Here is a 57,671-nt window from a genome sequence, read left to right as displayed (position 1 = left end):
TCCCTGATAAATGTAAGGAGTCCCCTGCATCAGGTGAAGAAGGGTAGCGAGCATTTTCGCCGACTTCACGCGATGTTCCCCATCGTCACCGAGTCTTGACACAATTCTCGGCTGATCATGGTTGTTCCAATAAAGACTGTTCCAGCCCTTACCATGAAGTTCCGTTTGCCACTTCGTCAAGATTGTTTTCAATTTAACCAGGTCAAATGGAATCACATCCCATTTCCCACCGGGGCCTGAGTCCACGTCCATATGTTCGAATTGGAATACCATATTCACTTCATCCCGGTCCTCGCCCGTATAAAGGACAGCTTCATCCGGTGTAACACCAGGCATTTCCCCGACTGTCATAATGTCATAGTGAGAAAGGACTTCCTGGTTCATCTCTTTAAGAAATTCGTGGATGCGTGGACCGTTCATAAAGAATTCATGACCAGAAGCAAACCTTCTCCCCTCCGGATTTGGTGCATCAGGAAGGCCGGGAACTTTTGAAATAAAGTTGATAACGTCCATCCGGAAACCATCGATTCCTTTATCCAGCCAGAATTTCATCATGTCATAGATTTCCTCACGGAGTGTTGGATTCTCCCAGTTCAGATCGGGCTGTTTTTTGGAAAAGATATGAAGGAAATATTCTCCTGTTGTATCATCATACTCCCAGGCAGAACCGCTGAAAACAGACTCCCAGTTATTCGGCTCTTTTCCGTCTTTCCCTTCCCGCCAAATATAATAATCACGGTATGGATTATCCTTTGATGACCTTGATTCCATAAACCAGCCATGCTCATCCGAAGAATGATTCACCACTAAATCCATGACAAGCTTCATATCACGGTCGTGCATTTCCTGTAGCATCTCTTCCCAATCGGCCATTGTCCCGAATTCATCCAGGACCTTTTTATAATTGCTTATATCATAACCATTATCGTCATTAGGGGATTCATAAACAGGAGATAACCAGACCACATCAATCCCCAGTTTCTTTAAATAATCCAATTTAGAAATAATTCCTTGAATATCACCAATACCATCACCGTTGGAATCCATAAAGCTGCGAGGGTAAATTTGATAGACGACCGATTCTTTCCACCATTGTTTTGTCATATGTGCTTTCCTCCTGTAAGATCCGTTGGAATCAAGCAAGCGGTTTCTGCAACCGCTTGCACAAATCGTTAAAAAAATATCATATTTCTTCATAAAGTTTTCTTATTTTACTTTTATAATAATAACATACTATAATTTGATAGAATATACGAAGAAAGGAATTCTCTATGAATAAAAAAGCAGATTCTCTGTTATTCCTTGCATGGGCTTCCTCCCTTATCGCAACTCTCGGGAGCTTATATTTCTCTGAAATTTTGAAATACGAGCCTTGCGAATTATGCTGGTATCAGCGTATTTTAATGTATCCGATGGTCATTCTATTAGGAGTTGCTTATGTACGAAAAGATTTTCAGGCGGCATTATATTCTACCATCCTATCCGGTATCGGGCTTATCGTTTCAATGTATCATTATTCCATCCAGAAGGTTTCGTTCTTATCAGAAAGCGCACCTGCCTGCGGACGAGTCCCGTGTACAGGCGAATATATCAACCTGTTTGGTTTTGTTACGATCCCGTTTTTAGCCCTGACCGGTTTCATTATCATTTTCATCTCAAGCGTAATGGTTTTAAAAGCAATAAAGGAGGACAAATAGATTGAAGAAAATCATCATATTCCTGGTGGCGATTGTCGGATTATTTGCAGCCATCGCCATTGTCACAAGTATCCAGAACAATCAGAAAGCGGAAGGAAATAAGTTCAAGAAAGCGAAATTGAATCCGGCAACCGTTGAACTTCTGGACGATCCAAACTACCAGAATGTCATTCTTCCGGAGGAGTTGGAAGAGAAGATAAAGAACAAAGAAGACGCTACCGTATATTTCTACAGTTCTACTTGCATTCATTGTAAAAGGACGACACCTACACTGGCACCTCTTGCCGAAGACATGGGAGTCGATATGGAACAGTACAATCTGCTTGAATTCGAACAAGGCTGGGATCAATACGGCATTGAAGCTACTCCCACCCTCGTTCATTATGAAGATGGGAAAGAAATGGCAAGGATCGTAGGAGAGCATCCTGAAGAGGACTTCAAGAGATTTTTTGAAGAGAATGTGAAATCAGAATAAAAAAAAGAGGGGCTGACCTTTCCACAGGTCAGCCCCTTTCAAGTGAGGAGGAATTTCAAGATGAAGATACATTGTATCTTCGAGATTAACTTATTAAAAAGTATTTTCCCCACAAAAGAATCTTCTAAACATATTTATCAGAATTTCACAAAATATCTAACTTCTTCGCTCGTGTCGCGTTACACAAGCAGTTGATTATCTGCTCTGGAATAAATGCTTAAATTATGCTTGCAGTCAGATTCCTCACTGAATTGTTCATACGATAAAGGAAAGAACATGCCGAAACTTTGGAGGATCCCAGCATTGTGATAAAACATATCTTCATATACTTCTTCACTTGAGCCGCTTTCAACGATTGAAATTAATGTTTGTAAACTTGAAATCACTTGGAAGGCTTCCTTCAGGGTTCCAAAATATTCAAAGTTTCTCGTCGTCGTATGTAATACTTGCATATCATCGAATTGTTCGATTTCTTCATCTGTAAAATAATCAGGGAAAATAGTACAATACATATACTGTATGAGCTCCTGAATTTTATCTTCCTGTTCATGTGTTGATGCTAGTAACACTTTCACCATCATAACCCACCTTTGTAATGGTTGTAATCTCTCTGTAATAGATATATTAAGGATAACATAGAAGTAGAACCAACTGCGTGGTAATTATACCCATGAATTGGTTCGAAAAGGGGTTGCGGTAGGAATTAATACCCATATAAGTATAAGATATTTGTCATTTAAAGGAGTTTTTTGATGAAAACATGGAGAAAAGGCGAAGAATTCGACCTAGTCATTCCAGATAAATGGAAAAATGTAACGATTGAAACAATTCTTAGAAAACATTGGGAAGCACCGAAGAAACTGGTTCATTCCATGAGGATGTCCGGTGATATTAAAGTAAACGGACAGATGATTACCTGGACTGAACCCCTTTCTCCGGGTGATGTGATGCAGATTCATTTGTTTAAGAAAACAGCCTATGATGTCCCTCCGGCCTATGGTGAAATCGATGTATTGTATGAAGATGATCACTTGATTGTCGTGAATAAACCTGCAGGGATCGATACTCATCCGAATTCCCCCGATGATGAGGATACCTTGGCCAACTACGTCGCTTTCCATTATCAGGCAAAGGGTGAAAGCTGCAGGGTCATGCATATCCATCGCTTGGACCGTGATACATCAGGGGCGATCATCTTTGCTAAGCATCCTCTGAGTAAAGCGATACTTGACCGGCTACTTACCGAACGAAAAATTAAGCGCACCTATTTCGCCCTTGCCCACGGACATTTGAAAAAGAAAAAAGGTACCATTTCTGAACCGATTGGGAGGGACCGGCACCATAATTCAAGAAGAAGGGTGTCGCTGAACGGTCAAAGTGCCGTCACCCATTATAGAGTAGTGGAATATCGGGGAACGACTACATTTGTGGAAGTTGAATTAGATACGGGGCGAACTCATCAAATTCGTGTACATATGAGCCATATCGGCCACCCTCTTGTGGGAGACCGCCTTTATGGTGGAAAACCGCTACTTAAGCGCCAGGCATTGCATGCAGCCCGTATTGCATTCCCGCATCCGCTGACGGAAGAACCAGTCGAATGCGAGGCGAAGTGCACCGATGATATTGGTCTTTGAAAAAAAAATGAGTCACGCTTGGATGAGCGTGACTCATTTTTTTATACAGATGGATTACTTCAATCCGTTTTTCACTGCTTCAGCGATCTGAATGGTACGGCGTGTCTGGTGTTTTACTGCTGGCTCCACCGATTCCACCATATTGCCTTCCTGGTCCACTGTCACACTCGTTCCGTAAGGATTCCCGCCGGTAGTAAAGCTTGACTGATCTGTATATCCCGGAGCGGCGATAATGGCACCCCAGTGCATCATGGTTGTGTAAAGGGCCAGTACCGTCTGCTCCTGTCCACCATGTGAGTTACTTGCAGATGAGGTGGCGCTCACAACTTTGTTTGCAAGTTTCCCGTTGAACCAAAGTCCACCGGTCGTATCCAGAAAGGCTTTAACTTGAGAAGGCACGTTTCCGAAACGGGTCGGGACATTGAAGAGATAAGCATCTGCCCATTCAAGGTCATCAAGGGTTGCTACGGGTACGATATCTTTTGTTTCATTATAATGCTTTTCCCATGCCGGATTTGAAGCGATCGCTCCTTCTGGTGCTGTCTCTTCAAAACGAAGCAGCTTCACTTCTGCACCTGCTTCCTTCGCAGCTTCTTCTGCCCATTTTGCCATTTGATAGTTGGTTCCTGTTGAACTGTAGTACATGATTGCCAATTTTACGTTCGTCATAAATAAAATCTCTCCTTTTTTCATTCATTTCTATATTAAATGGGTGAAACACAATTTCAGGTGGCGGCCAGGTCAATCAAGTGAATAACAAGGCATCCAGTGAATAAGATCCTGCTCCGATGAGGGCTACCCCTAAAGCAACAACGATAAGCATCACATTATATTCTGTACCGTTTTGGGTCACCCAATAACCGTTTGCTCCATGTACCTTTACGATTGCCACAATCATTGTGCCGATAATGAGCAAAGCAGCCAGTGGTGTAAGAAAACCTGCAGCGAACAGTACTCCTCCCGCCACTTCAGAAATCCCAGCGAGAAGCGCCATCGTCCTTCCAGGCTTGATTCCTATAGACTCGAAGAAACCTCCTGTTCCCTCTAGTCCGTGACCCCCGAACCACCCAAATAATTTCTGAGTTCCATGGGCAGCGAACGTCAATCCCACTACTAAACGAATAACCAATAAACCTAACGCAGCTAATGCGGTCATTTCTATTCCTCCTTATGTTTTCCCATCGAGATTTAGGTCTAAACAATTCAACTTCAATTATTTTTACATCAATTATCTTGAATTTGAGATATATGATTAAAAAAAGAGACAAGTTATCTCGAATGTGATTATTTTGATTTCGAGATAATTGTATAATACTCTTCTCATCTCTGTCAATGACTTTTTTCATTTTTTTACATACAGGTTAAAAAAAAGAGATCCGTTCGTAAACGGAACTCTTCAATATAAAGTATATATTAAAAATCGAAGTTGTCTGGGTCTGGACCAAAGCGTTCATCAAGGTTCAATTGGTTGATTTGATTCATCTCTTCCATGGAAAGTTCGAAGTTGAAGAGATCAGCATTTTCTTGGATGCGGCTTTCATGAACAGACTTCGGAATAATGATGACATCGTTCTGAAGATGCCAACGCAGAATCACTTGTGCTGCAGACTTCTCATGCTTCTCAGCAATGTGATTTAAAGTAGGTTCATCCAATACTCTTCCTTGAGCGATTGGAGACCATGCTTCTACTGCGATATTTTGTGATGCACAGAATTCACGTATCTTTTCCTGATTCAGGCGAGGGTGTAATTCGATTTGGTTTAAAACGGGCTTTTCATTGCCATTTTTCATCAGGTCTTCAAGATGGTGCTGATGGAAATTACTAACACCGATCGACTTGATCAATCCTTCGCCATAGAGCCTCTCCATCGCTTTCCATGTATCATTGTACTTGCCTTCCACCGGCCAGTGAATGAGATACATGTCCAGGTAATCCATTTCAAGCTTTTTAAGGCTGGTTTCAAATGCCTTCAATGTCGTATCGTAGCCTTGATCACTATTCCATACTTTTGATGTGATGAACAGTTCTTCTCTCGCTACTCCACCGTCCTTCACGCCCTGTCCTACGCTTTCCTCATTATCGTAGATCGCCGCGGTATCGATGGAACGGTACCCTGACTCAATCGCAGTGCGCACTGCCTGTACCGTTTCAGACGGATCTTTCATTTGGTAAACTCCTAAACCGACATAAGGAATTTCATTCCCGTTATGTAACGTCTTCGTGCTTTGTAAGTTTTTCAACATATTGCATCCCTCCTGATTTATTATTTTACAAATTTCAATAACAGAAAGCGAATCTTATGATTGAAAAAGAATGTTTCACAAAGGAAAGGTCCGTCCCTCGGATTGAGGGACGGACCTTTCCTTATAAAATTCTACTGGCCAATAAATTGATCTCTGTTTTTCCCTATAAACGCAAGCTTATGAAGGGGACGGGTCATAGCCACATATTGCAGCTTGATGTCGAGTTCATTATTTGGATTGAATGCTTCATCCAGTGCAGCAATCAGGACGACATCAAATTCAAGTCCTTTTGACAGATAGGATGGAACGACGACGATCTGATCTTTTGGGATCGATTCCTGTTCTTCTAGTAACTTCACTTTCCCGGGCTGCCGTTCTTGAAGGAGTGAACTGATCTTCACACAGTCTTTCATGCTTTTCCCGATCACAGCGAAGGTTTGGAATCCTTCTTCTCGTCCTGCATCCACTTTCTCCTCAATCAAGGAAGCGAGTTCATCCAATGCCACATACTCATCAAAGCTTGGAGAATCCCCGTGCCTCACCACCGGATTCACTTTCGGAAAATCATAGGGTAAGAGACTCAGCAATTTATTCGCTTCCTCCATGATTTCAATCGTGGTACGATAGCTTTTTTGAAGTTCGGTATATGTCGCCCTAGGAAAGATATCCCGATAGACCGGCTCCCAGGACTGAAGCCCACGGTAAGAGTGGATCCCTTGAGCCAGATCCCCGACCAGCGTGAACATGTCGGTTTCCAGTGCCCTCTTCAATGAATAGAGCTGCAAATAGCTATAATCCTGCGCTTCATCTATCACGATGTTTTTCGCTTTGTGAAATTTATCAATTCCAAACAAATGGGACTGCAAGTAGAGAAGGATTGCCAAATCTTCCACTTCATACTGCTTCTTCTTTGCGTACTTCAACGTGTAGTGACAAAGCTGTTCCGCCTGTCCCCTGCTCAGCTCCCCCTTCGAGTAGGAAGCAAGGCGCTCGGGATCCGAGAATAATTCGATAAAGTATTGATTCAGATTCTTCTTTTCAAACTGCTTCATATATCCGGTGACGCTTGTACGGATCGCTTTTTTAATCTCGTTTACACGATCAATTTTCTTGTCCAACGCTTTTGATACATATTCCTTCCTATTCCCCGCCTTTGAACGCTCAAAGAGAGCCGTTTCGATCCGCTCATCAAAGAATTTCTCTACCCTATCCACCATTTGCTTTTTGTTTGAACGGACGTAGCTTTGCAGGAGCGACTTTAGCTTTTCCATCCTGCGATAGATTGGCATATACGTATACTCTTCTTTAAAAAGGTGGGTGAACTTCTTAGCCGTATATAGCTTATATTTGTCCACATAAAAATCTTTCGATGTATAAAAGCGCTGTTCGATTTCTTCCAGGTAATCATCTAGGATCCTCCTGAATGCTTTGGACCCTTTGAAACCTGAAATCCAAGATGCGTTTTCAATCTCTTCATCATGGGTTTCAATCAGTTTTATGAGCTTGTGATCTTCAACCATGGAAAGTTCCTTCTCCAGGCAAGTCATGACATAATCTGTAAATGTGGTCTGCCTTACCCGTTCAACGCCAAGTTCCGGCAGTGCTTCTGATATATAGTCGATAAATAAATTACTGGGAGCAAGGATCATCAGCTGATTTGGATCAAAGTGTTGTTTGTAGTTATAAATAAAATACGAAATCCGGTGAAGAGCTATTGTGGTCTTCCCACTTCCAGCCGCTCCCTGGACAATGATGGGCTTGTTTAAATCGGCCCGGATAATCCGGTTCTGTTCTTCCTGGATCGTGGAAATGATCTCAGTCAAACGGTTACTGGAGCTTTTGGCTAAAGAATCCTGCAGCAGTTCATCCGTGGTGGTTAAGTCAATATCTCGTATTTCCTCCAGAAGTCCATCCTCAATCATATATTGACGCTTTAGTGACAAGTCTCCATCATACGTTTCACCTTCTGCATCGTATGAGACATCACCGATCCTTCCTTCGTAGTACAAGTTTGCGATGGGGGATCTCCAGTCGACGATGATTTGCTCCTGATTTTCACGCTGATACAGGGAAGTCTTCCCAATATAATGCTTCTCCACCTTGCCGGATCCCTCATGCTGGAAATCGATCCGGGCAAAATACGGTTTTGTTTTTGCTTTCGTAAGGGACTCCAATTCTTCTTTGGACATTTCAAAAAAGCTTGAGTTCGTCAAAATATCGATATAGGCGGCACTCGACTCGCCCCAATCGATATCTCCAAAAGCTTTTTCCATGTTTTCCTTATACTTTTCCTTACTCGTCTGGGATGTACTGATGACAACATCAATGTAGCGCTTCGTAAACTCTAAGCGTTCTGATTCACTTGAAAAATCGGGATGGATATTCGATTCCTTCGTCATACATTTCTCCTTCCAAATGTTTTAGCCGCAATGGAGAAAAAAACGTCCTGTCATTTCCACTAAGGTAACGAGGCTCAGGTGGATGAACAAGATAAAATAGACATATCGAAATCTGTAAAAATTATGTAGGCGTTTGGGAGCAGAAATTTATATTATCAGATAATTCAAGAGGATTCAATACATAATTCGAAATATGATCATTGAGCCTCTTGTAAGTGTGATAAAATTGTAAATAATGGATGTTGATATATTCATAACGAATGGTTGATGACCAGAGTAAAGAAGAATTTAATATTTGTAGGGTGGTAAGTCGATGATAGGTATCAGTGTAGCAACGAAGTGGGAATATGAAGCGACATTAGCATATTTCGGAATAAAAGATAATGAACGTGTCGGTTATCCTTATGGCGAGTATTTCATCACAACCATTGATGATACCGAACTTGTATTTTATAGTACCGGTGTAAGAAAAGTAAATGGTGTTGGCGGTAATCAGTATATGATTTCGAAATTTCATTTAACGAAAGTAATCGTTGCCGGAACATGTGCAGGAATAGATGAAAGGTTCAGTAATCTTGATATTTTTGTACCCATTAAAGCCGTTCAATATGATTGCACAGTAAAAGAAGTAGAGCCCCTTATTAAACAATCATTCATAGTCGATATAAATCTATCAAAATATGGAAATGATTTTCACACCGGTACGATCGGCACCGCCGATAGAGCAGTAGTGATGTGGCAGGACTATTTAGAACTGAAAGAAAACGACATAACCATAGCCGATACCGAAGCGGGTGCCATTGCTTACATCTGTAAGAAGAATGATGTTGAATGCATTATTATCAAAGGAATATCCGATTTTCCAACAGATGAAAGAAACGCTGATAAATTTGAATCAAACATGGAACAAATAAATGTTTATTTAGAGAACACACCCAAGGTGATGAATAAAATATTTGACGAATATTTAAAAAGGTTTATTTAAATACAAAACCCAGAGTTAGTAGCTCTGGGTTTGTACTGTTAAATATCGTGTTATTCACACGGCTATTTCTGCTGTTGAATTTGGTGGGATTGAAGCTGTTCCCTCCCTGAACGGAACCCCCTTACTAAATAAATGAAGGATTCTTCCTTTGATCCATCGGAAATATTATTTGAAAGCTTGTCCCCTTACCAACTCGACTCTCAACCGTAATAACGCCCCTCATCGCTTCAATGATCCGGTAAGACACCATCAGTCCAAGGCCCGTTCCTTTTTCTTTCGTTGAGAAATAAGGTTCGCCGAGTCTCGCTTGTTGCAATGGCGTCATGCCGGTTCCTGTGTCGGTGATCGTAATGGTCACGCCCCCTTTTTGAACCATTGAATGGATCGTAAGGGTGCCTCCTTTAGGCATGGATTCAATCGCGTTTTTGATGATATTGAGAAATGCCTGTTGAAAGTTGCGGGTATTGCCGACAATCATGGCCTCCTGAATATCTTTGTGCACAAGCACAGATTGTTGATTACTCAATGGCTCGACCATATCAGCAAGCTTATGCAACTGTTCGGCAATGGAGATGTCCTCCACTTGTTCCGGGTCGGGCCTGGCAAATGTAAGATAATCATTGATGATGTCTTCTGCCCTGTTCAGTTCGGATGATGCAATGGTTAAATACTGTTCTTTTTTTCCTATTGGTAGATTTTCCTGATGGAGAAGTCTCAGGAATCCTTTGATCACGGTCAAGGGATTTTTCACCTCATGAGAGATACTGGCAGCGAGCTTAGCCAGTACTTCCATCTTTTCTATTTTGACTAGTGCTTGTTTGATTTGGATCTGTTTTAGCAGCGTCTCACATATGTATGTCAGGATCAGCATTCCCAACGAAGGAAGCAGAATGAAATTGATTAAGTAACTTTCATCGATTACAAATACCGTCATCGCCTTTGCAATCAGGGCAGCAACGATGGAATGGATGGTAAAGAGAAACACTGAGAATATGATTTTTTTGCGACTGGATAACCGGTCGAATTTGAACCATTTCATCCCGAAGACCGTCATCAAGAAGATGACCACATAAATCACAAATGCAACGATACTCCAACTATACATCATGGTCCTCGATACAAGTAAAACCGCCAGCAGCGCAAGACCAGTATAAGGGCCCCCATACAATATGCCAAGAACAAACGGGATCATCCTCAGATCATGGACACAGTATTGATTATGGTATATGGGAGAAAGCATGCACAGGATAATGGCAATACTAAAAGAAACAAGGGTTGCTAACCTTGTATACCAACCATGTATCATTTTTTTTTCAATAAGGAAAAAAACTAAAAATATACTTAAAATGATATAAAAGAAATTATTAATAACATCCTGATTAAAAATAATCATCCTTACCCTTTGACCTTTCACAGAAATAGTATTCTTTATAAAATTCTACCATACTGCAAACATATTCGTTACGCTTTTCTATTTATCCTGCATTTCATAAGAGAACTCCCCTGAAAAGAACAGGAGAGTCATCTGACTTACACAGTCTTCAATTGTTCACCAAGGTACTTCGCCAACTCCAACATACCGTATTGCCCGTACTTCGCTTCGGCATCTTTATTGTAATTCGTATTGGTGTTCACATCATACGTATAGATCGTTCCTTCTTTGTCTTGTATGAATTCGATCCCTGCTATATCGATCCTGTTCTCTAATAAAAATGTTTCGTAAGATGAAAGGATGTCATGGGTAAAGTTTTCCCGGATTTCGAATTTAGGCTTTTCTTCCTGCTCTCCTGCAGGACAGAATAAATCATCTACCTGGCAGACATCAGCAGGACATAGTTCAAATCCCTTTGATGTGTCCACCTTTACAGCATACATGAACTTCCCTCCGATAAATTCACAGCGTGTAATGGAAGCATCTGGAGCTTCAATATACTCCTGGATGAGCGTCGTCCCATCCAACGGTTCTTCAAACGAATCACTGTATACGTAGTTTTTCAAAGCGTCGACCGAATGAAACAGTTGGACACCCAGTCCTTTTCCAGCACGATTATGCTTGGTGATGAAAGAGGGTTTATTGAGATTTTCTGCCGCTTCTATTATTTGCTCTTTTCCGACAGCGGCAAAGGTCTCAGGCGTCTTAATTCCTGCGGCATTCAGAGCCATATACTGATTCACTTTACTTACTTCCAATCGGAGGGCTCGGTTTCCGTTCAGTACCTTTTTCCCATATCTCTCTAACCAGGCAAGAACGCTCTCGGTCAACTCTGGTGCAAAACGATGATTCCGTGTATGGGACGATGCACTGATCCTGTTATAAAATACACCTTCAGGCGGCTCTTTCGATAGATCCACAAGTCCCTGGTCCAAAAACCATTCTTCATAATCCAGCTGAAGCTCCTCAAGACGTTTCGTTAAATGATTGGTCCATTCGCTATTTTCATGTATGATATGAATTTTTTTCACGATCATTACCCCATTTGTTCGTAGGATTTTTTAAAAAGTCTTACAACACAAAGTAATCCTACTATAAAAGTAGGATTTAGGTCAATGATCAGGAATTCACTTCGACTTCCGGTCCGTTCTCCTCATTTGGATCTTCATCCCGCTTTTTGTTAACAGTTCTCGGGCCATTGACGGCTTCTCTATCTTGGCACTCCGTTGATCGTCCTTTAGGATGTCTCTGATTTCCTGAAGGACTTCGAGATTGGTCGTTTGTTTCACCTTATAAGGCTGATCTCCGCCTTTTAGCCGGTTGACCACTTTGATCATTAAAAACACACACATGGATATAAGAAGAAAATCCACCAATGAGCCCAGGAATTTCCCCAATTCAATCACCTCTGCCCCTATTCGAAGATGCAACCCTTCAAAATTAATTCCGCCAAAGAAGATCCCTATTGCAGGCATCATCATGTCATGGACAAGAGACTCCACAATTTGACCGAATGCGGATCCAATGATGACTGCTACTGCTAAATCAAACACATTCCCCCTTGAAATGAACTGCTTGAACTCTGCCCACATAATTAAGTTCACCTACCGCTTCATTACTCTTAACATATGGGAAGGAAAAGCGAGATATGAAGACAGGAATATAATTCTTTATAGAAGATATTTTCCTACTATGACGGCCAACATAATGAATGCGACGACTCCCATTAGAATGACGAGTTTTTTTTCTTCCTTTTCCGCTGACATTTATATTTGCCTCCTCTCATGATGGGTGACAGTTATACGGTTCCCCTTTCAAATAACTTTGTGTCAAGTATTACCGGATCAGGATGTTCTTCCTGCAGGAAAAGTTTAAATGCCTCTTCCCCCAATTTCCTTATCGGTACTTCAAAGGAGGTGATACCGAGGGCATCTGCAAGAGGGTGGTTATCAAAGCTGAGGATGGCCAGATCCTTCGGTATCCTGATGGACTTTTTCCCCGCCTCAGCCACCATGCCTGCGGATACTTGATCGCTCGTTACAATCAGGGCAGTAGGTCTATCCCCCAGACGTTCCCAGGCATCCAATACATCCCTACCATCTTGAAGATCATAGCAGTCGTTGAAGATCCAGTCCTCACAGACCGGATGGATAGCGGCGGCTTCCGAGCTGTCGTAGAAACCTCTGATCCGCTCCTCACTATTCGTTCCAAACGTACGGTGTAGGCACAGCCCGATCCGTGAATGCCCCTTTGAGTGGAGGTATTCTACGCCGCTTCTGATTCCCTGATAGTGATTGATGAACACTTTTTTATACTTTGCCTCTGATACATTTTCACAGAGAACGACGTTGGGGCCGATGAACGGCGCCAAAACTTCGAGTGAATTGGAGCGTGAAGTGAGGATCAATCCATCCACTTCCTTCATCTGCAAGCGATGAAAGGCATCTAGTTCTGCTCCTCTGTCATAGTTCGTCTGGAAGAGTTGAAGATGATACCCGTGTTTTAACGCTTCCCCCGCGATGCCCTGGAGAATCTCTCCGAAGTAAGGAAGATTCAAATAAGGTAAAATCACTCCTATACTATAGGTTTTCCCTTTTGATAAATGAACGGCATTGGCGTTTTTTATATAATTCAACCTCTCGACAGCATCAAGCACCTTCCGTCGTTTCTCTTCTTTCACATACGGATGATCATTTAAGACCCTGGATACCGTCGAAACAGAAACCCCTGCAAGCTTCGCGATACTCCTGATATTTGTCATATACATTCCCCTAACTGGCAATATGTGAAAATAAATATGTAAAGACGCTTGCTCTGAAACGCGTTTCACACTTTAGAGTTAAACATGTAAAGGGATCGATTACTACATTAAGACCCTAAAACATGACAAGGAGGCTATTCTCATGCTCGGTTTTCTGTATCTACCCCTGCTTTGTATCATTATCATAGGAGGAAGTTACGCTGCATTAAAGCCCATCCATTTCTATACTCCCCAAGATCAGGAGGATCCACTAGAAAATATATACAATAAGACCCTGAACTAACTCTGGTTGCCTGCTTTCATGTGAAGCAGGCTTTTATTTTATCCATTTCACTGCCCAAACCTGGACCGCATCCATGACAGGTTCCAACTCTTTTCCTTTATTGGTCAAACTGTATAGGACTTTCACAGGCTTTTCATCAATCACCTCACGGCAAATGATTCCACGATCTTCCAATTCCTTCAATCTGTCCGTCAATACCTTTTGACTGATATTTGGTATTCTTTCATTTATATCTTTAAAACGGCAGGTTCCGTCAAATAATACCTTTATGATCATCCCGATCCACCGCTTACCCAGTAACTCAAAGGCATTGGCATATTTCGGACATAATTTCGTTTCCATTTCGTTCACACATCCTACATCTTTTTCCCTTGACGCAACAAGCATCGTCGGTTATATTGTTCATATTGCCCACCCACTTACAAAAAGTAAGTAACATACAAATATATACCATATTATAACACTTTTTTAAACATCAAGGAGGCATTACCATGGATAATTTCTTTCAAATCGTCGACGAACGCCGCTCAACGAAAGTGTACGACCCTCAGGTGGAGATCCCACGCGAGGAATTAGTCAGCCTGCTCGAAACCGCAGGGAAAGCTCCATCTGCCTGGAATCTTCAACAGTGGAAGTTCCTTGTATTTGATCAAAAAGAAGTGCAGGAACGCTTGCTTCCTATAGCTTATTACCAGCAACAGGTACAGGATGCTTCTGCAGTTGTGGCGATCCTGGGTGACCTGGAAGCCAACAAAAACATCGACCCAGTCTTTGATCCAGCCATTGAAAAAGGAGAAATGACGGCCGAGATCAAAGACGTTTTGAAAAAACAAATCGATGGGGCATACAGCCGCGAAGAATATCCCCGGGATGCTGCATTCAGTAATGCTTCCCTTGCAGCCATGCAATTCATGCTTGCAGCGAAAGCGAAAGGTTGGGACACTTGCCCGATCGGCGGCTTCAATCCGGCAGCACTCGTTTCAGAATTCAGCGTGTCTGACCGCTATATCCCAATCATGTTGATTACAATCGGAAAACCTCTTCAAAAAGCGCGTAAATCCGATCGTTTAGATATACGTAATTTAATCGATTGGGCAGAATAAACTCATGAACATGAAAAAGCCACATCCGTACAGGGTGTGGCTTTTTCAATATGCTAAAACAGTACGCTTTGCTCAATCTGCTTCATCTCATAGAAGTATCCTTTTTTCCTAATAAGCTCCTCATAGCTTCCATACTCCACAATGCTTCCATGATCCATGACGATGATCTGGTCCATCTCTTCAAGGCCGGTCAACTTATGACTAATGAGGATCAGTGTGTCATCTTTCGCCACTGCATGTAGATGATGAAAGAGTTCTTTATCCATTAACGGGTCAACGGAAGATGTCGGCTCATCGAGCATCCAAATCGGTGACCCTTTCAGCAGGGCCCTGGCAATCGCGAGACGCTGTCTTTCTCCACCGGATAGATTCTCCCCTTTTTCTAATACTTCATCTTCTAATGAGAAATGATCCAGTTTCACGATAGCTAATACCGATTCCAATTCGCCGTCTGTCAGATCGTCACTCACCAGCATAAGATTATCCTTCACTGTCCCGTAGAAGAAATGGTTTTCTTGAAGAACCACATTGGTATGTTCCCACAAGGACTCTTGATCTATATCTTTTAAGGAAACATCATTTACGAATACCGCTCCTTGATCTGGTGAGTAAAAGTTTAATAATAATTGAAGCAATGTCGACTTCCCTGATCCCGAAGGTCCTACAATCGCTGTTTTCGAGCCTGCCGGCAGGTCGAGAGTCACTCCATCCAATGCCTTTTTTCCCTCTCCATGAAAGGTAAAGCTTACATCCTTCAAGCTGAAAGAAGGAGGAACCCCCTCAAGTCGCCGACCGGTTGAAGGTCCGTCCCTCTTGATTTTTCCTCCATTATGAATGGCAGATAGCCGGCCTTGAGCTCGGCGTGAATCTTCATAATGGGTTGGGAGGATTGCCATTGGCGTCGCATTTTCAAATACAGTCAAGGAAATCATGACGAGCATTGCGAGGAAGATCCCATCCAGTTGATCCGTGGCGACGGAATACGCCCCTATTGCCAGAACCGTCCATGATATGAACAGGGAAATCAGGATGTTGGTTGAATGACTAAAAAGAGAAAAAATGCTCTCCCGTTCTTGCTCGTTCACATATGTGGATGCGGCCCGGGCAAGATTTCTCTCCTTCCCCTCCAATCTCTGATATATCTTCAAGTCCCTGAAACCGTGGAGGAATTCCGTCACTTCGGTGGATAATTCCCCCCGGCTTTCACGCACGTTTGTTTTGATACTTCTTTGTTTCCATGCAAATAAGGATGGTACAATCAGCCCTGTCAATAATAGACCCATGAGGAGGATCATTGCAACGAACAAAGAATAATACATCGTAAAAAATATAGTACTTAAGAACACCATCACCAGTATAATTGGTGGGTAAAAAACGCGAAGAAAGAAATTCTGCAGGCTCTCTACGTCCCCTACGATACGTGAAAGTAAGTCCCCGCTTCGATATCGAGAGAATATCCCCGGTGTTAGCGGCTCTATTTTTTCATAAATGGATACCCGCAAGTTCGCCAGGATTGTAAACGTAGCCCTATGGGAGAAATAGCGCTCCCCATACCGGCTCAATGCCTTTGTAAAACCGAACAGTTTCAAAAGGGCAATCATCACGGTCAACGCATAAAGAGGGACCTCCAAAGCCGCTTTTGAGATTAAATAGCCGCTGGAAGCAAACAGGCCAACCGAGGTAAGTCCAGCCAGAAAACCCAATAGGACGGAATACACAATATCCTTCTTTTCCTTCAACATCAACTTTACGACAAACCCCAATTCCTTCATCTACACTCTCACCCCTCTCTGCACAGTCACCATATCACGATAGTGAGGGACGGACCTCATGAGTTCTTCATGATTCCCGAGTCCCGCTGCTTTTCCTTTATCCAACAACAGAATGTGATCCGCTTTCCGTATCGTATGAAGACGGTGCGCTACCGTAATGACTGTAGCACCCTTAGACAACTCCTCCAGCGAGGACTGTAGAATCTGCTCAGTCCGCAAATCCAGTCCGGTAGTCGGTTCATCAAACAAGATGAGGGACGGACCTTTGAGAAATGCCCTTGCAATGGCAATGCGCTGTTTTTCTCCACCGGAAAGACCTCTGCCGGCTTCCCCGATCCGTGTTTCATATCCCTTCTCAAGACCTGCTATCATTTCAGAAATCCCTGCTTTCTCAGCCGCATATTCAATTTCTTCACGGGTCACCGAGCCGTTTCCACCTATGGCTATATTCTCAGCTATCGTCCCTGAGAAGAGATATGGATTCTGAGAAATGTAACTCAATTGATCAAACCAGTCTTTTTCTCTGTATTCGCTTCTTGGGCGTCCATTCAGAAGAAGATCTCCGCCAGATGGCTCAAGAAGTCCCGCAATCAGATGCAGGAGCGTTGTCTTACCCGCACCACTTTGACCGACAATTGCCACTTGGCTTCCAGGTGGAATGACGGCTGTGATCCCCTCAACGGCATATCCTTTTTCACCATAGGAAAATCCAAGGTTACTCAATTCGATTGTGGGCGTATTGCCATTTGATACGATTTCTTTCTCTCCCCATCTGACCGGCTGATCCTTTTCTTGCAGCTCCTCCAAGACCTTCTTGGCGGCGCCCATACTTCCACGGCCGGTATGAAAAGCGTTTCCAAGCTCTTTTAACGACAGATAGAATTCAGGTGCCAGGACAAGTACGAAGAATGCCGTGTAGAATGAAATACTCTCGAAGACGACCAACCTTAACCCTACCTCCAGGGCAATCAGACCGATGCTTAACATGGAGATGAATTCAAGCATCAAGGATGATAAGAAAGCAGTCTTCAGGACGGCCATGGTCGCTTCCCGAAAGTCCAAACTACTAGATCGGATCACCTCTTTCTGCCGGGTCCCCCTCCCCAATAGCTTCAAAGTAACCAACCCTTGAAGGGTATCGAGGAACTTCCCTGAAAATGCCGTCAACTTGTCCATCTGCTTCTCAGATTTCTTCTTGGTCATGACGCCGATGATCGCCATAAACAAAGGAATGAATGGAGCCGTAACCACCATGATCAACCCTGTATAAACATGCTCCGTAAAAATCGTGATCAGAAGGATCAATGGTACAAGTGTCGTTTGGATTCTCTGAGGTAAATACTGACTGTAGTATCCATCTAACCCATCGACCGCATCCATCATCGTACTGACCTTTTGACCCGATTGGCCATGGATCGATGCTTGAAGAGGATTGTTTGACCATTTCATTAAGAGCCTGTTCCTTAAATCCCTCTTCACATTTGATGCCATTCTGATACCTGTGCGTCCATTGATATAGGATAGGATAGCTCTCCCTGTTAGAATAAGAAGCAAAGCCCCAAGCATCGGGAGGATTTCCCGGAACTCAAGATTCTCGATAAACATGCTATTGACTACGCTAACGAGCAAGTACGCCTGTCCAACTACGACTCCCCCCATCAATATGGACGTTCCATAAAGCGTCATAATGGATAATCTCTGCTTTTTAGCGAATTGATTAAGCTCTTTCATCTCTGCTCTCAACTCCAAAAGTTAAAAGTTAGTGAAATACTTCACAAATTAATATCTCCATTATAGTAAACTTGCTCCCATCATGCATCATGTAGGATTGACCTTTTTGTAACAATTCCAGGTAAGCTGGTGAACATTTGTAACACACACAGTGAAATTAGAAATTCCAGTTTAATATTTATCGGGCCAGATCTCACCGGTATCCAAGTGATTCCAGCCGAAATCACCAATAATCCGGCCGTTTTTCTACATGATCAGGCGAAAATTATTAATAATTCAGCCAATCCAGGTAAAAATCCAGCCGTTTTCGTTATTTATCCAGCCGAATTACAATAATTGCAAATTCCAAACTTCGCTGTAAGCTGTAAATAAAAAAAGGGAGACAAATCGCAAAGCGAATTACCTCCCTCTCTTATTCTATCCCATCATATTTTCAATAAATCCCTCGTCACGCGTTGAATGATCTCCGGAAGTACTGAGAACGTATATGGTTTATACACTCTCTCTGTCCATTGGTGACCATCTTTGCCGTATACTCCTATGTTGATGGAGGGGATATTCAGCTTTCTGATCATGTCGATGGGCACTGGATACAGCTGGTCGATCAAGGGCAGGTTCTTCTTGAACACTTCAATATCTTCATCTTCTTCATGAAGAGAAAGGAAGCTGCCATCTGCCAGATATGGAAAGAACCGTTTAATGACGAATTCTTCACCTGTTTCATCTGAAATATCCTTCAAGCATACTCCCAGTACTTCTCTCACCTTTTTACCGTATTCATTTTCTTCATTGACGAAGTTGTGAGGTAAAAAAGGCGGGGCAAAGAAAAGGATGACTCTTGGGGTCCGGTCAGGATCTAGGTGCTGAAGGGCTTCCACCATGGCATAAGCGATAGTCCGCCGGTCTTCCCCATTCATATCATGAAAGATCTTTTTCAGGACGGGATCAGGATCGATCCCTCTTTCTTTCAGCCAGAACATATACTCCCTCATGGTCAGTACTTCCACTTCCCACGAGAATTCCCTTTCAGGGAAACCGTGATACTTTCGATATTGTTCAAATTGCTTTTTGCTTCGATCTTCCATTTCACTAACTACTTTCAACGCTACTTTTTTCATGTCGTACAACACTTCTCTCGCCGTTCTTTCGTATACAAAATAGTTGAAGTAAAGGGAAGCGCTGAGAGGCGTCTGAACATTATACGTATGCTTATCATCCTTGAAATAAAGGCATGAGGGCGGTAGGGTGAACTCTCCCGGAATGTCCTCAAGATAATCGAGATTTTGATTGATTTCGAGATTGATCTTCGAAGCAATCACGGTCGGGTCTATCGATGTCAGTACATCGCCAACATGCGCTTCCCTACCATATATATAGAAACTGGGCAGAAGCTTACCGGCAGCTCCTGTGTAAATATATCGCTTGCAATCACCGTCATAAATAGGCGAGATGAAATCCGTATTGATGGCAGCCAGGTAATCGAATCCATCTTCTTTTAATCTGTAGAGATCGCTTAGTGCGGCAATCATACCGGCATGTTCACTCTCTTCGTCTCCATTGAAAAGGAAGAGCAGATTCCCATCCGGCACTTTTTCACCAGTGTGAAACAATAGATTGGCTAAATGGACGGCAATACCGCTTTGCATATCCAAAGCCCCTCTTCCAAACAGCCAATTTCCGGAAAGGGCATCTTCCTTCACTTTTTCCTCTCCTTCATAATCCATGAAGAACTTTTGAAGAAAGTCGGGATCATGGGCCATATCCTGAAGTGCACCATAATCATCTGTCCCCACCGTATCGTAGTGAGCATGGAATAATACCGTTTTAGAAGAATTTCCTTTCACAAGGGCAAATACATTCTTCCTTCCGATTGGATCATTCGGGACCTCCTGGAGCCAGACTTGATCAGGATGTTCCTGGAAATAAGGAAATGAAGAAATAAACTCGTATATAAATCGGGCTTTTTCACTTTCCCCTGTTGATCCGTTATAACTTTTGAGAGCGACCAGGGATCGTGTAATGAGTTCAATCTGTTCAGAAATAGGCTTGTTTTTCAGTTGGGTATACACGTTAGCACCGCCCCTTTCTTTGAGAAATATCATCTTTTGGGTAGTAAAGCAATCAGTGCAAGGGCATTATAGAAACTGATTCCTCTATAATTGATAACATCTTATCGAAAATGAATGTGGTTTGGAAGGGGTTTCAAGATATTTTCTTAAAATTTTTTCGGCCTTTTCTATTGAAATCCATTCTATTACCGAATATTATAGAAGTTGCGTGTTTTTAATGTTCGTTTTTATTGGAGGTTTTACGATGTTTAAATTAAAGGAACACGGCACGAACCCAAAAACGGAAATTCTGGCAGGGATCACTACATTCCTGACGATGGTGTATATCGTGATTGTCAATCCCATTATTTTATCCGATGCTGGCGTCCCGTTTGATCAAGTATTCTTAGCTACCATCATATCGGCTGTCGCCGGAACACTATGGATGGCACTATTCGCAAATTATCCGATTGCCATCGCACCGGGTATGGGGTTGAATGCTTATTTCACTTACTCAGTAGTTGGAGCACATGATGATATATCGTATATCGTTGCTTTCTCTGCGGTATTTGTTGCAGGTATCGTCTTTATTCTTCTTTCTTTAACACCTTTACGGAAAAAATTGATCGAAGCCATCCCTCAAAATCTAAAACACGGGATTACGGCAGGAATCGGTTTGTTCATTGCCTTCATCGGTCTGCGTCTGACAGGATTGATTCAGGCACATCCTACGAATTTAGTGCAGCTGGGTGATCTTCACTCTCATTCAGCACTCCTTGCCCTTACCGGACTGGCTGTGACCCTGATCCTAATGGTCCTGAATGTCCATGGTGCCCTATTTATCGGAATGATCGTCACTGGAGTGATTGCCTACTTCACAGGAGACCTGTCATTTAAAGAAGGCTTCGTTGCCATCCCCCATTTACCTGAAGGACTGATGGTAGCAAATCCAGTTACGGCATTTGCTGATGTCTTCCATTATGGATTATATGCTGTTGTCTTCTCTTTCTTGCTTGTCACCATCTTTGATACGACAGGAACGATGGTCGGAGTGGCTCAGCAAGCGGGACTGATGAAGGGGAATACACTCCCAAGAGCCCGCCAGGCTCTTTTGGCCGACTCCGTTGCAACAACAATCGGTGCGATGTTCGGTACCAGTCCGACATCTGCCTACATCGAATCCTCAGCAGGGGTTTCTGCAGGGGGAAGAACGGGATTAACGACCTTGACGGTTTCGATTCTATTTATTGCTTCGGCCTTCTTCGGGCCACTCGTCAGTGCCGTATCGGGCATTTCTGCCATTACGGCTCCAGCACTCATCATTGTCGGCAGTTTGATGATGGGAAGCATTGCGCAAATCAAATGGGACGAGTTGGATGAAGCATTTCCGGCATTCCTGATCATCCTGAGTATGCCTTTAACTTCAAGCATCGCGACAGGAATCGCACTAGGTTTCATTTCTTATCCATTGCTTAAAGTAGTGAAAGGACAATGGAAGCAAGTACATCCCCTTGTTTATATCTTTGCTGTCCTATTCTTCTATCAGCTGGCATTCCTGCCTCATTAAGATAATTGAAAGACCGTTCACCGTGAACGGTCTTTTTTATCTGCTTCGATACATAAATAAGAGTTTATTACACCACCCTATGGGTACACGGGGGTGGGAGAATGATTGAATCAAACGGGAATAAACCAGTTCAACATCATTTAAAGGAAAATACGCAATACATCGAAAAAATGTTCACTTATCCTATTAATCAGGATCTGAACAAAAGAGAGTTATATATACCCAACATACATAAAAAAGGTGTCCTGTATTTTTTAAATGGGATGTACGACAACGAAACCCTTGAAAAAACCCTGATTCCTTCTTTAATGAAACTGGAAAAAATGGAGAACGATGCTAGTCTACTGGATGTACTGAAAAACAACCTCCCTCCTTCCTCCATTCAATGTGAGAAGGACTTGGCAAATGTTGCGAATGGAATTCTGATGGGAAATACCATACTCGTGATGGACGAAGAGGACGCAGCCTTCGTGATCAGTACGGTTTCATTTGAAAAAAGGAGTGTAGATAAGCCCCAGGATGAAAATGTGTTAAAGGGGCCGAAAGAAGCGTTTGTGGAGTCTATCAGCACCAATATTTCACTTATTCGCAAACAACTCCGTTCAAAGAATTTATTGACCGAATATGTTCAAGTCGGCGAGAGAGGTATCAGTAATATTGGGATCCTTTATATGAATGAGATTGTCAATCCCTCATTGATAGAGAAAATAAAAAAGCGCCTTAATCAGATTAAAACCGATGAAATATTAAATTTAGGCATTTTGGAACAACACTTGGAAGAACGGCCTTATTCCATCGTTCCCACCATCCTATATACGGAAAGACCCGATCGCGCCGTTTCCTTTCTAAATGAAGGGCACGTCATCCTGCTCATGGACAGCTCACCAAGCTGCCTGGTCCTTCCCGTCACATTCTGGTCCTTCTTTCATACACCGGAAGAACATTACTCCAGATGGCTTTACGGAAACTTTTCACGGTTGTTGCGAATTATCTCGATCTTCATTACAGCATTGACTCCTGCCATCTATATTGCTGCAACCAACTATCATATCGAAATGCTGCCGACCGACCTGGCATTGGCCATTTCTGCCACACGGGAAGAAGTCCCTTTCCCAGCCATTCTGGAATTGTTACTCCTTCTTGGTGCATTTGAATTGATCCGGGAAGGAGGCATACGGGTACCAACGCCGATTGGCCCCACCATTGGGATTGTAGGGGCCCTGATATTGGGCCAGGCTGCCGTTGAAGCGAGTATTATCAGTCCGATCCTGGTCATCGTCATCGCCATTACGGGACTGGCTTCATTTGCCATCCCCAACCTTTCTCTAAATTATATGGTTCGCTTATCCACCTATATCTTTCTCTTGTTTGCGAGCATATGGGGGTTTTTCGGTATTGCCGTCTGTTTGACTGTCAGTATCGGATATTTGACTTCCGTCACTTCATTCGATGTGCCTTTCTTATCTCCAATGGCCCCCCATTATGAATCGTCCAGTGATATGCTGTTCAGAAGAGTCGTCTGGAAAGAATGGATTCGTCCAAAGAACCTTTGGCCATCCGATGCGCAGCGCATGAAAAAGCCTGAAAGGAGGAAATGATCCATGCTTATGAAAGAGGATCGGAGGATAAGGACAAGGGAATTCATTGCGATTATCTTACTGATTCTGGGAATCAAGTTTACAGATATGACAGCAACCATCCTATTTAAAGAGACGACTACTGCCACATGGATGATTCCAGTTATATCCGCGGTCAGCTTTGTCGTTCCCCTATCAGCCATTCTTTCCCTGGTCAAAAAATTCGGGGAGATCAATCTTATTGAGATTGCCTTTCAGGTGACAGGAAAGTATATTGGATTTCTGATAGGAATGTTATTATTTCTGATAGCCTTTTCTTCTACGATTGTCAATACAAGGGGATATGTGGATATTATCACATCCATGTATTTTCAGGAATCAACAAACCTCTCGTTTTACATCCTTCTAGTAGGGTCCTCCTACTATTTAGCGAATCGGGGATTGTTGGCCATTGGACGTACCGCATGGATCTGCATTCCTTATATAAAATTCTCATTGCTTTTTGCCATCATCTTATTGTGGAACAAACTCTATTTCCAACACCTTTTCCCCATACTCGGTCCCGGACTCAAACCGTTAGTGATGGAAGGGGTAAAGTACTCATCCATATCGGGCGATATTTTATACATGGCCATGATCTTCCCCTTCGTCAAAGGCTACCCTGCCTTTAGAAAGGGAATTCTCATCGGATATGGCTTGGCGGTTTTAGAACTATCGTTATTCTTTGCCTTTTTCATTGCTTTCTTCGATTACCCAACCTTTGAATTCATTGCCTATCCGTTTCATGAAATTTTACGGATGATTAAACTTGGGCGGTTTGTTTCTAATATTGAATCATTGTTCTTTGCTTTTTGGAGTGTTGCGAGCATCATTCGCTTTTCATTTTATTTGTACATTTCTGCTTTAGTCTTATCTGCGACTCTTAAAATCAAGGAATTCGAACCGTTATTACTCCCCTTGGCAGCCCTGACCGTGATCATTGGGATCATGCCTGAGAATAACATCAAGAATATGCTTTATCTTCGGGGAGATTTCATTTTGACATCCAGTTCTCTCCTGCTTTTCTTCATTCCTATATTCATTTATCTTGTGGCAAAAGGAAAAGAGGTTTTCAAAAGTGAAAAAAATTAAGCTTCTGTTTGTTGCTTTTGCCATATTTCTAGGTGGGTGTGCCAATAAGATTGAAATTGAAGAAGCAGGTTTTGTTCTGGTCATCGGATTGGACAAACCGGTTGAAGGAGAAGGTCTCGTTGTTACCTTTCAGCTGGCAGACCCTGCTGCCGGAAGTCCGGGCAGTCAACCATCTAACCAGCAAGAAGAGCGAACGATCACCATCCAGGCTCCGGATCTGATCACTGCCAAATACTTGCTAAACGCATCTGAAACCAGGAAGATCAATTTCTTCCATACGAAGGCCATGATCGTGGGAGAAGAATTTGCAAGGTCCAAGGAGTTTCTTCCTTTAATCAGCACATTGGCAAGGGATCCGGAGGTCAGAAGGGATATGTATATGATTGTGTCGAAGGAAAGGGCGGAAGATTATCTCAGAAGCAATAAACCTGCATTTGAAACGAGCCCGCATAAATTTTATGATTTCATGTCAAGGAGATGGGATACAATCGCCATGGTCCCTCCTTCGACTTATCACCAGTTTTTAACGGAAACAGAAGAAGATGCGGGTCTTTCCCTCAGCATTTATTCAACCGGAATCAAAGGCGAAGCAAAGAATACATTGAATGAGGACAATATTCTCTCCGGCCAGCTTGATAAAAAAGGAGGAACGCCTACTCAGATGATCGGAGCAGGAGTCTTCAAAAATGGAAAGATGATAGATACATTCACCGGAGAAGAAATCAGGCTGACTTCGGTCTTGACCGGTGGGAAAAAACCGCAACAAATGCGTTTCTCATTTCCTGACCCATTGGATGAAACTTATAGAGTTGTCGGGAACGCAAGAAATATCAGTACGAAGGTCCGAGTAGATGTTTCAGAGCCCTCCCCAACCATCCAAGTGGATGTTTGGATGTCCATTACGATTCTTTCTATTCCAAGTGCCATCAATTACGTCGAGGACATCCATAAGCAAGAAATACTGGATGAGCATTTGCAAGAAAGATATGAAGAAATCAGTAAAAAATTCATTAAGAAAACCCAGGAATTAGGTGGAGAGCCCTTTAAATGGTATTTAGCAGGAAGAAAGCATTTCTTAACCTTAGATTCCTACAAAGACTATGATTGGATGAAATCCTATCCCGATGCGGATGTGGATGTCAGATTCCATATTAAGCTGGATCAATTCGGGAAACATTTAAGACCGAGAAGCCTCGAGAAAATTAGAGATTGATGGGGGTTTGGCAGTGTACTTTTTTCTGTATGTAGTGATCATTCTGATTTCCCTTTACACCTTCAAGTTTGCGAAACTGGTATGGAAAGATGGAAATTGGGCAGGAGCGGTGTTTGTATCGTTCATCGCCATCTTGCTGCTACTTATACCAGTGGTTAACCGATTCCTATTCAATTATCGGTAGAATTGAAAAAGCTGCGTGAGATTCTCACACAGCTTTTTCTACATTCAATAGTTTGTCTTGCTCGAAGGTAAGCTTATACACATCCGGCATTTCAAGTTCTTTCCAAAAACAGTAGTCATATCGCTTATCAAAATGATTCATGATAAGCGTCATGATATTACCATGTGTACCGATGGCCACCCTTTTCCCTTTATATTTTTCCAGCAATGCCAATATGGCCTTTACCCCTCTTTCCTGGGCAAAGAGATTCGATTCTCCCCCTTTAAACGAAAAGGAGGGGTTTTCCCAAACCTTTGTAATGGCTGCGTCAAAGTCATCAACAGGATGTGAAGATAATAACCTCTCTTTAAATCCCTCAACGAGGAGAATGTCATGGTTATTCGCCAACCCTTCCACGGTTTGTACAGCTCTTTTATACGGGCTGGAACAAACAACTTCGATTTGTTCATTTTTCAGCTTATTTGTCAGTTTATGTGCATCTTGCATGCCCCGTTCTGATAACGGCCTGTTCAGTTCATCAGGGGTATAAACAGAATGTGCGTGCCTGACTAAATATAAATAGGTTTTCATATCGTTCCCTTTCCGATTTTTCATCTTTATTGAGTCCACACTTCTTCTAAGCGGCTGCCATAGTAAGAATTTCCCTTCTGAAAGGCTTTGATGTCAGGATCATGAGAAGTTTGACTTACACTTATCAATACTAAGTCCAAAAGTCCATGGCTTTCTAATACTCCCTCAAATTATACAAAGTCATAGAATAAATGACTTTCCCTGCATGGTTATCAGAGAATGGCCGGATTCCAACTTGAAATACTTTTTGACTCTCGGCATACATTTCCCCACATTCTGTATGTACTTCCTAAACCAAGATAGGCACCTTGCATGTTTTTTGCGTCCACGCCCAAACGAAGGGCTTCTTCATAATAAGTACATCCCTTTTAGAACCCATTTCCCAATTCCAGTTTGATCAGTGCCCTCCATCTTTCTATGGGAGCTTCGTATTTACCTGTCTCTCTTAAAGCAACCGCTTATTCTATTTGCTTTTTCATATTTAAACTCCCAGTTACTCGGGAATGAACTCCATCAACCAGGCATCATGATATTTCCCTTCATGGAGCTCGTGCTCCCGCAATATTCTTGCCTTACTGTATCCACATTTCTCATAACAGCGAATCGCTCTTGTGTTCCATGTCATCGGATCCATCACCAGGCGGTGGACGCCTTCCTTCTGCAGCAAATACTCTACCACTGCCCGGATGAGCTGTGTCCCGACTCCCTTGTTCCAATACTCCGTTTCACCAATGAATTGATCTGTACCGTAAATCACCTCATCGAGATTGGTATATCCGTAACGAATCATCGTTTCATGATCAAGCTGATAATACTGAAGATAACCGACTTCATTCCCTTCATACTCCACAAGACAGCTCATGACACCCCTGTCCGAAAGGAATTTCTCCTCCACCAACTGTATAGTGAAAGGACGGTCCCTGCCTTCATAAAATTCCAACACCTCCGGATTCGATAACCACCTCGAAAGCGTGTACTTATCCTTATCTTCCAACGGACGTACATTCAAAGCCCCACTTATCACATTCATACACACACCTCCATTCACACACCTCTTCCCCTATACATTCATCACAAACAAGAAAAAACCCTTCTTTTAGGAGGGACGGACCTTGATTCCTAGGACCAGGTCCTAGGAATCAAGGTCCGTCCCTCTCTATATGACATATTTGTGAAACATTTCACATAAATGTGTGATAAGATGATTTAAGAATAGAATATTTATGTAAAACATGTTATGATCATATTGTGAAGTATTTCACAATATACATGTTAACGTATTTCTGGAATCATCTGTTTATCCAGCAGGATCCATTCTTTCTGGATAAAACAAAATAATTAGTGGATAGGTGATGACGTATGACAATCAAATGCACAAACAAAGTAGCTTTAATCGGTACAGGTTTGGTTGGCTCAAGCTATGCCTTCGCTCTTCTTAACCAGGGAATTGCCCACGAGCTGGTCATGATCGATTTGAATAAAGAAAAAGCCGACGGGGATGCACGTGATTTAAATCACGGTCTCGCTTTTGCTTCTCCAATGAAGATTTCTGCAGGGGATTACAGTGATTGTAAAGATGCTGATTTGGTCGTCATCACTGCCGGGGCAAACCAGCAGCCCGGTGAAACCCGTCTGGACCTTGTCGAAAAGAATGTAAAGATCTTTAAGAACATTGTAGACTCTGTCATGAAGAGTGGTTTCAACGGGATCTTCCTGGTGGCGACAAACCCTGTCGACATCTTGACCTATGCCACATGGAAGTTTTCCGGGCTGCCGAAAGAAAGAGTAATCGGATCCGGGACTATTCTTGATACCGCGAGACTCCGCTACTTAGTGGGAGAGCACTTTGATATTGACACACGAAACATCCATGCCTATATCATGGGAGAACACGGTGACACAGAATTCCCTGTATGGAGTCATGCAACCATAGGTGCAAGCCAGTTAAACGAACTGATCGATATGAATAAGGAAACTGTCCAACAAGAACTCGAAGACATCTTTGTGAATGTCAGGGACGCTGCCTACCATATCATCGAACGTAAAGGGGCCACCTATTATGGCATCGCCATGGGGCTTGCCAGGATTACCAGAGCGATCTTTAATAATGAAAACAGCATCCTTACCGTATCAGCACTCCTCGAAGGAGAGTATGATCAGGAGGATATTTTCATCGGTGTCCCTGCCATCATCAATCGGGAGGGGATCCGTAAAGTCGTCGAACTCCCCTTGAATAAAAAAGAAAAAGCGCAGTTCATCCATTCAGCAGAAACGTTGAAAAACGTAATGAAAACAGCGATGGAATCATACTGATTCATCACCAGGTCTGATGAATCAGACACGCACGCCCATTCCTCCTCCTCATAAGATAAAGAGAATTCTTTATGAGGAGGTTCTTCTATGTACGATCACAGACAATTATTCCCCGGCTTGCCTGGCGGAGGATCCGGCGGCGGATTTCCCGGCTTTCCTGGTGGAGGACAGGGGTCCGGAGGAGGTTTTCCGGGTATCCCCGGATTTCCAGGAGGCGGTCAAGGCAGTGGTGGAGGAGGTTTCCCTGGCATGCCCGGATTTCCTGGCGGAGGCCAAGGTGCGCCAAGCTCACCACCCCCTTCTGGCGGGCAGGGCGGACAAAATCAACCACCACCCGGCCCACCACCGAACTTCCAACCGCAAAAGACGTCACTTCAAGGGACGCAGGGTGGACCCGGTGTATTTGCAGTCGATCCTGGCGCCATAAGAAGATGCTTATTCCGGTACACCTATATATGGCTGAGAAGAGATTCCTTCTGGTTCTACCCCGTCTTTGTCGGACGCCGCTCCATTGCTGGATGGAGATGGATCGGGTTCACCTGGGTTTACTTCGGCATCGATCTGGATAAAATTGAATCCTTTACGTGTGTGTAGGTTCCGGGATGCACTCCTACCCATACTATAGATCCCAACAATCCAATGGAACCATAACCGTAAGTGGGGAACATACACTATATGTGGAGCCTGATCAAGCCGTCGTATCAATAGGTATTGTGACGAATGATAAAGAGCTTGAAGTTGCTCAAAGTAAGAATCAGCAACTATCAAGCCAGGTCGTTCAGTCCCTTATAAACAACGGCGTGCAGCAACAGGATATCCAGACCTCCAGCTATCAAGTATTTCCACAATACAATTTTGAGGATGGGAAACAAACGTTCACCGGTTATGAAGTCCGACAAGTATTCAAGGTCACTGTTAAATCAATAGAAAATGTAGGAACGATCATTGATGATGCTATCAAGAGTGGAGCAAATCGAATAGAAAACATTCAATTCGTCCAGTCGAATCCCATTGAAACCTACCAACAGGCTCTCGCTTTAGCCTATCAAGAGGCATATCAAAAGGCACTCACATTATCAGGCCAATCAAATCAGCAGCTTAATCCACAACCAAAATCCATTACGGAACAATCCCGTCCCGCGCCAGTTCCTTTCATGAACGCCGCCTATCTAAAAGCAGCCGACGAAAATACAGCCGTCCAGCCCGGCCAGATATCCGTCACAGCCATCATCACAGTAGAATTCAGAACCTATTAAAAAAACTGCCAAAGTAGATTTGCTACTGAGGCAGTTTTTTTATAGAGGGACGGACCTCTAGAATAAGTGAGGAAGACTCATTACGTTTCATTAGCGCGCCAATTCATGGGCTTTTAAGGGAAAACTGCCCTTTATAACACTAATGATTCTTGGAGAATGCTATTTTCAATGATATTCACCGTGTCAGTCCTATCATTCATTTTAAAGGGAGATATGTTCAGAACGATTTGCGTCATTATGGTTGGTGATTGCGTCATTTCTTATGATAATTGCGTCATTTTCCTAGTCAACGCGTCTTTTACCATTAAATCACATACCATACTTGATTTCATATCCCCCCGCCCTATCGACCTCTCTTCAAATCCTCATCCACCACATAACCGGCCACTTTTTCGGCAGAATCATCGACTTCTTCATCATTTAATACCCTGACGCCATGCTCCACATAACTAGGTAAGAATCTCATCCCTGTCAGGTTAGCGGTTGCCTGTAATGGTTTCAGAAGTTCACTCATGGAATAATGATTAAAGCCTCCTGATCGGTAAGCACCGGAAGGACCACCAGTTGATGTGACAACCAGAAATTCCTTCCCATGTAGCTTAGTCCCCGCCGAACCGTATGCCCAACCGAATTCAAGTACTTTATCCTGCCATTCTTTTAAAATCGCGGGTGTGCTGTACCAGAAAAAAGGAAATTGAAAGACGATGCGGTCATGTTCTAACAGCAGATTTTGTTCTCTCTCTACATCGATTTTCATGTCGGGGTATTCTTTATATAAATGACGGACAGTGACGTTCTCTTCTTTTTCAAGTCGATCCGCCCAGGCTTTATTCATTCTGGATTGTTCAATGTTTGGGTGTCCAACCAATACTAATGTTTTCATATTTTCTCACTCCTTATTTGTATGTACAAATAATAACATATACTCATTTGTATGTACAAATATCAAGTTAAAAATTTTTATTTTTTTACCTATATGAATTTAAAAGCACCTCTGTCTGGCCTTATTCTCCCAACGATTTCGATTTTCGCCCACATGCTTCCATGGCCGATAATACAGCTCCTTTAAACTGATGTTTCTCAAGTTCTGCCACTGCTTCAATCGTTGCTCCACCGGGTGAACAAACAGCATCTTTCAGCTCTCCGGGATGAGAACCGGTTTCAAGGACCATCTTTGCAGCACCAAGCACGGCCTGTGATGCCAGCTGATACGCAAGACTCCTCGGAATGCCCTGTAGGACCGCTCCATCGGCAAGTGCTTCGATGAACATAAACACGTATGCAGGGGATGATCCACTTACGGCAGGGATGGCATCCATCATACTTTCATCCACCTTTTCCGCTTTACCGAAGCTCTCGAGGATTGCTTGCACAGCTTCAAGGTCCTTATCGTCCACATTCCCATTCACACAGAATGCCGTCATTCCTTCCCCTACAAGAGATGGTGTATTCGGCATCGTCCGTACGATTTTGGCAGAAGGGGAAATCTGCTCTTCCATCCAATCAATCGTGATTCCGGCTGCAATCGTAATGATGATGGCATCCTTTTTCAGAGCATCTCTGATTTCTTCGATCAGCTCCAAGTATTGATCAGGTTTCACTGCCAGGAAGACGATATCTGAAAAGGCCGCTACACTCTGGTTGTCTTTCGTCGCCTTCACCCCGAATTGTGCTTCCACTCTCTCAATGGTGTCTACTGTCCGGGCGCTTGCACGAACCGAACGTTCATCTACGAGCCCTGATTGCAATATGCCTCCCATAATGGCCTTTGCCATATTTCCGCATCCAATGAATCCTATGGTTTTATTCATTTCAATCACCTCTTAATTGTATGAAACAGTCTTTAGCATCATACCAAACTTTCTTCCTCAAATAAATGTTTCCCCCTTCCATATAAAAAAAAGACTTAAAGGCCGACACCTTTAAGTCTTTCCTCATTCCACCAGCTTCCCGCAGTGGGGACAGAGGGACTTTGAATAATCCTTTGGAACTTTCTTATGACAATGAATGCACGTTTTCACATACTCCGGCTTCTCAAACAGGTCATCCGACATTCCGTATCCACTCTTGAATGTCGACTTCATCAGCCTGACCATTCCCCCGATGATGCCTCCGGTAATCAATAAAGCCCATATCATGTTGTCCTTACGTCAGTGAGGATCTCTTCATAATCCAAGTCTACGATCGGTTCATCGTGGTGCAATCGTTTCCTGATTTGAGACAACAATGACTCTTCACCTTCCGATAAATGAGATAGATCCCATTTCTTATGGAAGACGGAGTACAGGGTCAGATCCCTGAGAAGCAGGAAATGGGGAATGCGCTTGATCCATTCGTCTCCGATTTCACACTCTGTTTTATATCCTTTAAGAAACGCAGTGAGGAATCTTTCACCGAATTCACTGCGGGTTTCAAGGGATTCATTCCTGAACTTCCACCATACCGAATAATACAGCGGAATCGCTACATCACTTACAAAATAGAATTGTGTACTGTCATCAAAGTCGAATACATGAAGATCACCATCGTGATAGAAAAAGTTTCCCGGATGGATATCTGAATGAATGAGTCCAAAGCTATCAGATGTTTCATCGAAGCCCCTGATCGTTTCTTTGTTAAGACGGCCTTTTTCAATGATATCCCTGTCTTCCTCTGACGTCAGATATTTCTCGTAATCCAGAACGTCATCCAAATCCCATCGCTTACGGCTGTTTTCATCCAGTTTGTACCCTTTGGTGACCCTATGCATATGCCCTGTGAGTTTTCCCCATTTATAGAATAGTACATCATTAAATAACGGGTCATTGATTTTCACAGGAGCACCCGGAGCTTTGTCAAATAAACACACAAAGAAACGTGTATCCCCCGTTTCCAGGACTTCTACTAGATTTCCTGCTTCTGAATCATTCACGAGTGAAACATTCACCCCATGTTTATGTAAGTAATTGATCCAATGCAACTCAGCTTCCACTTCCTCTTTGGAACGATGGGAACTGTGGGTCAGGCGGAGGATATAGGGAACCTCTCCCCTGTGCACCTCATACACATAGTTTTCGAAATCACCAAGCTTCTTTGCGTGACTTGTGCCACAGCCGAAACGTGAAGCTGCATCCTTTAATACATCCTCTGTAAATAGTTCTTGAATCCACTTTTCCATTCTTTATCTCCTAGTCTATGACATGTTGATTTTTTCTTAGAAGAGCCACCCGATAGGGGAATAGTTCGGCTGTCATGATGCCTTCTTTCACGGCGGGATCCTCTTCCATGAATGCTTTTGCCTGTTTCTCGTCGTCTGCTTCAAACACTACGATTCCAAAGGCATTTTCCTCTTCATTTAATGTTCTGCCTGCAAGGATCACTGTCCCGCTGTCCGTCAATTCTTTCAGCCGTTCGAAATGACGTTGCACAATTCCTTCATCCACGGCCGTCCAATTTTCTTCTTGATACAAGCGTGGAATCAACTTTAATACATATATAAACTCCATTTCTATCTCTCCCTTCACCATGACATATACGACCTGCCACGTCCATTATCCTTTATTCGGGGATCAAAAAAGGCCGCTTGAGTTTGTCTCAAGCGGCACGATAAGGGTTAGTTCTCCCTCATCCAATTATCCATCACCTGTATGATTTCATCCTGCTGTTTCCACACGGAAATACTCGCTTTCTTGTCACCTTTTTGAGGACCGTAAACACCGAACCCCGCATGGTTGCCTCCTTCAATTTTATGGAAGGCAGCATTAGAAGGTAATAACTTCTTACTTTTTTCAATGTCATCCCCTGTTGTGAGACCATCGTTCTCTGCATATATGCTGAGGACCCGCATATCCCCCTTGGAGAAATCCGCTGACTTCGTTGGATAGGACGCCAGGAATATGACACCTTTCACCTCATCTTGATGATCATAGGTATACGATGCCGCGGCCACACCTCCCAACGAGTGACCGGACAGATACCACTCAAGCTTTTCATCGAAATCACTGATAATCTTTTCAGCTTCATTCATTCCGAAGAAAGCGATATGAAAGGGCATCTTGGGGATGACGACGGTGTATCCCTTATCGGCTAAAGACTTACCGATATACCCATAAGCCTCCACTTCCACTTTTGCTCCGGGATAAAGTATTACGCCTTTCCCATTTGAATCTTCACTTTTAAAAACAAGCCAATCATTTTCTTCTTCAATCAACGGGTCTTCCTCTATTTTGACTGTCTTCGTCAATTTCTCCGTGGCTGAATACGTTTGTTCTGACCAAATATAAAATGCCAGAAAAACGACAATAATCACCGCCAGAAGTAGAATCACTGTCCATTTTAATACCTTTTTCATAGGCTCTCTCCCTTTTCTCAGTCACTCAATGAGCATCACGACCCATCAAATACGATCTGCCGGAAATACCAATCCAGTCTGCTTTCTCGCTTTATCCATCACCCTCGAGGTGATTAGAGAATGCTCATAAGAATTAATGGCAGATTCGTATTCCTCACCATTATTGATGATGGAAACAAATTCATTGATTTCATAATACATGTGAGGGAAGTCCTCTTTTTGAGTATAAACAGATTTTTCTCCGTTATGATAATAAAACGTCAGTTTACTGAACTCACCTATTTGATCGATGGTGACGGTTCCGGCTTCCCCCTGGATTTCAGTAGGGATGTGCGTATTCGAAATCTTCGAGAAAGTGGACACCACTTCCATTTCATCGTATTTCATGATGACTGTTCCAGAACCATCAACACCTGAATCCAGCATGATCCCAGTTGCCGTTACTTCCTCTGGTTCTCCAAATAAAACGATCATGGGATAAAGGCAATATACACCCAAATCCATCAGGGCTCCATTAGAAAAATCCGGGTTGAACGCATTCAATACCCTGCCTTCTTTATAGGCATCGTACCTTGAAGAATATTTACAGCAGCTCACATTGACTTTCCTTATGACACCCAGTGTAGGAAGTTTCTCTCTCAAGACGTGAAAGTTAGGCAGGAAAGTAGTCCTGACCGCTTCCATCAGTAGTACATTGTTGTCCTTTGCAGACGCAATCATTTGCTGAACTTCCTTTTCATTCGAAGCCAAAGGCTTTTCACACAATACGTGAATGCCATTATTCATAAATGTGATTGCCTGTCTTGCATGAAAAGAATTCGGACTGGCTATATAGACGGCATCAATATATTCTTTATTTGCCATCTCCTGTATATCCGTAAAACAACGGTTGATACTATGTGTTTCAGCAAATGCTTTCGCCCGTTCTTCCTTCCTTGAATAAACAGCCTCTAAATGAAATCCCTCCACTCTTTCTGCCGCTTGTATAAAGCGGTCAGTAATCCAATTGGTTCCAATGACACCGAATCTTATCATACGATCTCTCCTTCTTTCTTTCATGTTTATTCTAGTATAGAATGCTTAGTAAAACTATTATCATTAACGAAAGGAGCGATTATGTGGATAACCTGAAAAAGAAACAGGCCGGAGAAAAAGCAGCAGAATATGTACAGGACGGGATGATTGTCGGTCTCGGGTCCGGAACGACCGTATACTACTCGATTCAGAAATTAGGGGAGCTTGTATCAGAAGGATTACAAATCAAGGCCATTCCATCTTCTACTGAAACAGAGAAGTTGGCTAGAAAAGCCGGGATTCCCTTGACCAGCTTCTCTGAAGTCAGTGAGTTAGACATTTCCATTGATGGTGCAGATGAAGTGGATCCTGAGTTCAACTTGATAAAAGGGGGAGGAGGCGCCCTTTTAAGGGAAAAATTTGTCGATTCCTTGACGAAGAAGTTCATTGTCGTCGTCGACGAATCGAAATTAGTCTCGAGGCTCGGATCCTTTCCCCTCCCGGTGGAAGTGATTCCCTTTGGATGGGAAGTATCGGTTAAAGCCATTGAAAGCTTAGGGGGGACACCCATTTTACGAAAAAAAGATGGAGAAACTTTCGTATCCGATAACGGAAACTATATTGTAGATTGCCACTTTTCAACCATTCACCAGCCTGCTCCCCTCCACACTCAACTAAAACAACTATTAGGCGTGGTGGAAACCGGTCTTTTCACCGATATGACAGACCTTTTAATTATAGGGGGAACGGATGGTACGAAGGTCATTACAGTTAAAGAATAAAATAAAAACCAACCTTTTGGGCTGGTTTTTATTGATCGACTTTCTGAAATTCTATATCTTTCTCCCTCATCAAATACTGAAGTGCTGTACGGAATGTCAGGAACGTTTTGATTCCCTGCAGTTCTTTAATTCCTGAATTTATCATCACTTGAGTGAGGGACGGGGTAAAGCCAACGAAGAGGGTCTCAATCCCCATTAAGCCGATGGCCTTGGCCATGTTATCAATATAAGTGCCGAAGATATCAATTTCACCAACTTCCTTCTCTGATACCGCAGAGAAGTCCACAATGATGGTATTGATGTCACCTCCATATGACACGTCCAATATCTTTGAGATAATCATTTCAAATCGCTCGGGACTGAGCCTTCCAGTAATAGGGACTAATATGGTTTCAGGAACGATGGACGGGATGATGGGGGCTGAGATGTCCATGATCAACTGCTCAGATTGAGCCAGCTGTTCTTTCAATTCCTTTATCTCTTGCTTTAGTTGTTGAATTTCTTGACTTTCACTTGTCATGATAAACCTCACCGTTTATAGAATGTTTTAAGAAATCTCTTTCTATTTTAACACTTAGAAACTAAAACTGCCTACTATTTTCATATGTAATCATATTTGTAGATGACAGTGAAAAACCAGCCTCATCGGCTGGTTTTTCTCACGCGAATGCTTTTTCCTGCTCCTTGTGGAAGAAACTCTTCATGGCATGGAATACATCGGCTTTTTGTTTCAGGATGTAGTAACGGAAATCGTCATTTTTAATATTTTTATAGGCCGACATCAGCGTGGAATGACGGTTATACTGATTCACTTCCCCGTATCCGAACATGCTGGAAACTTTCATTAATTCTTCTACAAGCTTGACGCATCTCACATTGTCGGACGTCAAATTATCCCCATCTGAGAAATGGAATGGATAAATGTTATATCGGCTTGGAGGATACTTGCCATCTATGAGCTCCAGCGCTTTGCGGTAAGCTGACGAGCAGATGGTTCCTCCACTCTCTCCCTTCGAGAAGAAATGCTCTTCGGATACGACTTTGGCTTCCGTATGATGAGCGATAAATTCAATCTCAACGGTTTCATATTTCGTGCGTAAGAAACGGGTCATCCAGAAGAAGAAACTCCTTGCCATATATTTCTCCCATACTCCCATACTGCCACTCGTATCCATCATCGCTAATACGACGGCTTTCGATTCCGGCTTTAATACTTCATTCCATGTTCTGAACTTAAGATCCTCAGTGAAGATCGGGTGAAAGCTTGGTGCTCCTTTCATGGCATTTCTCTTAAAGGCAGACATCATCGTCTTCTTCTTATCTATATTCCCCATTAGGCCTGTTTTACGGATATCGTTAAACTCAATATGCTCGACGGTTTGGACATCCTGTTCTTTCTTCTTCAGGTTCGGTAGCTCCAATTGGCTGAATAAGGCTTCTTCAATCTCAAGCATTGATACTTCTGCTTCATAATAATCTTCACCGGCTTTATCTCCGGCCCCTTGACCTTTTCCAGGACCCTGCTGTTGCTGCGAGCCGTCCCTTGCAATGACGTCCCCTACCTGACTCTCGCCGTCTCCCTGCCCGACATGTTTATTCTTATCGTAGTTGTAACGAATTTTATATTCATCTAACGAACGAATCGGGATTTTGACAACGTCTCGGCCATTGGACATGACAATGTTTTCTTCCGTGATCAAGTCTGGTAGATTATTGCGGATGGCATCCTGTACTTTCTCCTGATGTCTTTGTTGATCATCGTGACCTTTGCGGTGGAGGGCCCAATCTTCCTTGGAAATGACAAACTGATGATTATCCATTTGACTCAAATTATTCCCCTCCTTAATTTTTTTCACATTTTTTCATTTTCCTGCATACACTATGTTGACTGTCTAATCTGCACGTATCCCATGAAGTGAAACGGGGATTACTCTATCCTATGCAGAAGTATTGATAAATTTACAAATAATTTCGACAATTAATCGTTCTTTTATGTTTGGACAAGCCTATTTTTCATAGGGCTTGTCTTTGGGTTCTTTTATGTCCAGTTGGAGCTTGACTGACAGCATCATTTAACACAAAAAAAATAACCAGGCAATAACACCTGATTAAACTTCTTCTTCATATTGAGCTGGATCTGACACTCGGTTATGCAACTTTAATTCGCCACTGGAACGTAACTTCTCCATTTGTTTCCCAAGCTTAATGACTTCCTCCATATTGGAGGCCATGCTTCCGTTAAGAGGTTGCGCTTCTATCCGGGGTTTAGGTTCGACAGACATCTTATCAACCCACCTTCATTTATTAAAAGGCCCAGCTCTCTATCTTTAGGTTATTATATTCAGAGTTTTCCGTCAACTATTCCTTATCCTGCTTTTTATATTGGACGGGATCGGGCTGTTTTTTATCCTCTTTCAGTTCTTCATTTGTCCTGAGCATGTCCATTTGCTTTCCTAACTGCTTCATTTCTTCCATGTCATGTGCCATGGAGCCATTTTCAGGTTCAAAATTTTTATCCAGTTCATGTTTATTCTTACTCATATCTCTTCACCTCTTTGGATACTACTTTTCCCTTCAGCTGAAAAAGATAAACTATGACAAAGTCTCTTTTCTCAAAAGAATGTTGTTATACATACACAGAATTGGTTTGCGAATGCTCTGTCATAAAGAGTGTGCCCAAGGGTGACGGGAACTGCTCCGCTTTCCACGGACGTTCGGCCGATCCTCCTCAGCAAAGAACGCTTCCGGGGTCTCGGCACGCCCGTTTTCCGTAGGAGTCTACGCAGGTCCCGTCACCCTCTAAATCAGCAAGTGTTGACAGAGCAGAATGGTTCATGAACATCAGTTAAGAAAAATGGATTAGTACTATTAAAGTTAAAAGTTAATTGGACCAGCAGTTTCTCACCGCGAGCCACGTGGAAAGCGAGCACTACTTGCTGTAAGCAAAGACTACTCGCCACATCTAAAAGCTACAATTTACGAAAAAAGCTATAACGAAAAACCAGGAGGCATCTGACGCCTCCTGGTTTCATTTTCGATCAACGATTCAATAAGCTTCCTACATAGCGGAGCAGTTCATTCGCAGATGTCGAGTTGTAGCCATGTTCATCAATAAGACGGGCAACAACCTCATTTACTTTCTTCAGTTGCTGCTCATCCGGCGTTTTCGAAGAAGTAGTGATTTTCACAACGTCCTTCAAGTCAGCGAATAGCTTCTTCTGAATGGCTTCTCTCAAGCGGTCATGTGAATTGTAGTCAAAACGCTTCCCTTTACGTGCATAGGCTGAGATACGGATGAGGATTTCTTCACGGAATGCCTTCTTCGCATTTTCCGAAATTCCGATCTGTTCCTCAATCGAACGCATCAGCTTTTCATCCGGGTTGATTTCTTCACCCGTCAACGGATCATGAAGCTTTGCTTTATTACAGTACGCTTCCACATTATCGAGATAGTTATCCATAAGCGTTTTCGCAGACTCTTCATATGAATATACGAAGGCTTTCTGAACTTCTTTCTTGGCGATATCATCATACTCTTTCCGTGCAAGTGATATGAAGTTTAAATACTTGTCACGAAGTTCATTTGTAATGGATGGATGCTGATCCAGCCCTTCTTTCAGGGCACGAAGGACATCCAGGGCGTTGATAGTAGGTACCTCTTTCCGAATGATCGTGGAAGAGATGCGGTTGATCACATAACGCGGATCGATTCCGCTCATGCCTTCATCCTGGTATTCCTTCTTCATTTCATCGACGTCGGCGGAATTGAATCCTTCAACGTTCTCACCATCGTAGAGGCGCATCTTTTTAATAAGGTCGATGTCACCGCGCTTAGGTTCTTTTAAGCGAGTGAGAATCGTGAACATCGCAGCCACCCTTAACGTATGAGGGGCGACATGCACATTCGAGACATCACTTTCATTGATCATTTTTTCATAGATTTTTTCTTCCTGGGTGACCTTCAGGTTATAAGGAACCGGCATGACGATGATACGTGAATGCAAGGCCTCATTCTTTTTATTCGAAATGAAGGATCGGTACTCCGTTTCATTCGTATGAGCCACAATCAGCTCATCGGCTGAAATCAGGGCAAACCGGCCAGCTTTGAAGTTCCCTTCCTGGGTAAGAGATAATAAGTGCCATAAGAACTTTTCATCACACTTCAGCATTTCCTGGAATTCCATTAAACCACGATTTGCTTTATTTAATTCCCCGTCAAATCTGTAAGCACGCGGATCCGATTCAGAGCCAAATTCGGCAATCGTCGAGAAGTCGATGCTTCCTGTTAAATCGGCAATATCCTGTGACTTTGGATCAGATGGACTGAATGTACCAATTCCTACACGTTTATCTTCTGAGAAGAAGACTCTTTCCACTTGGACGTCTTCAATGCGGCCATGATACTCTTTCTCCAACCGCATCGTATTCAACGGAGAGAGATTTCCTTCAATGCGGATCCCATACTCTTCATAAAAATCTTCACGTAAGTGCTGAGGGATCAGATGCAGTGGATCTTCATGCATCGGACACCCTTTAATGGAGAATACGCCTCCTCTTTCAGTTCGGGAATAATGCTCCAAGCCCCGTTTCAGCATGGAAACGAGAGTTGATTTCCCTCCACTCACCGGACCCATCAATAATAAGATCCGCTTTCTCACGTCTAACCGTTTCGCAGCAGGATGGAAGTATTCTTCAACGAGTCTTTCCAGCGCCTCTTCTAAGCCAAATAATTGATTGCTGAAGAATTTGTACTTCCGTTTTCCCTCGACCTCCTCAACCCCGGCATCTTTAATCATATTAAAGACTCTTGAATGAGCGGATTGCCCAATCCAAGGCTTCTCTTTCAGCAGGTCTAAATACTGAGCAAACGTCCCTTCCCATTTCAGTTTCTCTTCTTCTTCTCGGTAATGTTCGATTTTCTTTAAAATATCCATAAGGACCTCCCCCTGTCGCTTAATGAGAGACGATTAATATACTTTATGCGCTTGTTCACCCGAACATGTTAAGAAGATATATTTATTAAAGACAAAGTGTTTTTCATGACTGCAAACACTGGGATAGGCCCTGAAAAATAAAACGGTTTCTTTATTTGTCATAAAACTGCAAAAAAAATCCTACTTTCGTTCACATCAAATTAAAAATAGGCTATACTAAAGACAGACTGTGGAATAAGTAAACTGGGAGGTTTATAAAACATGGGTACTGTAATGATCATAGGTGTATCTTTAACGTTCTTAGTAGCGATTTTCACTGCTGGATATAATGATAAACCGGGTTCAAACTAAAGCGGAGGCGGCTCGTTCAGAGGCGACCCTCTAAAGCGAAAAAGAACTGATCTCTGATGAGGTCAGTTCTTTTTGTTTAGTTCAGTTAAGCCTATTTTCTATTAAACCCTTTCTTCTCCACAAAATCCTTCATATACATCCGCTTTTTACCCGACAGCATTTTCGCCATCTGGCCTGTCCAACGATCCGACCGTTTCCCTGCTGTACGTGCGTGATAATAGGCAGAAATGGTTTCATCATAGCGGTCAAGGCCCTCTTTCATATATGCTTCATCACCTTGATATGAATCCTCGTGATAAATGGATTCCATCGGCAGCCTCGGCTTCACATCCGAATGATCTTCCGGGATACCGACAGCCAGTCCAAACAATGGGATGACCCTGTCCGGCAATCCGAGCAGCTCACTCACCGATTCCAGATCATTTCGGATCCCGCCTATATAACAAATGCCAAGTCCCATTGATTCAGCGGCAATCGATGCATTTTGAGCAGCCAGGGACGCATCAATGACTGCCACCATGAATTTTTCCGTGCTTTCCAATGATGTGATGACGTCAGCTCCTTCCCATTCACCGATCTTTTCATGGCGGTATAAATCAGAGCAGAACACGAAGAAATGACCATTTGCTTCGACGTAGCTTTGATTTCCCGCAAGCTCTGAAAGCTTTTTCTTTTTCTCAGGATCCTTCACCCCGATGATCGTGTAGGCTTGAATATAGCTTGATGTACTTGCAGCCTGGGCACTGGAAACAATCGTCCGGATGTGCTCTTCACTCAATGCTTCATTCTTGAATTGTCGTATGGATCGATGCTTAAGAATCGTTTCAATGGTTTCATTCATAATGTACTCTCTCCCTTTCGTTTCTTCCCCTTAGTATAAGCCAAATAAAAAAAGGAATGAAAATCATATGATTTTCATTCCTCGGTTTTTATAAGAGTCCTGGATAATTTCTTTGTCTTAACGCTTCATAAATCAAAATCGCCGCTGTATTGGACAGGTTTAATGAACGTACATTCTCGTTCATCGGAATGCGCAGGGCACGATCCAGATTGTTCTGGATGACCTCATCCGGAAGCCCGGATGTTTCGCGTCCAAAGATAAAGAAATAATCCTTGTCTTCCACACTGTAATCAAAATTCGTGTGAGGGATCTTTCCGTATTTGGTTAAGTAGAAGAACTCTCCACCTTCATTTTTCTCGAAGAACTCTTCAAGGGAATCATAATAAACGATGTTTACAAACTGCCAGTAATCAAGGCCGGCACGCTTTAACATTTTATCATCCGTCGAGAATCCGAGTGGACGGATCAAGTGCAGGGTCGTATCCGTAGCTGCACACGTTCTTGCAATATTCCCCGTATTTGCAGGGATTTCTGGTTGATATAATACAACATGTACTCCCATGTCAATGTCACCTCATTCATAAAACTCTAAGTGACATTATACCATTTCTTCTACATAGAACAACACTTAGGCGTCATCTACTATTGTAAAAAATCGATATTTCATATTGGGCGTATACGCCGTTGAGTCTTCGTATTTCCAATATCTCATCCGGCTGTTGAACGTGTGGGCATTCACGAGGGGTTCACCGGCTGCGTCCTTCCCTGTGACGATAGTCGTATGATCGAAACGTCCGTCCCCTTCAAAGTCATAGCAAATCACATCTCCGAGCTTCAATTCTTTTGGGTCATCTACAAGCCTTCCCCGAAGCCCAATCGTCGAATTCGGGATATACCACCTTAAGGAGTTCGCCACCGTCCAGCTGTAGCTCCAGCTCTGATTCCTCATCCACCAGCCCTTACCCTTCGTAGGGTACCCCCGCATCGGTGCATCCCCTGCATGAAGGCATTGTGAAATATAATTCGTACAATCATTCTCAAACTTCTTGTATGCAGGATTGTAGCTGTTCCACCAGCGTTCGGCATATTGAACGGCACTGAGCCGGTCATAACTGTACGTCACTCTGTCCTTTTCTTCACAAATCATATCCTCTTCTTCTTCTTCCGGACCCTCATCTCTTTTGACCTCGATCTCTCTATCTTCATAAATCTTATCTTTGTAAAAGACGCCGCTCCGATTCTCTACTTCCTCTTCCAAATAGAGCAGGTCTCCATGTTTGATGAGATATTTATAGTGAACATCATATAAAATGCTTTGAGTTTCGTCTCTTTGATGTGTGATACGCTGAATCTTCCCTGTTGCATCCACCTTCACAATTTCCGCGTGTCGCTGCCTGCATGACTCTTTCTTTCTTGTCACTTTGTCATTATAATAATCTGACTGATTTCGAGAAGTATATTCAGCGATCACATGTTGGACCTTCTCCATTAACAGCTTTCTGATCATCGTCTTCCCTCCTCCCTTATTGTTATGCTCACCATCCTCTGTTCAAAACTAAAAAGGATGAACTCATGGCAAATATGAGTTCATCCAAATATATCAAGGTGTCAGCAATTCCAGACCCTTCTGAATTTCTGCTAACACTTCTTCATCTGTTTCCACTTCCTGATGTTTAAGAAGGATTTCTTCAGCTTTTTCCCCTCCGATTTTTCCAAGGGCCCAGGCAGCCGTGCCTCTCATGACTGGTCTTACATCCTTTTTCATGACCTCGATCAGATCATCTATCGCTGTTGTATCCTTGAAATGAGCCAGGGCTATGATGGCATTGCGCTGAATGGGTTTCTTCCCTCTCCATGACCCTGAAACATGCCCGTATTTCTGTTTGAACTCACGGTTACTGATCGTTAATAACGGCTTTAATAAAGGCTTGGCAATTTCCGGATCCGGCTCCATCTCTTCATGAAAATGAAAGTCCATCCCTTTATTCTCGGGGCATACGGTTTGGCAGGTGTCGCATCCGTACAGACGGTTTCCAAGCTTCACCCGGTATTCATCCGCAAGAAAGCCCTTCGTTTGGGTTAAAAAGGCAATGCATTTCTGTGCATCCAGCTGTCCGCCTTCAATAAGGGCCCCCGTTGGGCAGACGTCCACGCATTTATTGCATGTTCCGCACTGATCCTCCATTGGCGTATCCGGGGCAAAGGGAAGATTCGTCACCATTTCCCCCAAATAGACGTAGGATCCGAATTCAGGAGTGATGATGGAACAGTTTTTTCCGCTCCAACCAATGCCCGCCCGCTCTGCCACGGCACGGTCCACCAGCTCTCCCGTGTCGACCATGGACTTAAAACGTGCCTCGGGAATCCTGGATACGATATATTCCTCGAGCTTCGAAAGGCGATCCCTCAGCACATGGTGATAATCCGTCCCCCATGATGCCCTGCAGAAGATCCCCCGTCTTTCTCCCCGCTTACTTTGAGGAGCATCCTTCATTTTAGAAGGATAGGCAAGAGCAATGGCAATGATCGATTTCGGCTTATTAAAAATCAAAGCAGGTTCCACCCGCTTCTCAATATCCTTTTCCTCAAAGCCTGATTGATATCCCATCATTTCCTGACGGAGAAGCCTGTTTTTCATTTCCGAGAACGTATCGGCAGTGGTAAATCCAATCTTATCTATTCCAATCTCCTTACTATACGCAATGATATCCTGCTTTAACTGATCTATATCCATTACACCTACCTCCTTCCTGATTTTTTAGCGACGCGCACAAGTGAATTAGCAATGTGTATTATGATAAACTATTTTAAAACAAATGTGGAGGGAAAATAAGTGGAAATCACAATAGATTCATCCATTACAAGTAAAATCCCCGATTTCAAAGTCGGATTCATTCACTATCATCATATCGAAGTCAGCTCTTCTCCTCAAATGCTGAAGGGACGACTCCAGCTTTTCCAGGAATCAATCTTCTTTGATCTTCATGATAAAAGCGTTACTGAGTTGGAAGGGATTGCCGCGTGGCGGGATATCTTCAAGAAGACTGGTAAAGATCCGAATCGCTACCGCCATTCAGCAGAAGCACTTTTTCGCCGGGTCAAAAAACAAAACTATTTGACGACGATCAACTCTGCCATCGACCTTAACAACTTCTTCTCCCTTCAATATGAAGTTCCCATAGGAATATACGATAAGGATCAACTATCCGGAGAACAAGTAGCATTGAAAGTCGGGGATCCCGGTCAAACGTACACCGGACTCAACGGTCGGGAGAATTCATTGGAAAACCTCATCGTCGCCTGTGACGGGAACGGACCTTTCGGAAGTCCCTTCGTCGACTCTGACCGTGCACCGGTTGGAGAAGAAACGAAGAATGCCGTACATATCATTTTTTTGAAGCCCTCCCTTTCCAGAGAAGAAAGCGAGAAACTGACGAAATCATTGATGGATATGTTTATCAGCATCCACGGTGGCGAAGGATCGTTTGAAGTGGTTGGTGGATAGTTCAGAGAGGATCCCTTTTTACAGGGATCTTTTTTGATTTCCCTCAAGGGGATTTGTAGCGGAACCTTCCATTATATGCTTGGGCTTTTACCGTGGCGGGGTGAATTCAGCCATAATGGTTCATAATCCGGCGGGTTCCACACATAATCCAGCGGAAATCGTGAGTAATCTGGCCGTTTCTAATAAAAAACAAGCCGCTTTCACTAATAATCCAGCCATTTTACAATAAAAGGTAAATCCAACATGCCTCACACAAAAAAAGAGAGCCCCATAATAGGACCCTCTGCTTCAACCCTACACCCACCACATATCCGACGGCTGTTCTTCAATCAAGATAGATTTCAAATTCTTCACCGCACGGCCGAAGCCTTCTTCAATCGACATGATCGGATCCTCATGCTCGATGCTGACGACATAGTCGTATCCGAATGTGCGCAGGGCACTCATCATATCGGACCATTCCTGCAATGAATGTCCGCATCCTACAGAACGGAAGGACCACGACCGTGTCTGGATGCTGCCGTATGGCTGCATATCCGTGAGACCGTACATGTTCACATTATCCTGGTCGATATACGTATCTTTCGCATGGAAATGGTGAATCGCATTTTCTTTACCGAGGATCTTAATCGCTGCAACCGGATCGATTCCCTGCCACCACAGATGACTCGGGTCAAGGTTTGCACCGATTGCCTCACACGTTTCTTCACGAAGCTTCAATAACGTATACGGAGTATGTACAAGGAATCCCCCGTGGAGCTCGAGACCGATTTTTACGTTGTTTTCCTCAGCAAGCTTCCCTATCTCTTTCCAATAAGGAATCAGCTTTTCTTCCCACTGCCATTTAAGAATATCTCCATATTCATTCGGCCAAGGGGATACCGGCCAGTTCGGATGCTTTGCCCCTTCATGGTCACCTGCAGTCCCTGAAAAGCAGTTCACGACCGGTACGTTCATCAATCCGGCAAGCTTGATCGTTTTCTGAAGGGCCGCATGGGATTCTTCTGCGAAGGCAGCGTCGGGTGAAATCGGGTTCCCGTGACAGCTGAAGGCGCTGATCTGAAGCCCTCTTGATGTGACTTTCTCTAAGTATTCATTTCTTTTTTCTTCGCTCTCCAAAAGGGCATCCAGGTCACAATGGGCATTCCCGGGATATCCTCCTGTGCCAATTTCCACAGCGTGAAGTCCCGCTTCTTTTACATAATCGAGCATTTCTTCCAAATTCTTTTGTGAGAATAATACAGTAAATACACCAAGTTTCATTTACGCTTCCTCCTATTTCAATGTGATGCTTTGTCCGGTTTCACTGCTTTTGTAGATGGCATCAATGATTTGGGACACTTGCATGGCTTCCTGAGGTTTGACGATAAGTTCTTCTAAGCCTAGACAGCTGTTGATAAAGTTTTGGGCCTGAGGGAGACTTGGGTCATCCTCACCCGGTACCCAATCCGCTTCACTATTCAGTAGCATACCGTGCTTCATCTGGTTCATCTGGAACGGGAATAAATCGATTCCACCCGTTTCCCCTGAGATACTCATGCTTTCTTCGTCACTCTTCACATTTGCGGACCAGGATGTCTCAAAAAGCATGGACGCACCGTTATCGAACCTGATATAAGCAGTCACATGGTCATCCACTTCAAAACTGCCTTTATCGAAATCTCCCCATTGATTCACTTGATCTGGCATTCTACTAAGCTTGTTATACGTCGTACCCGTTACTTCAACAGGCGTCGGATTTCCAAGCAGCCATAATGATAGATCGAGGAAGTGACAGCCATAGTCGATCAGGCTGCCACCGCCTTGAAGTTCCTTGTTGGTGAACACTCCCCATCCAGGTACTTTGCGGCGGCGGATCGCCCTTGCCCTTGCCACCATCGGCTCTCCGATCTCATCTTCCATGATCACCCGCTTCGCAGCCCGGGAGTCCTTCATAAAGCGATAATGATAAGCGATGGCTAGAACCTTACCGGATTTCTCCGCCGCTTCAATCATCTTTTCACATTCTTCCGGAGTCATCGCCATCGGCTTTTCACAAAACACATGAAGACCTGCATCGAGGGCAGCAATCGTGATCTCTGCATGAAATTTATTCGGCGTGCAGATCGTCACGGCATCCACATGCTCGAACATATCCCGATAATCGCTGAACACATTGGGGATGTTAAAGGTCTCTCCCACGGTTTGGGCCGTGAGAGGGTTGATATCACTGATCGCTTCAATCGAAACAGAATCTGATAGTTTGATAAAAGTAGGGATGTGACGCGTCTGGGCTATGCCCCCGACGCCGATCACGCCCATCCGAAGTTTAGTCATCGCTGCATTCACCTCTTTTACAATTTTACGATCCGTTTTGTTTCACTTGATTCCAGGGCAGATAAAACCACCTCAAGAGATTTCTTTCCTTCTTCACCCGTAATAGGAGGCTCTTCATTTTGAAGAATACTTTGAACAAATTGATCGATTACTCGGGAATTCGTCTGGCCGCCTTCGTCATTCGTTTGAATGCCTCCAAGCTCATATTTCACTACTTCCCCGGTTACATATTGAACGATAAGAGAGTTTACCGGATCATCCTCTAAGCGGAGGATCGCTTTCTCTCCATAAATAATCGTAGAATTATCCTCCTTTGAAACATAGGACCAGCTTGCTGCAAGGGTACCGATCGTGCCGCTTTCGGTTTTCAATACACAGACAGCCGTATCATCCACATCGGCATTTTCCTTGGCACTTGTTTCAACGAAGGCACCGACTTCTGCAAATTCTTCTCCCAGAATATAGCGGAGAAGATCTGTCTTATGAACACCAAGGTCTCCCATGGCACCGATGAATGCCTCATCCTTTTTAAAGAACCAGCTGTCCTTTCCATCAGCACTCCAGCCTTCAGGTCCGCCATGGCCAAAAGCAGAACGGAAGCTGTAGATTTTACCCACTTCCCCGCTTTCAATAAGCTGTTTCGCCTTTTGATGAGAAGGAACAAAGCGCTGATTGTGAGCGATCATCAGTTTTTTGCCGTTTTTATCCGCGGCATCGATCATGCTTTGAGCTTCTTCCCTTGAAGTCGCCATCGGTTTTTCACATAATACATGCTTCCCTGCATTCAACGCATCGATGGAAATCGGTGCATGCAGATAGTTCGGAGTACAGACACTCACAGCGTCCACTTCAGCATTTGCCAGTAATTCTTTATAATTTGTATACGCTTTCGCTCCCACTGCATCAGCGATTTTCCATGCACGTTCCTCGACGATGTCACAGACGGCTACAACCTCTACGTTTTCATTGTTCGCATACTCTGGAAGATGGCGGTGTTTTGCGATGCTTCCGCATCCTATCACTCCGATTTTTAATGTATTCATGATTTTTCCTCCTCTATTTAGAACCTTTGATTTCTTCTAATGGCTGCGCATTACCGTATACAGGTCTTGCATGATCGACCGGTGATGCCCATTTCACTGCATTCACAACGACCTTTTGGACATTTTCATTGTAGTAGGTCGGGTACGTTTCATGCCCCGGACGGAAGTAGAATACCTTTCCATTCCCTCGCTGATATGTACATCCGCTTCTGAACACTTCTCCCCCTTCGAACCAGCTCACCATCACAAGCTGATCAGGAGCAGGGATATCAAAGTGCTCGCCATACATTTCTTCTTTTTCAAGCTCGAAATACTCCCCTAGACCGGCCGTGATCGGATGACTCGGATCCACGATCCAGATTCGTTCCTTCTCATCGGCTTCACGCCATTTCAAATCACAGGAAGTTCCCATCAAGGTTTTGAAGATTTTCGAGAAATGACCTGAATGAAGGACGATCAATCCCATTCCGTCAAGGACACGCTCTTTCACCCTTTCAACGACTTCATCCTTCACTTCATCATGGGCGATATGTCCCCACCAAACCAATACATCCGTGCTTTCCAGTACTTCTTCGGTCAATCCGTGATCTCCCTCATCCAGTGTAGCGGTTTTCACATTGTAGGACGCTTCTCCAAGAAAGGATGCAAGGGCACCATGAATGCCTTCAGGATACACTTCTCTCACTTTCGGATTCTTCTGTTCATGACGATTTTCATTCCATACTGTTACGTTTACCATTGTAAAACCTCCATGTTTATATTTGGGCATGCCGGTATTCATTTGGTGTGACACCAGCGTGTTTTTTAAAAACCTTACTGAAATACTTTTCATTCCCATAGCCTACACCGTAGGCTACTTCATATATCTTCAAATAAGGATTTTCCAAGAGCTTCTTTGCCTTCTCCATCCGGATATTCGTGACATAATCCGTGATGGTGGCTCCATAATCCTGTTTGAACTTCCGTGAAATATATTCCCTGCTCAAAAAGAATCTGTCGGCCATTTCCTGAAGATTGATATCTTCCTGGTAATGCTGCTGCAGGTATTCCTCGATCTGCTGCATATTATTTTTTTCTTTCTGATATTTCACGTCTGTCAGGGTTTGTATGAGCTCGAAAAATTCTTTTGACTTCTCTTCTTTAAATTTCCTATACGAAAAAGAACCGTCTTCGTTCCAATAGTCCATGCCCCTGTAGAATGGTTCCTGACGTTTGATCTGATACTCTTTCAACCAATTGTTCCGAAGTAATTCAAATTGATCCTCCCATACTTTTAGCTGCTCCAATGAAAGGGTATGACTGCTTTCCAATTGACTGAAAACCTCTTCAAGCTGGGAGTGTACCTGCTGTCTGCTGCCTGAACGGATCGCCCACTTCATTTCATGGGAGTGATCCAATAAATGAAGGAGCGAACCTTCCATCACATCCTGATGGGTGACAATCTTATTTTGGGCGAGCAGATTGTGCCTAGAAAATACTTCGAGAGCGGATTCGTATGCTTCATTCACTTTTTCCGACTTCTTCCCAAGTGCCAAAATGGTAAAGACCTTGCTATATTGATAGATTAAAGAATAGATTTCCTTTAGCAAATACGGTATGTTTTTTTGATTCCAGAACAGAATGACAAGTTCTTCTTCTTTATTGCTGTTCCGGAAGCATACCCCCTCATTCTGCTTACGCAAGAGCTCATTGCAGATATTGATGAGGGTAAAAAATGCAAGGTCCCTGTCACCTTGAAAGGATTTCATCACAATCGGCTTGATCGGCAGGAGCGCAACCGTTTTCTCTAACTGTCGTAATGAAACACCAAACTCTCTTTCGACCTTTTCCACCATCTCTGCCGTAATGCTCTCCTTGGCACAGAGGCTTGAAAAAAACCGATCCCAGTATAGAGGCTTTGCCTCATTCATGACCCTGTTTTCCTCGACCTGGGATTTTCTTGATCGTGCATGCTCATTCCACTCTTTCACGGCTTTACCAAGTGTTTCATTCAGGACATCAGGCTCGATCGGTTTCAAGATGTAATCAAAGCTTTTATAATAGATCGCATTTCTCATATATTCAAAATCATCATACCCGCTAACAACGATGGTTTTACTTGTAAGGTCAGAGGCATGAAGCCATTTTAATAAGTTGATACCGTCACGCTTCGGCATCCTCATGTCTGTAAAGATGATCTCCGGCCTATGCTCTGTGATCAATTCGATGGCTTCGTCCCCGTCTTCCGCCTCCAGGATGGTGTGGATACCATGCTTATCCCATTCTGCTAATAAAAGTAACCCTTCACGCACATGTTTTTCATCGTCAATGATGATTGCTTTCATTTGCTTCACCTTCCATTCGTATTGGCATCCTCATCGTGACCATGAAGCCTCCATCTTCATGATTCTGAAGCAATAGGGTAGCCTTATGGTCAAAGTAGAGCTTTAACCTTACATATACATTCTTCAGACCGATGCTGGTCTCATCCCCGGTTTTATTCCATGCATCGGCTTTGAAGTGTTCCTCAATTTCCTGTAGCCTTTCTGCCGTCACACCCACTCCGTTGTCATGGACAACCATCACCAGCTCTTCTCTATCCCTATAACAGTTCAGAAAGATTCGCCCCACTCCATCACGGATGTCAAACCCATGTTTAAAATAATTTTCAATGAGTGGCTGCAGGATCATCTTTGGAACCTGAACCTCCTTCACCTCTTCATCGACTTCAACCCTGTACTCAAGGTTCTCGCCAAACCGCTCTTTCTGTAAAAGGAGGTAGGCGTTTGTATAATTGATCTCCTTGCTTAACGGAACCACATCCTCCTCCATATTCATCCCGTACCTCATAATCTTCGACAGGTGGGTGATCAAGGAGTAAATTTGCGGTACCTTGTTCTTTAAGGCAATCGTCCCGATGGATTGAAGCGCATTGTAAAGAAAATGCGGATTGATCTGAGATTGAAGCACCTTTAATTGATTTGTCTTATTTTCTAGTTCCAGCTTATATTCACGGTTGATCAGATGGTTAATCCGCTCAATCATCTGCTGAAAACGGAATCCTAGGATCCCAATTTCATCGGAACCGAATGCTTTGGATTGGACCTTCATATTCCCCTTCTCAACTTCTTGGATATTTGAAAGCAGAATCCTGATCGGAGAAGTAATTTTAAATGAAACAAATAATGTCGCCAGGACCACAAGGGTCAGTCCAAGGACCCCAAACAAAATATTGATCTTCGCCACACTAAAGGCACTTTCGTAAAGATTTGCATAAGATACCCTTTTCACGAGGAACCACCCGCCGGCTGAAGCAGGGAGCTGATCGAACATCATCACCCCATTGAACGCATCTTCCTTCCATTCAAGCGTCCCTGAAACATCTTTTGACTCCATTACCCTTTTAATCCACTTCTGGTTGTTTCCATCATCCGATACATCTTGGTCTGAGCTGTAAATCATTTCCCCTTCTGAAGACAGGAGGTAGAATTCCTCTGAGTCAGAATTATATAGATTCCTGCTCAAATCAATGATTTTATCCGGTGAAATATCCAGGGAAATATACGCAAGCACTTCATCGCCCGGAACGTTTCGGAATGCCCGGTGAATCGTGATGATTTCCTTCGACCGATTAATATTCTCCTCTTCCTGACTATAGGTTGGTTCAATGTACATGTTATATGGGCTTCGCTCAGCCTTCCGGAAGTATTCCCACTGTGAATCCTTTATTCTATTAGAGAATACAACTGTGGAACGCTTCGTTGCAGAGATGACCCGGTCACCGTCAGCAAAGGATATACGTACACCGTTGATTGTATCCCCTGTATAGAGAATCGTTTGCACAATATTCTTCACGATGCCGATCGTCAAGTAATTATTCTCCTTACTTGGCGATCTCATGAAATTAATAAAATCTGGATTATTATAGAGTGAGAGAGTCAATCCGTTGAGCTCATTGATATAGCTCTCCAAATTCACCTTCCCCTGGTAGAGCAGATTACTGCTCTCCTTCACCACCTGCTCCTCTATCGAATCCTTCGTATACAAATATGTAATAATGATCGAACTGCCGAACGGCACAATCGTCGTAATCATCAACAGTGCGATCAGCTTATTCCGAATGCTTGTCTTTAACATGAGGGACGGACCTCCCAGGTCTCACTTATACCCTAGTATAAAGTGTTTTTCCCTGCTCTTGAAAGTGTTTTTTCGAAATATTCCTACTAAACTTATAAAATAGAAAGCATGCCTTCAATAGACATGCTTTCTACTATTCTGTTTACTTCAGGTTATCCCACGTTTGTTGGAATCGCTCAAGTACAGTATCATAATCAATTTTACCCGCTGCATATTCCTGGATCGTTGCTGCGAATTCTTTATTCGCACCATCCGGCCATTTGAACCAAGTCCAAGGAATCGTTTTCTCGTCCTTAGAGTAGTCAAGGATGGATTGACCCAAGTCACCAAGACCATTTGGCTCGATATTATCAAATGCAGGGATGAACGCAAATTCTTCCGTGATATAACGCTTTCCTGTTTCAGAAGAGACCATCCACTCCAAGAATGTTTTCGCTTCTTCAAGATGCTCTGAATTCTTGTTCAACACCCAGTTATTCGGTACACCTACAGGCAGGCGATCAGCACTGTCGTCATTGCTGATCGGAATCGGAAGGAAGCCCATGTTGATATCAGGATTGATTTCCGTGATCATGTTCTCCGTCCAGTTTCCTTGTTGAAGCATAGCAGTTTCACCAGAAGCAAACAGCGTTACTTGTGTATTGTAATCCGTAGTTAATGGATTATCATTTGCATATTTAAGCTCTGTGTCCAGAACCTCTTTGAACTGCTTGAACTTTTCGTTCCCTACAATCTTCTCAGATCCATCATAAAGTCCTGCGATGAACTTATCCGGATCATCCTGCTGTGCAAATGGAATGTTCAGTAAATGCTGACCAATAACCCACCACTCGCCGTAACCAGCTGAGAATGGAGTGATTTTCTTCGCTTCAAGCTTTTTCGCTGCATCTTTCAATTCATCAATCGTCGCAGGAGGCTCAGTGATCCCTGCTTTTTCAAATAAGTCTTTGTTATATACAAATCCATATCCTTCTAAGTTAACCGGCATGCCGTAAAGCTTACCGTCTTCATCCGTCATCGGCACTTTCCCGATTGGAAGGACGTGCTCTACCCATGGCTCACCAGAAAGATCGGCAAGCTTTTCTTTCCAAAGCTCTAACTCTTTGAATCCACCATTGTTGAAAATATCCGGTTCTTCACCAGAAGCAAATTTCGCTTTAAGTGCTGCACCGTAATCGGCTCCTCCACCCACGGTTTCAAGCTTCACCTTAATGTTCGGATGCTCTGCTTCGAATTCCTTGATCATTTCTTGAAGCTGATCGGCAATTTCAACCTTGAACTGGAAGAAGTTCAATGTCACGACATCATCACCTGAACCTGAATCCCCGCCAGAACTGCTTGTTTTGTCTTTAGAAGAACAACCTGCAATAATTCCAAATACTAAAACCAAAGACATACATAGTAATAAAATACGCTTCATAAATGGATTGACCTCCCTGATATAAATTATTTTATATAAATTTCTGTATCAATGATAGACCATCTCGACAGAAACTTTATATCTACTTGATCGAACCAGACGCAATTCCTTTGATAATATGCTTCTGTAAAAATAGGAAGAAGATGATGATCGGTGTGATCCCGAGAACGAGTGCCGCAAGACCCATATCCCATTGCTTCGTATACTGGGCGAAGAACGAGCTTGCTGCCAGTGGGATTGTACGCAGCTCCGCATCCTGTAACACCAGTAGGGGGAGCAGATAATCATTCCAAATCCATAATGTGTTCAGGATGATCACCGTAACTGTGATAGGCTTCAGTAGTGGGAAGACGATTCTCCAGAACACGCCAAACTGGCTGCAGCCATCGATCATCGCTGATTCCTCGATTTCAATCGGTACGGTTTTCACAAACCCGTGATACAAGAACAAGGAAAGCGGTACACCAAATCCGAAGTACATGATGATCAAACCTGGAATGCTGTTCGTAAGGCCTAACGTTCCCCCAACCTTCATCAAGGGAATCATCACCGTCTGGAACGGGATGACCATGGCTGACACAAAGACTACGAATAAGATCTTGCTGAATTTCCCTGGCGTACGCACCATTTTCCATGCTGCCATTGAACTGATGATTACCAATCCGAGGTTGCTGAAAACCGTGATGACAAGGGAGTTCCAGAAAGCCCGGGGGAAATTGATGACTTCCCACACTTTTGCATAGTTAGAGAACACAAATTCCTTTGGCCACGCTGCCGCATCGATTAGAATCGCTGCGAACGGTTTTACCGAGTTGATCAATACGAAGTAAAAAGGGATAAGGAAAATGAGCCCGATCACAATTCCGATGATTTCTAATACAAACGTTCTCTTCGTATAGCGATTGATCATTATGCCTCAACCTCCTTCTTCTTCGTCACCATCACCTGAACCGTCGTAAACACGGCCACTACCACAAAGAACAGAATCGATTTCGCAGTCCCGAGACCATAACGATTATTCTGGAATGCTTCCTGATAAATATTGATCGCAACAGATTGCGTGGAGTTGAACGGCCCACCGCCTGTCAGCGAGATGTTCAGATCGAATATCTTAAAGGCCATTGAGATCGTAAGGAAGAAACAAATCGTGAAAGCCGGTAAGATCAATGGAATGATGATCTTTGTAAGAAGCGTCCAGTTCGATGCCCCATCCATCTTCGCTGCTTCAAGGAGTGAATTGTCGACCCCTTGTAACGCTGCCACGTAGATGACCATCATGTACCCTGAGATCTGCCAGGCAAATACGATGACAATTCCCCAGAACGCCGTCTTCTCATCACCCAACCACGGCATTTTAAAGAATCCAATATCCGTCATATTCCCGAGTGATGCAAATCCTTTAACAAAGATGAACTGCCAGATGAACCCGAGTAACAATCCACCAATGACGTTCGGAATAAAAAACACAGTTCTGAGAATATTTCTCGTCTTCAAGGCAGCATTGAGCAGCAAAGCAAATCCGAATCCTATCAAGTTACTGATGATCACTGCTGCAAACATGAACTTCGTCGTAAACATGAACGAATTAAAAAACGTCTTATCATCCGTGAAGATTTTTTTGTAGTTATCGAATCCAACCCACTCGACTACCGAGCTTACACCATTCCATGAGGTAAACGAATAATACACCCCCATCAAGAATGGAAGAATCTGAATCACTAAGAAAAATAAAAGTGCCGGTCCTACAAAGGCAGCGTACGTCAGTAAGCTTTTATACTTAAACTTCTTCTTTGTCACTGCCTTCATTTGTACATCTGGGCTTACTGGTCCAGTCTGAATTTTCGGTTCCACCCGTATCACCACCCTTAATCATGTAATCGCTTTCTTTCATTATAATGGCAGCGCTTTCTTAAAAAGGGGAACTCAATTGACGAAGAAGGTGCACTATTTTGACTAGATAGGTTTTGGTTTGGTGGTGGTGAGGGTAAATAATGTAGTTGGGGTTTTTGGTGGTTTCGATTGGTTTAGGCAGTGTGCATTGCGGTTTTGGCTGAGGAGGCTCTGCCGAACGTCCGTGGAAAGCGGGATTGTTCCCAACACCTCCTGCACCACTCCCTAAATGACAGAGCATTCGAGAATTTTAGTTTGTATATTAATAGCAACAATCTTTGCGAAAACAGCCTTATAAAAAACAATAAAAAAGACTTCCTCATAAAGAGAAAGTCTGTCGTATGTAAGTTGGAGCGGGTGAAGGGAATCGAACCCTCATCATCAGCTTGGAAGGCTGAGGTTTTACCACTAAACTACACCCGCGATGTGGTACCGGTGGCCGGGATCGAACCGGCACTCCAGAGGAACACGATTTTGAGTCGTGCGCGTCTGCCAATTCCGCCACACCGGCATTACATTTGGAGGCGGCAACCGGATTTGAACCGGTGATCAGGGTTTTGCAGACCCATGCCTTACCACTTGGCTATGCCGCCTTATTATTGGAGCGGAAGACGGGATTCGAACCCGCGACCCCCACCTTGGCAAGGTGGTGTTCTACCACTGAACTACTTCCGCACTACTGGGCTAGCTGGATTCGAACCAACGCATGTCGCAGTCAAAGTGCGATGCCTTACCGCTTGGCTATAGCCCA

The 57,671-nt window shown here is 43.4% G+C and carries 56 protein-coding genes and 5 tRNA genes (1 of these 61 running past the window's edge); 15 read left to right on the top strand and 46 right to left on the bottom strand.

The window, feature by feature from the left end:
• A protein-coding gene (locus SLH55_RS07630; protein WP_320323127.1) for an alpha-glucosidase crosses the window boundary here: on the bottom strand, positions 1-1,104 show its 5' portion. Its footprint begins 570 nt before the window's first position; only the first 1,104 of its 1,674 coding nucleotides appear in the window; the start codon lies at positions 1,102-1,104; its stop codon lies beyond the left edge, outside the window.
• Positions 1,105-1,271: 167 nt separating this feature from the next.
• On the opposite strand from SLH55_RS07630, the gene SLH55_RS07625 reads away from it, so the two are divergent.
• Positions 1,272-1,697: a disulfide oxidoreductase gene (locus SLH55_RS07625; protein WP_219165746.1), complete on the top strand. Its 426-nt coding sequence runs from the start codon at positions 1,272-1,274 to the stop codon at positions 1,695-1,697.
• Between the two features lies 1 nt (position 1,698).
• Entirely contained in the window at positions 1,699-2,172 is a 474-nt protein-coding gene (locus SLH55_RS07620) for a thioredoxin family protein (protein ID WP_219165747.1), read from the top strand.
• Positions 2,173-2,351: 179 nt separating this feature from the next.
• Here SLH55_RS07620 and SLH55_RS07615 read toward each other — a convergent pair whose 3' ends face one another.
• A complete protein-coding gene (locus SLH55_RS07615) occupies positions 2,352-2,750 on the bottom strand; it encodes a YhcU family protein (RefSeq protein ID WP_257474854.1) in 399 nt (132 codons plus the stop codon).
• Positions 2,751-2,924: 174 nt separating this feature from the next.
• Here SLH55_RS07615 and SLH55_RS07610 point away from each other — a divergent pair, with 174 nt between their 5' ends.
• Positions 2,925-3,809 carry an RluA family pseudouridine synthase gene (locus tag SLH55_RS07610; protein ID WP_320323126.1) on the top strand — a complete coding sequence of 295 codons (885 nt, stop codon included), beginning with the start codon at positions 2,925-2,927 and terminating at the stop codon, positions 3,807-3,809.
• Positions 3,810-3,863: 54 nt separating this feature from the next.
• On the opposite strand, the gene wrbA is transcribed toward SLH55_RS07610, so the two are convergent.
• The 4 genes from wrbA to helD form a co-directional block, all read right to left on the bottom strand.
• Positions 3,864-4,478: an NAD(P)H:quinone oxidoreductase gene (gene wrbA / locus SLH55_RS07605; RefSeq protein ID WP_219165750.1), complete on the bottom strand. Its 615-nt coding sequence runs from the start codon at positions 4,476-4,478 to the stop codon at positions 3,864-3,866.
• A gap of 76 nt (positions 4,479-4,554) precedes the next feature.
• On the bottom strand, positions 4,555-4,965 hold the full coding sequence (locus tag SLH55_RS07600) for a DoxX family protein (protein ID WP_219165751.1): 411 nt from the start codon (positions 4,963-4,965) through the stop codon (positions 4,555-4,557).
• A gap of 257 nt (positions 4,966-5,222) precedes the next feature.
• Complete coding sequence (locus tag SLH55_RS07595) at positions 5,223-6,053, bottom strand: aldo/keto reductase (RefSeq protein ID WP_320323125.1); 831 nt, start codon at positions 6,051-6,053, stop codon at positions 5,223-5,225.
• A 131-nt stretch (positions 6,054-6,184) separates the two neighbouring features.
• A complete protein-coding gene (gene helD, locus SLH55_RS07590) occupies positions 6,185-8,452 on the bottom strand; it encodes an RNA polymerase recycling motor HelD (protein ID WP_320323124.1) in 2,268 nt (755 codons plus the stop codon).
• A 313-nt stretch (positions 8,453-8,765) separates the two neighbouring features.
• On the opposite strand from helD, the gene SLH55_RS07585 reads away from it, so the two are divergent.
• A complete protein-coding gene (locus SLH55_RS07585; protein WP_219165847.1) occupies positions 8,766-9,437 on the top strand; it encodes a permease in 672 nt (223 codons plus the stop codon).
• A 124-nt stretch (positions 9,438-9,561) separates the two neighbouring features.
• Here the strand turns inward: SLH55_RS07585 and SLH55_RS07580 are convergent, their stop codons facing one another.
• From SLH55_RS07580 to SLH55_RS07560, 5 genes are all read right to left on the bottom strand, one after another.
• Positions 9,562-10,743, bottom strand: a complete 1,182-nt coding sequence (locus SLH55_RS07580; RefSeq protein ID WP_320323123.1) for an ATP-binding protein — start codon at positions 10,741-10,743, stop codon at positions 9,562-9,564.
• Positions 10,744-10,967: 224 nt separating this feature from the next.
• Positions 10,968-11,900 (bottom strand): ATP-grasp domain-containing protein, encoded by a 933-nt coding sequence (locus SLH55_RS07575; protein ID WP_219165845.1) that lies wholly within the window; start codon positions 11,898-11,900, stop codon positions 10,968-10,970.
• Positions 11,901-11,996: 96 nt separating this feature from the next.
• Positions 11,997-12,461 carry a large conductance mechanosensitive channel protein MscL gene (gene mscL / locus SLH55_RS07570; protein WP_219165844.1) on the bottom strand — a complete coding sequence of 155 codons (465 nt, stop codon included), beginning with the start codon at positions 12,459-12,461 and terminating at the stop codon, positions 11,997-11,999.
• Positions 12,462-12,667: 206 nt separating this feature from the next.
• Positions 12,668-13,630: a LacI family DNA-binding transcriptional regulator gene (locus SLH55_RS07565; RefSeq protein ID WP_219165843.1), complete on the bottom strand. Its 963-nt coding sequence runs from the start codon at positions 13,628-13,630 to the stop codon at positions 12,668-12,670.
• A gap of 316 nt (positions 13,631-13,946) precedes the next feature.
• Positions 13,947-14,255, bottom strand: coding sequence for a winged helix-turn-helix transcriptional regulator (locus tag SLH55_RS07560; protein WP_219165842.1), 309 nt, complete (start codon positions 14,253-14,255; stop codon positions 13,947-13,949).
• Positions 14,256-14,398: 143 nt separating this feature from the next.
• Between SLH55_RS07560 and SLH55_RS07555 the strand changes: the two genes are divergently transcribed.
• Complete coding sequence (locus tag SLH55_RS07555; protein WP_219165854.1) at positions 14,399-15,016, top strand: nitroreductase family protein; 618 nt, start codon at positions 14,399-14,401, stop codon at positions 15,014-15,016.
• 53 nt (positions 15,017-15,069) lie between these two features.
• Here SLH55_RS07555 and cydC read toward each other — a convergent pair whose 3' ends face one another.
• From cydC to SLH55_RS07540, 3 genes are all read right to left on the bottom strand, one after another.
• Positions 15,070-16,788, bottom strand: coding sequence for a thiol reductant ABC exporter subunit CydC (gene cydC / locus SLH55_RS07550; protein WP_219165841.1), 1,719 nt, complete (start codon positions 16,786-16,788; stop codon positions 15,070-15,072).
• Positions 16,789-18,519: a thiol reductant ABC exporter subunit CydD gene (cydD, locus tag SLH55_RS07545; RefSeq protein WP_320323122.1), complete on the bottom strand. Its 1,731-nt coding sequence runs from the start codon at positions 18,517-18,519 to the stop codon at positions 16,789-16,791.
• Between the two features lie 425 nt (positions 18,520-18,944).
• Complete coding sequence (locus tag SLH55_RS07540; protein ID WP_320323121.1) at positions 18,945-20,588, bottom strand: M20/M25/M40 family metallo-hydrolase; 1,644 nt, start codon at positions 20,586-20,588, stop codon at positions 18,945-18,947.
• A 244-nt stretch (positions 20,589-20,832) separates the two neighbouring features.
• Between SLH55_RS07540 and SLH55_RS07535 the strand changes: the two genes are divergently transcribed.
• The 5 genes from SLH55_RS07535 (at position 20,833) to SLH55_RS07515 (ending at position 26,239) form a co-directional block, all read left to right on the top strand.
• On the top strand, positions 20,833-22,134 hold the full coding sequence (locus SLH55_RS07535; RefSeq protein WP_219165837.1) for an NCS2 family permease: 1,302 nt from the start codon (positions 20,833-20,835) through the stop codon (positions 22,132-22,134).
• A 101-nt stretch (positions 22,135-22,235) separates the two neighbouring features.
• Positions 22,236-23,732, top strand: a complete 1,497-nt coding sequence (locus tag SLH55_RS07530) for a spore germination protein (RefSeq protein WP_320323120.1) — start codon at positions 22,236-22,238, stop codon at positions 23,730-23,732.
• A gap of 3 nt (positions 23,733-23,735) precedes the next feature.
• Positions 23,736-24,842, top strand: coding sequence for a GerAB/ArcD/ProY family transporter (locus SLH55_RS07525; RefSeq protein WP_320323119.1), 1,107 nt, complete (start codon positions 23,736-23,738; stop codon positions 24,840-24,842).
• Positions 24,829-26,055 carry a Ger(x)C family spore germination protein gene (locus SLH55_RS07520; protein WP_320323118.1) on the top strand — a complete coding sequence of 409 codons (1,227 nt, stop codon included), beginning with the start codon at positions 24,829-24,831 and terminating at the stop codon, positions 26,053-26,055. Before SLH55_RS07525 ends, SLH55_RS07520 begins: the two co-directional genes overlap by 14 nt.
• Positions 26,056-26,068: 13 nt before the next feature.
• Entirely contained in the window at positions 26,069-26,239 is a 171-nt protein-coding gene (locus SLH55_RS07515; protein WP_219165833.1) for a hypothetical protein, read from the top strand.
• A gap of 24 nt (positions 26,240-26,263) precedes the next feature.
• On the opposite strand, the gene SLH55_RS07510 is transcribed toward SLH55_RS07515, so the two are convergent.
• Together SLH55_RS07510 and SLH55_RS07505 are read right to left on the bottom strand one after the other, a co-directional pair.
• Positions 26,264-26,833 carry a histidine phosphatase family protein gene (locus tag SLH55_RS07510; RefSeq protein WP_320323117.1) on the bottom strand — a complete coding sequence of 190 codons (570 nt, stop codon included), beginning with the start codon at positions 26,831-26,833 and terminating at the stop codon, positions 26,264-26,266.
• 469 nt (positions 26,834-27,302) lie between these two features.
• Positions 27,303-27,839, bottom strand: coding sequence for a GNAT family N-acetyltransferase (locus SLH55_RS07505; protein ID WP_219165832.1), 537 nt, complete (start codon positions 27,837-27,839; stop codon positions 27,303-27,305).
• A 329-nt stretch (positions 27,840-28,168) separates the two neighbouring features.
• On the opposite strand from SLH55_RS07505, the gene SLH55_RS07500 reads away from it, so the two are divergent.
• The 3 genes from SLH55_RS07500 to SLH55_RS07490 all read left to right on the top strand — a co-directional run bounded on the left by SLH55_RS07500 (position 28,169) and on the right by SLH55_RS07490 (position 30,378).
• Positions 28,169-29,122, top strand: a complete 954-nt coding sequence (locus tag SLH55_RS07500) for an L-lactate dehydrogenase (RefSeq protein WP_219165831.1) — start codon at positions 28,169-28,171, stop codon at positions 29,120-29,122.
• A gap of 87 nt (positions 29,123-29,209) precedes the next feature.
• Positions 29,210-29,716: a hypothetical protein gene (locus SLH55_RS07495; RefSeq protein WP_219165830.1), complete on the top strand. Its 507-nt coding sequence runs from the start codon at positions 29,210-29,212 to the stop codon at positions 29,714-29,716.
• An 8-nt stretch (positions 29,717-29,724) separates the two neighbouring features.
• Positions 29,725-30,378, top strand: coding sequence for an SIMPL domain-containing protein (locus SLH55_RS07490; protein WP_320323116.1), 654 nt, complete (start codon positions 29,725-29,727; stop codon positions 30,376-30,378).
• A gap of 343 nt (positions 30,379-30,721) precedes the next feature.
• On the opposite strand, the gene SLH55_RS07485 is transcribed toward SLH55_RS07490, so the two are convergent.
• The 7 genes from SLH55_RS07485 to SLH55_RS07455 all read right to left on the bottom strand — a co-directional run bounded on the left by SLH55_RS07485 (position 30,722) and on the right by SLH55_RS07455 (position 35,743).
• The gene (locus SLH55_RS07485; RefSeq protein WP_320323115.1) at positions 30,722-31,261 is read right to left on the bottom strand and encodes an NAD(P)H-dependent oxidoreductase; all 540 of its coding nucleotides are present in this window, start codon (positions 31,259-31,261) and stop codon (positions 30,722-30,724) included.
• A gap of 121 nt (positions 31,262-31,382) precedes the next feature.
• Positions 31,383-32,189: a pyrroline-5-carboxylate reductase gene (proC, locus tag SLH55_RS07480; protein WP_320323114.1), complete on the bottom strand. Its 807-nt coding sequence runs from the start codon at positions 32,187-32,189 to the stop codon at positions 31,383-31,385.
• A 123-nt stretch (positions 32,190-32,312) separates the two neighbouring features.
• Positions 32,313-32,516, bottom strand: coding sequence for a hypothetical protein (locus SLH55_RS07475; RefSeq protein WP_320323113.1), 204 nt, complete (start codon positions 32,514-32,516; stop codon positions 32,313-32,315).
• Positions 32,513-33,535 (bottom strand): phosphotransferase enzyme family protein, encoded by a 1,023-nt coding sequence (locus SLH55_RS07470; protein WP_320323112.1) that lies wholly within the window; start codon positions 33,533-33,535, stop codon positions 32,513-32,515. Before SLH55_RS07470 ends, SLH55_RS07475 begins: the two co-directional genes overlap by 4 nt.
• A gap of 10 nt (positions 33,536-33,545) precedes the next feature.
• Complete coding sequence (locus SLH55_RS07465; RefSeq protein WP_219165824.1) at positions 33,546-33,863, bottom strand: YciI family protein; 318 nt, start codon at positions 33,861-33,863, stop codon at positions 33,546-33,548.
• A 107-nt stretch (positions 33,864-33,970) separates the two neighbouring features.
• The gene (locus SLH55_RS07460) at positions 33,971-34,708 is read right to left on the bottom strand and encodes an alpha/beta hydrolase (RefSeq protein WP_219165823.1); all 738 of its coding nucleotides are present in this window, start codon (positions 34,706-34,708) and stop codon (positions 33,971-33,973) included.
• Positions 34,709-34,753: 45 nt separating this feature from the next.
• Positions 34,754-35,743, bottom strand: a complete 990-nt coding sequence (locus tag SLH55_RS07455) for a Gfo/Idh/MocA family oxidoreductase (RefSeq protein ID WP_320323111.1) — start codon at positions 35,741-35,743, stop codon at positions 34,754-34,756.
• Positions 35,744-35,826: 83 nt separating this feature from the next.
• Between SLH55_RS07455 and rpiA the strand changes: the two genes are divergently transcribed.
• A complete protein-coding gene (rpiA, locus tag SLH55_RS07450) occupies positions 35,827-36,504 on the top strand; it encodes a ribose-5-phosphate isomerase RpiA (RefSeq protein ID WP_320323110.1) in 678 nt (225 codons plus the stop codon).
• Positions 36,505-36,532: 28 nt separating this feature from the next.
• Here rpiA and SLH55_RS07445 read toward each other — a convergent pair whose 3' ends face one another.
• The 9 genes from SLH55_RS07445 to queG form a co-directional block, all read right to left on the bottom strand.
• The gene (locus tag SLH55_RS07445; protein WP_219165821.1) at positions 36,533-37,024 is read right to left on the bottom strand and encodes an STAS domain-containing protein; all 492 of its coding nucleotides are present in this window, start codon (positions 37,022-37,024) and stop codon (positions 36,533-36,535) included.
• Between the two features lie 139 nt (positions 37,025-37,163).
• Positions 37,164-38,324, bottom strand: coding sequence for a sporulation protein YhbH (gene yhbH, locus SLH55_RS07440; protein WP_408015259.1), 1,161 nt, complete (start codon positions 38,322-38,324; stop codon positions 37,164-37,166).
• Between the two features lie 288 nt (positions 38,325-38,612).
• Entirely contained in the window at positions 38,613-38,786 is a 174-nt protein-coding gene (locus tag SLH55_RS07435) for a multidrug ABC transporter ATPase (protein ID WP_320323109.1), read from the bottom strand.
• Between the two features lie 76 nt (positions 38,787-38,862).
• Entirely contained in the window at positions 38,863-39,045 is a 183-nt protein-coding gene (locus tag SLH55_RS07430; RefSeq protein WP_320323108.1) for a hypothetical protein, read from the bottom strand.
• Between the two features lie 497 nt (positions 39,046-39,542).
• Positions 39,543-41,438, bottom strand: a complete 1,896-nt coding sequence (locus tag SLH55_RS07425; protein WP_219165817.1) for a PrkA family serine protein kinase — start codon at positions 41,436-41,438, stop codon at positions 39,543-39,545.
• Positions 41,439-41,880: 442 nt separating this feature from the next.
• Positions 41,881-42,630, bottom strand: coding sequence for an oxygen-insensitive NADPH nitroreductase (nfsA, locus tag SLH55_RS07420; protein ID WP_320323107.1), 750 nt, complete (start codon positions 42,628-42,630; stop codon positions 41,881-41,883).
• A gap of 88 nt (positions 42,631-42,718) precedes the next feature.
• On the bottom strand, positions 42,719-43,192 hold the full coding sequence (gene trmL, locus SLH55_RS07415) for a tRNA (uridine(34)/cytosine(34)/5-carboxymethylaminomethyluridine(34)-2'-O)-methyltransferase TrmL (RefSeq protein ID WP_226677239.1): 474 nt from the start codon (positions 43,190-43,192) through the stop codon (positions 42,719-42,721).
• Between the two features lie 66 nt (positions 43,193-43,258).
• Positions 43,259-44,134: an amidase domain-containing protein gene (locus SLH55_RS07410; RefSeq protein ID WP_413787084.1), complete on the bottom strand. Its 876-nt coding sequence runs from the start codon at positions 44,132-44,134 to the stop codon at positions 43,259-43,261.
• A gap of 96 nt (positions 44,135-44,230) precedes the next feature.
• Complete coding sequence (gene queG / locus SLH55_RS07405; protein WP_320323105.1) at positions 44,231-45,364, bottom strand: tRNA epoxyqueuosine(34) reductase QueG; 1,134 nt, start codon at positions 45,362-45,364, stop codon at positions 44,231-44,233.
• Between the two features lie 99 nt (positions 45,365-45,463).
• Between queG and SLH55_RS07400 the strand changes: the two genes are divergently transcribed.
• The gene (locus SLH55_RS07400) at positions 45,464-46,135 is read left to right on the top strand and encodes a B3/4 domain-containing protein (RefSeq protein ID WP_320323104.1); all 672 of its coding nucleotides are present in this window, start codon (positions 45,464-45,466) and stop codon (positions 46,133-46,135) included.
• A 294-nt stretch (positions 46,136-46,429) separates the two neighbouring features.
• Here SLH55_RS07400 and SLH55_RS07395 read toward each other — a convergent pair whose 3' ends face one another.
• The 14 genes from SLH55_RS07395 to SLH55_RS07330 form a co-directional block, all read right to left on the bottom strand.
• Positions 46,430-47,398, bottom strand: a complete 969-nt coding sequence (locus SLH55_RS07395) for a sugar phosphate isomerase/epimerase (RefSeq protein WP_320323103.1) — start codon at positions 47,396-47,398, stop codon at positions 46,430-46,432.
• A gap of 12 nt (positions 47,399-47,410) precedes the next feature.
• Complete coding sequence (locus tag SLH55_RS07390) at positions 47,411-48,451, bottom strand: Gfo/Idh/MocA family protein (RefSeq protein ID WP_219165810.1); 1,041 nt, start codon at positions 48,449-48,451, stop codon at positions 47,411-47,413.
• A 17-nt stretch (positions 48,452-48,468) separates the two neighbouring features.
• Positions 48,469-49,494 (bottom strand): Gfo/Idh/MocA family protein, encoded by a 1,026-nt coding sequence (locus tag SLH55_RS07385; RefSeq protein ID WP_219165809.1) that lies wholly within the window; start codon positions 49,492-49,494, stop codon positions 48,469-48,471.
• A 13-nt stretch (positions 49,495-49,507) separates the two neighbouring features.
• Complete coding sequence (locus SLH55_RS07380) at positions 49,508-50,233, bottom strand: ThuA domain-containing protein (RefSeq protein ID WP_320323102.1); 726 nt, start codon at positions 50,231-50,233, stop codon at positions 49,508-49,510.
• 16 nt (positions 50,234-50,249) lie between these two features.
• Positions 50,250-51,818: a response regulator gene (locus SLH55_RS07375; RefSeq protein WP_320323101.1), complete on the bottom strand. Its 1,569-nt coding sequence runs from the start codon at positions 51,816-51,818 to the stop codon at positions 50,250-50,252.
• A complete protein-coding gene (locus SLH55_RS07370; protein ID WP_320323100.1) occupies positions 51,799-53,610 on the bottom strand; it encodes a sensor histidine kinase in 1,812 nt (603 codons plus the stop codon). Before SLH55_RS07370 ends, SLH55_RS07375 begins: the two co-directional genes overlap by 20 nt.
• Positions 53,611-53,752: 142 nt before the next feature.
• Positions 53,753-55,030: an ABC transporter substrate-binding protein gene (locus tag SLH55_RS07365; RefSeq protein WP_219165805.1), complete on the bottom strand. Its 1,278-nt coding sequence runs from the start codon at positions 55,028-55,030 to the stop codon at positions 53,753-53,755.
• Between the two features lie 82 nt (positions 55,031-55,112).
• Positions 55,113-55,940: a carbohydrate ABC transporter permease gene (locus tag SLH55_RS07360; protein ID WP_219165804.1), complete on the bottom strand. Its 828-nt coding sequence runs from the start codon at positions 55,938-55,940 to the stop codon at positions 55,113-55,115.
• Positions 55,940-56,836: a carbohydrate ABC transporter permease gene (locus tag SLH55_RS07355; protein WP_257474862.1), complete on the bottom strand. Its 897-nt coding sequence runs from the start codon at positions 56,834-56,836 to the stop codon at positions 55,940-55,942. Before SLH55_RS07355 ends, SLH55_RS07360 begins: the two co-directional genes overlap by 1 nt.
• A gap of 433 nt (positions 56,837-57,269) precedes the next feature.
• Positions 57,270-57,343 (bottom strand) — tRNA-Gly (locus tag SLH55_RS07350).
• A 4-nt stretch (positions 57,344-57,347) separates the two neighbouring features.
• A tRNA-Leu gene (locus tag SLH55_RS07345) sits at positions 57,348-57,431 on the bottom strand.
• An 8-nt stretch (positions 57,432-57,439) separates the two neighbouring features.
• Positions 57,440-57,513: transfer RNA gene (locus tag SLH55_RS07340), tRNA-Cys, on the bottom strand.
• A 7-nt stretch (positions 57,514-57,520) separates the two neighbouring features.
• Positions 57,521-57,595, bottom strand: a tRNA-Gly gene (locus SLH55_RS07335).
• A gap of 4 nt (positions 57,596-57,599) precedes the next feature.
• A tRNA-Gln gene (locus SLH55_RS07330) sits at positions 57,600-57,671 on the bottom strand.

This window comes from Rossellomorea sp. YZS02, assembly GCF_033963925.1.
GTDB lineage: Bacteria > Bacillota > Bacilli > Bacillales > Bacillaceae_B > Rossellomorea.
Note: the sequence above shows the minus strand (reverse complement) of the source record. Positions and strands in the feature narration are given on the sequence as shown.

Bases quoted from the DNA above. Each gene is read 5' to 3' on its own strand.
- SLH55_RS07625 (WP_219165746.1), top strand. From the start codon at position 1,272: ATGAATAAAAAAGCAGATTCTCTGTTATTCCTTGCATGGGCTTCCTCC.
- SLH55_RS07615 (WP_257474854.1), bottom strand. From the start codon at position 2,750: ATGGTGAAAGTGTTACTAGCATCAACACATGAACAGGAAGATAAAATT.
- SLH55_RS07610 (WP_320323126.1), top strand. From the start codon at position 2,925: ATGAAAACATGGAGAAAAGGCGAAGAATTCGACCTAGTCATTCCAGAT.
- wrbA (WP_219165750.1), bottom strand. From the start codon at position 4,478: ATGACGAACGTAAAATTGGCAATCATGTACTACAGTTCAACAGGAACC.
- SLH55_RS07600 (WP_219165751.1), bottom strand. From the start codon at position 4,965: ATGACCGCATTAGCTGCGTTAGGTTTATTGGTTATTCGTTTAGTAGTG.
- SLH55_RS07595 (WP_320323125.1), bottom strand. From the start codon at position 6,053: ATGTTGAAAAACTTACAAAGCACGAAGACGTTACATAACGGGAATGAA.
- helD (WP_320323124.1), bottom strand. From the start codon at position 8,452: ATGACGAAGGAATCGAATATCCATCCCGATTTTTCAAGTGAATCAGAA.
- SLH55_RS07585 (WP_219165847.1), top strand. From the start codon at position 8,766: ATGATAGGTATCAGTGTAGCAACGAAGTGGGAATATGAAGCGACATTA.
- SLH55_RS07580 (WP_320323123.1), bottom strand. From the start codon at position 10,743: ATGATACATGGTTGGTATACAAGGTTAGCAACCCTTGTTTCTTTTAGT.
- mscL (WP_219165844.1), bottom strand. From the start codon at position 12,461: ATGTGGGCAGAGTTCAAGCAGTTCATTTCAAGGGGGAATGTGTTTGAT.
- SLH55_RS07565 (WP_219165843.1), bottom strand. From the start codon at position 13,630: ATGACAAATATCAGGAGTATCGCGAAGCTTGCAGGGGTTTCTGTTTCG.
- SLH55_RS07560 (WP_219165842.1), bottom strand. From the start codon at position 14,255: ATGGAAACGAAATTATGTCCGAAATATGCCAATGCCTTTGAGTTACTG.
- cydC (WP_219165841.1), bottom strand. From the start codon at position 16,788: ATGAAGGAATTGGGGTTTGTCGTAAAGTTGATGTTGAAGGAAAAGAAG.
- cydD (WP_320323122.1), bottom strand. From the start codon at position 18,519: ATGAAAGAGCTTAATCAATTCGCTAAAAAGCAGAGATTATCCATTATG.
- SLH55_RS07535 (WP_219165837.1), top strand. From the start codon at position 20,833: ATGTTTAAATTAAAGGAACACGGCACGAACCCAAAAACGGAAATTCTG.
- SLH55_RS07530 (WP_320323120.1), top strand. From the start codon at position 22,236: ATGATTGAATCAAACGGGAATAAACCAGTTCAACATCATTTAAAGGAA.
- SLH55_RS07525 (WP_320323119.1), top strand. From the start codon at position 23,736: ATGCTTATGAAAGAGGATCGGAGGATAAGGACAAGGGAATTCATTGCG.
- SLH55_RS07510 (WP_320323117.1), bottom strand. From the start codon at position 26,833: ATGAAAAATCGGAAAGGGAACGATATGAAAACCTATTTATATTTAGTC.
- SLH55_RS07505 (WP_219165832.1), bottom strand. From the start codon at position 27,839: ATGAATGTGATAAGTGGGGCTTTGAATGTACGTCCGTTGGAAGATAAG.
- SLH55_RS07500 (WP_219165831.1), top strand. From the start codon at position 28,169: ATGACAATCAAATGCACAAACAAAGTAGCTTTAATCGGTACAGGTTTG.
- SLH55_RS07495 (WP_219165830.1), top strand. From the start codon at position 29,210: ATGTACGATCACAGACAATTATTCCCCGGCTTGCCTGGCGGAGGATCC.
- SLH55_RS07490 (WP_320323116.1), top strand. From the start codon at position 29,725: ATGCACTCCTACCCATACTATAGATCCCAACAATCCAATGGAACCATA.
- SLH55_RS07485 (WP_320323115.1), bottom strand. From the start codon at position 31,261: ATGAAAACATTAGTATTGGTTGGACACCCAAACATTGAACAATCCAGA.
- proC (WP_320323114.1), bottom strand. From the start codon at position 32,189: ATGAATAAAACCATAGGATTCATTGGATGCGGAAATATGGCAAAGGCC.
- SLH55_RS07475 (WP_320323113.1), bottom strand. From the start codon at position 32,516: ATGATATGGGCTTTATTGATTACCGGAGGCATCATCGGGGGAATGGTC.
- SLH55_RS07470 (WP_320323112.1), bottom strand. From the start codon at position 33,535: ATGGAAAAGTGGATTCAAGAACTATTTACAGAGGATGTATTAAAGGAT.
- SLH55_RS07465 (WP_219165824.1), bottom strand. From the start codon at position 33,863: ATGGAGTTTATATATGTATTAAAGTTGATTCCACGCTTGTATCAAGAA.
- SLH55_RS07460 (WP_219165823.1), bottom strand. From the start codon at position 34,708: ATGAAAAAGGTATTAAAATGGACAGTGATTCTACTTCTGGCGGTGATT.
- SLH55_RS07455 (WP_320323111.1), bottom strand. From the start codon at position 35,743: ATGATAAGATTCGGTGTCATTGGAACCAATTGGATTACTGACCGCTTT.
- SLH55_RS07445 (WP_219165821.1), bottom strand. From the start codon at position 37,024: ATGACAAGTGAAAGTCAAGAAATTCAACAACTAAAGCAAGAGATAAAG.
- yhbH (WP_408015259.1), bottom strand. From the start codon at position 38,324: ATGGATAATCATCAGTTTGTCATTTCCAAGGAAGATTGGGCCCTCCAC.
- SLH55_RS07435 (WP_320323109.1), bottom strand. From the start codon at position 38,786: ATGTCTGTCGAACCTAAACCCCGGATAGAAGCGCAACCTCTTAACGGA.
- SLH55_RS07430 (WP_320323108.1), bottom strand. From the start codon at position 39,045: ATGAGTAAGAATAAACATGAACTGGATAAAAATTTTGAACCTGAAAAT.
- SLH55_RS07425 (WP_219165817.1), bottom strand. From the start codon at position 41,438: ATGGATATTTTAAAGAAAATCGAACATTACCGAGAAGAAGAAGAGAAA.
- nfsA (WP_320323107.1), bottom strand. From the start codon at position 42,630: ATGAATGAAACCATTGAAACGATTCTTAAGCATCGATCCATACGACAA.
- trmL (WP_226677239.1), bottom strand. From the start codon at position 43,192: ATGGGAGTACATGTTGTATTATATCAACCAGAAATCCCTGCAAATACG.
- queG (WP_320323105.1), bottom strand. From the start codon at position 45,364: ATGGATATAGATCAGTTAAAGCAGGATATCATTGCGTATAGTAAGGAG.
- SLH55_RS07395 (WP_320323103.1), bottom strand. From the start codon at position 47,398: ATGAAACTTGGTGTATTTACTGTATTATTCTCACAAAAGAATTTGGAA.
- SLH55_RS07390 (WP_219165810.1), bottom strand. From the start codon at position 48,451: ATGACTAAACTTCGGATGGGCGTGATCGGCGTCGGGGGCATAGCCCAG.
- SLH55_RS07385 (WP_219165809.1), bottom strand. From the start codon at position 49,494: ATGAATACATTAAAAATCGGAGTGATAGGATGCGGAAGCATCGCAAAA.
- SLH55_RS07380 (WP_320323102.1), bottom strand. From the start codon at position 50,233: ATGGTAAACGTAACAGTATGGAATGAAAATCGTCATGAACAGAAGAAT.
- SLH55_RS07375 (WP_320323101.1), bottom strand. From the start codon at position 51,818: ATGAAAGCAATCATCATTGACGATGAAAAACATGTGCGTGAAGGGTTA.
- SLH55_RS07370 (WP_320323100.1), bottom strand. From the start codon at position 53,610: ATGTTAAAGACAAGCATTCGGAATAAGCTGATCGCACTGTTGATGATT.
- SLH55_RS07365 (WP_219165805.1), bottom strand. From the start codon at position 55,030: ATGAAGCGTATTTTATTACTATGTATGTCTTTGGTTTTAGTATTTGGA.
- SLH55_RS07360 (WP_219165804.1), bottom strand. From the start codon at position 55,940: ATGATCAATCGCTATACGAAGAGAACGTTTGTATTAGAAATCATCGGA.
- SLH55_RS07355 (WP_257474862.1), bottom strand. From the start codon at position 56,836: ATGAAGGCAGTGACAAAGAAGAAGTTTAAGTATAAAAGCTTACTGACG.